Here is a 55,641-nt window from a genome sequence, read left to right on the forward strand (position 1 = left end):
GGCGCGTCGAGCGCGTCGAGCGTTGCGGCCAACGCTCGAACCTGGTCACCCGACTCCACCTTCGGCACCAGCACCCCCTCGGCGGTCGAGCGCGCCACAGCCGCCAGGTCCTCGTCGTGCCACTCGGTGTCCAAACCGTTGATGCGCACGACGACCTCCCGGGGGCGGTAACCATCGGACGAGATCGCGTCGCACACCGCCGCCCTCGAATCGGCTTTGGCGTCAGGCCCGACGGCGTCCTCGAGGTCGAAGATGACCACGTCGGCGGCGAGCGATTTGCCCTTCTCCAATGCCCGAGGCTTGTTGCCGGGCAGGTACAAGGCCGAGCGGCGCGGGCGCAACGTGGGTGCCATCAACCGATTCGCCTCCTGTCGTGGAGCTCATGGGTGCATAGTGACCGCGGCATAGGCAGAAAGTACCCTTCGATTCGGGTGGTTTAGCCGCGCGGTTGGTCTGCGGTGAGCCTCCGGAACGCGAATTGGCCGCCGCGGCGGCGCAATCCCGGGAGGGAGCAGCGAATGTCAACACTTGGCTCCGCGCGCACCGAGGGTGACAGCTGGGATCTGGCCTCCAGCGTCGGGGCGACCGCGACGATGGTTGCCGCGTCCCGGGCGCTGGCCTCCCGTGCGCCAGACCCGCTGCTCGACGACCGGTTCGCCGAGCCCTTGGTGCGCGCCGTCGGCCACCCGTTCTTCGTCCGCATGCTGGACGGCGAGATCCCGCTCGACAGCGACGACATGCCCTTGACACTGCAGCAGCGTCGTGAGCAGATCGCCGTGCGCACCAAGTTTTTCGACGACTTCCTGACGTCGGCGACCGCGGCGGGCATACGTCAGGCCGTCATCTTGGCGGCCGGACTTGACGCTCGCGCCTACCGGTTGCCGTGGCCGGCGGGCACGGTGGTCTACGAGGTCGATCAGCCCGCGGTCATCGCGTTCAAAGGCGACACGCTGGCCCGGATCGGGGCCGAACCGACCGCCGAACGCCGAACCGTGGGTATCGATCTGCGTGAGGACTGGCCAAAAGCCCTACGAGAGAATGGCTTTGATGCCGCCGCCCCCACGGCGTGGATCGCTGAGGGTCTGCTCCCGTACCTGCCACCGCAGGCACAGGACCGGCTGTTGGACAACATCACCGCGCTCAGCGCGCCGGGCAGCCGGCTGGCGACCGAGAACATCACCGACATGGGCGTGTTCAGCGATGAGCGAGCCCGGGCGATGCGCACCACGTGGCGGAAGCACGGGCTGGACATCGATGTCGCCGAACTGGTGTGGCACGGGGAACGCCAACCCGCCGGCGAGCACCTGGCCGCCACCGGCTGGGTCGTCACCCCTTACCCCACCGAGCGGCTGTACGCCGACTACGGCTTCGCCGTTCCCGACAGCGAGATCTTCAAGACTTTCCGGGGCGCCGTCACCTACATCAGTGCCGAAAGGGGCTGAGCGCGGCCTCCTCCGGTGGGCTGCGGAAAGCGGAGGGAGTTCGCGCCCCTAGCTTCCGTCTGCCCGGTGGTACTCATCGTTGATGAGGATCTGAACGCCCCGCCATCCCCAGTAGACGCGGTGGGCGGTGATCAGCCCGTCGTCAATCTCCATGACCTCGACGAAGTCCATCTGGGGACCGTTCGGGGTCTCGCGCGGGTATTCCCACGTCGCGCGGTGCCCATCGGTGAAGAATCCGGCGCGGTGGTACTGGCGTTCATCGGGTGTACGAGCAACGACTTCGGTGAGGAAGGGACGCAGCTCATCGTGACCCCGGCATACCCCCGGGCCGCCGAGTATGTGAGCGGCGACCGGGCTTTCCAGTACCGCGTCCTGCGCATAGCAGGCCAGCAGCCCCTCGACATCGTGCTCCGCGAGTGCCTTCTCCCATGCATGAGTTACCGCTTGGATGCTGGCGACGTCATCTCTGGTGTTGGTCTTATTCGTCATATGCCCTGGGTTGCCCGGGATGGATCCGGCTAACCGGGGTGCAATCAGCCCCTGACGTCCCGCCACTCGCGCTCGAACGGCAGCCGCCACGCATTGGGTGCGATCAATTGATGAATGGCGTTGGGGCCCCAGGTGCCCGGCTGGTACATCTTCGCCGGCGGGGGGTCGTCGAGCAGTTCCTGCGAACGCTCCCACAACGATTCGATGCCCTCGGCGGTGGTGAACAGCGTGTGATCGCCACGCATCGCGTCGAGGATGAGCCGTTCGTACGCCTCCAGCACGTCCACCACGGTGTCGATCTCCTGCGAGGAGAACTGCATGGACAGCTTGTCCAGCTTCATGCCGGGGCCCGGCCGCTTGCCGTAGAACGACAGCGACACCTTCGAGTTGTCGGCGAGGTCGAAAGTGAGGTGATCCGGACCTTGAGTCCCGACCCCTGAGCCGGGCGGGAACATCGTCCGGGGCGCCTCCCGGAACGCGATCGAGATGATGCGGATGCCCTCGGCCATCTTCTTGCCGGTGCGCAGATAAATCGGCACGCCGGCCCAGCGCCAGTTGTCGATGCCGACCCTGAGGGCGATGAACGTCTCGGTGTCGGAGTCCTTGGCCACACCCTGTTCGTCGCGGTATCCGTTGTACTGGCCGCGCACCACTTCGGACGGCTTGACCGGCAGCATCGACCGGAACACCTTGTTCTTTTCTTCGCTGATGGCAAAGGGCTCGAGGGCCGTCGGCGGCTCCATGACCACGAACGCCATCACCTGGAACAGGTGGGTCACGACCATGTCCTTGTAGGCGCCGGTCTCCTCGTAGAAGTTCGCCCGCTGATCCAGGCCGAGGGCTTCGGGGATGTCGATCTGGATGTGGTCGATGAAGTTGCGGTTCCAGATCGGCTCGAACAGGCCGTTGGCAAAGCGGAACGCCAAGATGTTCTGGGCAGCCTCCTTGCCCAAGAAGTGGTCGATGCGGAAGATCTGGGATTCCTCGAACGTTTCGTGCACGAAGTCGTTGAGCGCCACCGCGCTGGCGAAGTCGGTCCCGAACGGCTTCTCCATCACCACCCTCGAGCGCTCGACGAGCTTGGCGTCGCGCAGCATGGTGATGACTTGACGCGCGGCTTTCGGCGGCACCGACAGGTAGTGCAGACGCCGGACGTCGGGACCGAGTTCGGCCTCGGCGTCGGCGACCGCCGCGGCCAGCGCTTCCGGTCCGGCGCCCTGCGGGACGTAGGTGACGATCTTCGCGAAGTTGGCCCACTGTTCGGGCGAGAGCTTGTGCGTGCCGAACGAATCGATCGCCTCTTTGGCGATCTCGCGAAATTCGTCGTCGCTGAGGTCTTCCAGCGACGTTGCGACGATATGGATATCGGGTGCGAGCTCGGACTGGTCCAGGTAGGCCAGACCGGGGATCAGCTTGCGTTTGGCCAGATCCCCCGTCGCGCCGAACAGGACGATGACGTGGGGGTCGAGTCGTTCGGTCTGGTGGCGGCGGGGGCGTCCGTCGGCCGCCGGGTAAGAGATGGTCTGCGGTTTTTTGTCGGCCACAAGTGCGATACTTCCACCGCCGCGGCGTTATGTCGCGTCCGTCACCGCCAGCTGGTCAACCCGACGTGGACCAAGATGAACCGAGGATCACAGGCCCCCACCGGGTTACCACCAGGCTGACGGGGTACTGGATACCGACGGCACGGCACCCGACCACAGTCAATGGGAAGTGATATGACGAAACCCGACAAAGACCTGCGCGGTCATTCTCAGGAGCTGGAGGACATCGTCGACCAGCTCGAGGAGAAGGTCGCCGACGACCGGGAGGCCGAGGGCGTTGCGGGCAAGCCCAGCGACCGGGAACGCACCCCCACCCGCGGCTCGGGCGACGAACCGCCGGACTAGCAGCTAGAAGAGCGCGAGTCGCCGCACCACGCGTCGAGCGCGTCGCCAAGCGCGCAACCGCCGTATCCCTCGACCCAGGCGACATGTCCGTCCGGCCGGATCAAAACCGCGTCGGGAGCCGCGACCGCGCCGAGGACCGGAAGCTCCCACGTACCCGCATATTGCGCGTCGATCAGCTGAACCCGGTTCGCCCATGAGGCTACGTCGAAACGGCCGGGTTCACCGAGGTTGAGCAACACCAGCCGGGCCCGGTGGAGCAGCGTGAAAACCCGCATCGGGCCGTCGTTCGTGGTCAGGTCGAGGTCGGGCATGCGGCGTCCGAGCAGCGGGTGCCCGTCGCCCAAGTCGTAGTGGATATCCAGGCCGGCCATCATGCCGGCGAACCGTTTGCGGGGCTCGTCCATCTCGAGGAGCTCGGACATGGTGTCGCGCAAGGCCTTGGTGCGGTCGTCCGGGCGAAGAAGCGCCATCTGCGCGATCGAGTTCCGCAGCACCCGCGCGGCGACCGGGTGCCGTTCGGCGTGGTAGGTGTCGAGCAGGCTGTCCGGCGATGTTCCGTTGACCACCTGTCCCAACTTCCATCCCAGGTTGACCGCGTCCTGCACGCCGGTATTGAGGCCCTGTCCGCCGATCGGGTGGTGGACATGCGCGGCGTCACCGGCGAGCAGGACGGGCCCGGCGCGATAGGTTGCGGCCTGCCGGGCCGTGTCGGTGAATCTGGAAAGCCAAGCGGGACTGTGGATCCCGTAGTCGGTCCCATAGACGGCGATGAGCGCCTCGCGGAGCTCACGCAGGCTGGGTTCGCTCGCGGGGCCCAGGCGTTGCTCGGTGACCATCACCCGCACCCGCCCATTGTCGGCCGCGGCCAGCGAATGAACCCCGACCGCGTCGTGACGGATCCCCCACACCGGCGAATCGCCTGTGCCCGGATCCATTTCGACCTCGGCGAGCAGATAACTGGTGGTCGGTTCCCACCCGGTGAAGTCGATGCCTGCGGCCTTGCGGACCACGCTGCGTCCGCCGTCGCAGCCCGCCAGGTACTCCCCTTGGAGAGATCGCCCATCGGACAACGCAACGCCCACGCGACCATGGTCTTGGGCGAGGCCGGTCACCTCGCATCCGCGGTACACTCGCACCCCCAGCTCGTGCACCCAGTCGGCGAGTATCCGCTCGATCTCGTTTTGCCACAGTGCCAGACCGTACGGATGCCGGGTGGGAAAGTCGCTGATGTCCAGACGGATCTGGGAGAACCCGGTGACCTGGGCGACCTGACCGCGGGCAAGAAACCGATCGGCGATTCCCCGCTGGTCGAGGACCTCGATGGTGCGCGCATGCAAACCCCCCGCGCGGGCGCCGACGAGGTCCTGGTCGGCGCGCCGCTCGACGATCGCCACATCAACCCCCGCCAACGCCAGCTCACCGGCCAACATCAGCCCCGTCGGGCCTCCCCCGACAACCAGCACCCCATGGTCGACGTTCCTGTGCGACAACAATTCCCACCCCCGGTAACAGCGAAAACGGACTTCGGCCAGCGATTGTGCGGCATCACCCGGGCCTTGCCGCAAGCCCCCCAGTGCGCTATAGGTTGAGAGTGGGAGGGGATTAATCCGCCGGACGCTCCCACAGCCCGTCGAGGGCTCGGTAAATCCGCTGCTCGCTCACCGGCCGTGGGGTGCCCAGCTGTTGCGCCCACAGGCTCACGCGCAATTCCTCGAGCTGCCTCGCGATATCGCGGACGTCGTCGGCCGCCCGCCGCGCGGACGGCAGCGCGTGCAGCAATTCGTCGTAGGCGCGCTGGACGGCGTGCACCCGCAGCATCCGCTGTTGATCCGCGTCGATCCCGTGCGGCAGCCGGTCGAGGCGCCGGCGGATCGCGTTCAGGTAGCGGGTCAGATCGGCCAGGTGGGCGCGTCCGGTGGCGGTAACGAACCCCGGCGGCAAGAGTCGGTTCAGCTGCGCGCGGATGTCGGCGATCGCGTCGCTCTGCGCGAGCGGCGGCTGGTCGGGCAGGAGCAGCTGCACGTCCTGGGCGGCGGCCAACACCCGCTCCACGCGGGCCGCAATGTCGGTGGTCGCCGACACCATGTTCTTGCCGGCCCGCTCGCGCAGCGTGGTGAAGTCGTCGCGGGTCCACACCGGCCCGGGTATCAACGTGTCGGCCGCGGCGTCGGCGCAGTCCTCGAGCAGCGCGGTCAGCGAGCCATCCGGGTTCGACCCCAGTGCCAGCCGTGTTCGCGGGGCCAGTTGTCGCTCAACGGCTTTGATCGGTGACGCCGCACTGAGCCGCACCAATCGGCGCAGGCCCGGCCCCAGCATGTGGTCCCGCTCCGCCGACGTCGCGAACACCCGCAGGTCGACCGCGCCACCGGCGTCGACGAAACCGGGAAAGCCCCGTACGGTGCGTCCGTCGACCGTCTCCTCGACGACTTGTGGCAGCGCGTCCAGGTCGGCGGGCCAGGCACGCAGCCCCGTTCGTTCCAGCTCGCCGGCGACCGCCTGCGCGACGGCCCGGCGGGCGGGCGCGGCCAGCCGTTGTTGCAGCGCATCGAGGTCTTTGCCGCGGGCGATCTCGGTGCCGTCGCCTGATTCGACCGCGAAGGTCACGCGCAGATGCGCGGGCAGCTTGTCCAGGTCGAAAGCGTCGATGGGCACCAGAACGCCGGTGCGACGGCGCAACTCGCGCTGCAACGCTTCCAGCAGCGGCTCGCCGGCCGGATCGATCCCGTCGAGCACTGCGCGGGCGGTGTCCGGCGCGGGAACGAAGTTGCGGCGCAAGTCTTTTGGCAGGGAGCGGATGAGGGCGGTCACCAGCTCCTCGCGCAGCGCCGGCACCTGCCAGGCGAACTCGTCACCACCCAGCCGCGCGAGCACGTCGATCGGCACGTGCACCGTGACGCCGTCGTCGGCGGCGCCGGGTTCGAACCGGTAGGTCAGGGGCAGGCTGAGATCGCCCGAATGCCAGGCCGTCGGCCGCTCGGTGTCGGCGGTGTCTCCGGTGCGCAACAGGTCGTCACGAGTGAACGTCAGCAGCTCGGGGGTGTTGTGCCGCTGCTTGTTCCACCACGCGTCGAAGTGCCGCGCCGACACGACGTCGGCCGGGATGCGCGCGTCGTAGAGCGCATAGACCTCGTCGTCGCCGACGAGCAGGTCGCGGCGGCGGGCCCGCTCCTCCAGTTCTTGGAGCTCGGCGCGCAGCCGAGCGTTGTCGCGGAAGAAGTGATGACGCGTCTGCCAGTCGCCCTCCACCAATGCGTGCCGGATGAACAACTCCCGCGCCACCGCCGGCTCGATCCGGGCGTAACCCACGCGGCGGCGCGCAACCAGGGGCAGGCCGTACAGCGTCACCCGCTCGTAGGCCATCACCTCGCCGCGCTTGGGGTCCCAGTGCGGTTCGCTGTGGGAGCGCTGCGCGAGGTCGCCCGCGACGCGCTCGACGACCTCCGGCTGAACGCGCGCGGCGGTGCGCCCGTAGAGGCGGCTGGTTTCCACCAGTTCGGCCACGACCACCCAGCGGGGCGGCCGTTTGGTCAGGGCCGAGCCCGGCGCGAGGACGAAGTGCGAGTTGCGCGCGCCGAGATACTCGCGCCCGTCCTCGCGGCGCATGCCGACATGCGACAGCAACCCCGCCAGCAGCGCCGCGTGCACCCGTGCGGGGTCGGCCGGGTCGCCAGACTCGCTGACGCCCAGGTCGCGCGCGATGCCGCGTAGCTGCCCGACCAGGTCCTGCCACTCGCGGATGCGCAGATAGTGCAGGAACTCATCTCGGCACATCCGGCGGAATTGATTGCCGGACAAGGTCTTACGCCGCTCCCCTAGGTAGCGCCAGAGGTTCAGGTAGGACAGGAAGTCGGAGTCCTCGTCGGCGAAACGCGCATGCTTCTGTCGAGCCGCGTCCTCGCGGTCGGTGGGCCGCTCCCGCGGGTCGTGGATGGTCAGCGCCGCGGCCAGCACCAGCACCTCTGCCACGCATCCCTCGGTCTCGGCCTGCAGAATCATCCGGCCCAGCCGGGGATCGACCGGCAGCCGCGCCAGGCGGCGGCCGAGTTCGGTGATGGCGCCCTGGGCGTCGAAAGCCCCCAATTCCTGCAGCAGTTGCACGCCGTCGCGGATGCTGCGCCGGTCCGGCGGGTCCAGGAACGGAAAGCTCTCGACCTCGCCGAGGCCCAGAGCCGCCATCTGCAACAGCACCGCGGCGAGATTGGTCCGCAGGATCTCCGGGTCGGTGTAGCGCGGACGGGCCGCGAAGTCCTCCTCCGAGTAGAGACGGATGCACACACCGGCCGCCACCCGGCCGCAGCGGCCCGCCCGTTGCGCGGCCGACGCCTGGGAGATCGGTTCGATCGGCAACCGCTGCACCTTCAGGCGACGGCTGAAGCGTGAAATACGGGCATTGCCCGGGTCTACGACGTAGCGGATGCCGGGCACGGTCAGTGACGTCTCGGCCACGTTGGTCGCCAACACGACGCGGCGCCCGGTGTGCGGTGCGAACACCTTCTGCTGCTCGGCGGTCGGCAGCCGGGCGTACAAGGGAAGCACCTCGGTGTTCTCCAGTCCGCCCAATGCCTCTGCGGTGTCGCGTATTTCGCGTTCACCCGAGAGGAATACCAGGACATCCCCGGCCGGCTCGGCCTCCAGCTCACCGATTGCGTCGACGATCGCCTCGACCTCGTCACGCGTCTCGGTGCGCACGATCTCGTGGTCGGGGTCGTCGGGGTCATCGTCGGGACCGCTCGACACCGGGACTTCGAGCGGTCGGTACCGGATCTCGACCGGGTACGTCCGCCCGGACACCTCGACGATCGGCGCGCCCCCGAAGTGGTCCGCGAAACGCTGCGGCTCGATGGTCGCCGAGGTGACGATCACTTTCAGGTCGGGGCGGCGCGGCAGCAGCTCGCGCAGGTAACCCAGCAGGAAGTCGATGTTCAGGCTGCGCTCGTGCGCCTCGTCGAGGATCAGGGTGTCGTAGCGCAGCAGGCGGCGGTCGCGTTGAATCTCGGCCAGCAGGATGCCGTCGGTCATCAGTTTGACCAGGGTTCGGTCGCTGACTTGATCGGTGAATCGCACGGTGTAGCCGACCGTCTCGCCCAGGGGGCTGCCCAGTTCGTCGGCGATGCGCTGCGCGACCGTGCGGGCGGCCAGCCGCCGCGGTTGGGTGTGTCCGATGGTTCCGCGAACGCCGCGGCCGGCCTCGAGGCAAATCTTGGGCAGCTGCGTGGTCTTGCCCGAACCGGTCTCGCCGGCGACCACCACGACCTGGTTCGCTCGCACCGCATCGGCGATCTCCCGGCGCCGCGCGCTGACGGGGAGGTCGGGATAGGCGATGGTCGGCACCGCGGCTTGCCGGGCGGCGACGAGCGCCTCCGCCCCGGCGATCTCCTCGGCGAGGTGGCGCAGCTTGTCGGGTTTGGCGTCGCGCAGGTTCTTCAGGCGCCTGCCCAGGCGCGCGGCGTCGCGGGTGGTCAGACCGTCAAGGCGCGTGCGCAGTTCCGCGCGGGACAGTTCGGCCATTTCGGCCAGGATAGGCGTGCGCTCGACGCATCCCGCCGCCGAGCGTGGGGCCCGTGGACGAATTCCCGCCAGTTTTCATCCCTAGGGCCCACACTCGGCGCCCTAGGGTTAGCCCATGAGCCTCGTCACCTATCAGCTGGACGACCACATCGCCACCATCACCCTCAACCGTCCCGAGGCTCGCAACGCCATCAATGGGTCGCTCCGCCAAGACCTCAACGCGGCCTGGGAGCGGTTCCGCGACGACCTGGACGCCTGGGTCGCGATCCTGACCGCGAACGGCAGTGTCTACTGCGCGGGTGGTGACCTCAAGGACGGCGAGGGCTCGGTCGGCACCTTCGGCGGAACGTTCTGGGAGAAGCCGACGGTCAACTCCTTCGAAAGCGGGATGGAGCTGTTCAAGCCGACCATCGCCGCCGTGCACGGGCCTTGCATCGGCTATGGATTGACGGGGGTGTTGTTCTGCGACTTCGTCATCGCCAGCACGGAGGCCAGCTTCTGCTTTCCCGAGGTGTCGATCGGCGTGCCGACCATCGTCGGGGCCATTCGGTTGCCCCAGCGGGTCGGCTGGGCCAACGCAATGGAGCTGCTGTTGACCGGCAAGCCGATGAGCGCGGAGCGCGCCAAGGAGATCGGCCTGGTCTGGCGGCTCGTCGAAGCGGATCAGCTGCAGGCCGAGGCCAAAGCGTGGGCCCGCACCCTCACCGAGGCCGCCCCCCTGGCCCAGCGTGCGACCAAGGAGGTGGCGTGGCGCACGGCGGACATGGGCTGGGTCGAATCCGTCCGCTTCGGCGAAACCATGCGCAAGGTGGCAGGGGCGACCGAGGACGTAGCCGAGGGACTTCGGGCCTGGGCCGAGAAGCGCAAGCCCCAGTGGCGCGGCCACTAGCTGTGGCTGAGCGATTACGTTGCGCCGCAACGTGACTCGGCCGGATGCGCTCACATGCTGATGGGAGCGCCTACCGCCGGGGCCGGCGCGCCCGGTGATGTGACAGGATTTCGGCATGACTGCACGGAGAGTTGCTCGCATTGTTGGCGTCCCGGTCGTGGCGATGTGGGCGGGGCTGAGCGCACCCCTGTGGGGATCTTCAGCCGCTCCCGTCGCCGTTGCCGATCCGTGCACCGACGTCTCGGTGGTGTTCGCCCGCGGCACCCACCAGGAGCCCGGTCTGGGCAACATCGGCCAGGCATTCGTGGACTCGCTGACGTCGCAGCTCGGCGGCAAGTCCGTCGATGTCTACGCGGTGAACTACCCGGCCAATGACGACTACCACAACAGCGCGAACGCCGGCTCCAACGACGCGAGCACTCATATCCAGGACACCGTGGCCAGCTGCCCGAACTCGAGGATCGTGCTCGGCGGATACTCGCAAGGCTCGACGGTGATCGATCTTGCCACCAACGCGATGCCGGCCTCGGTCGCCGATCACGTCGCCGCCGTCGCCCTCTTCGGCGAGCCGACCAGTGGGTTCTCGACCATGCTGTGGGGCGGCCAGCCGCTGCCGACCATCAACCCCGCGTATGGATCCAAAACCATCAGCCTGTGCGCCCCCGACGACCCGATCTGCTCGGGAGGCGGCAACATCATGGCGCACGTGTCCTACATCGACGCAGGGATGACCGCTCAGGCCGCTACGTTCGCGGCCAACAAGATCAACCAGGGGCCGGCGCCGCGCGTCTGACGCGTCAGTCGTTCGCCCGCTCCTCTTGCCGCTGTTGCCGCTCGGCGGCGGCCAGGTGCGCGACCCGGTCGGCCTCGGACCGCTTGTCGGCGGCGTCGCCCAGCTTGTCCTCGGCCTCATCGATCTTCGCTGCGGCGGCCTTGGATGCGGCCTTCTCGGCGGCCTGAGTCCTGGTCTCGACCTGGCGTTTGGCCGATTCGACCGTCTGCTTCTGCCGGTCCGCCGCCTCGTCGGCCCGGCGTTTGGCCGCGGCGCTCCGCTGCTGAGCCGACTGCGCCGCCTCCCGTTTGCGTTGCTCGGCGGAGTTGCGCGCCTCTTTGACCTCTTGCTGCGTGGCCGCCTGCGCTTCCTCCCGCTCCTCGATCGCCTGATCGCGGGCGTCCTTCAGCTTTGCGTCGGCCCGTTCCCGGCGGGTCGCGGCCTTGGCATCCAGCTGCGCGGCGCGGCCCAGCGCGTCGCTGCGCTCGATCAGCGCCGTACCCCGCTCGACGAGTCGCGGGTCATCGAGCGCATTACCGACGGTGGTGTCCAGCATGCCGAGTGAGCGCTCGAAGAGCAGGCGCGCCGGTGCCTCGTTGGGGATGCGGGTGACGACTTGGTCCTCGATGAGCTGCAACGGGACACGGGCGAGTTGGTAGTGAAACCGCAGAACGGCGAACGGGAGTTCGGAAATCTTCATCAACTTCTCCTGGGTATGGCCCGCCGTCAGGGCAGGTCGGCTTCGTTGGTCACGTTCTGAGCTTCGCGGCGAAGACGGTCGGCCTCCGACTCGTCGTTGCGGGCCACCTGCACCGATGTCTGGTGCTCGGCGACGGCGTCGACGATTTCCTCGGAGGCGTCACGAATCTCGGCTCGCTCGTCGGCCTTCGCCCGTTGCATTTCGTGCTGTGCGTCCAGCTCGGCCTGTGTCTTCTCGGCGGTCGCCCGCTGCCGCGCGGCCTGCTCGGCCGCGTGCTTCTGGGCCGCCTGCCGAGCCTCGATCGACTCCTCGGTGGCAACGGCCTGCGCGTTCGCCGCGACGCGCTGTTGGGCGCCTTCCACCCGGGCTTCGGCAGCGTCGTCCTGCGCCTGCTTGGCCTGGGCCTCCGCGACGGCCTCCATCGCGTTGGCTTCCTTCCGCTCGTGCGCCTGCGTTTGCTCGAGTTGACCCTCGGCGGTCAGCGATTCGTTGCCGGTGACCGCCCCGAAGACCTCTTTCGCTTTGCCCTTCACCGAATCGACCAGGCCCCTACGGGCTTCCTCGGCTTTGTTCTGTTCGCTCATCGGCAGTCTCCTCGCGGCGTTAGCCAAGCACTGAGTTCGTTCGTTGGTGTCACGCTCAGTGGTTCCACCGATGCCGCAGATCAAACACCCGTGTGACCTGGGTCACGCGCACACCGGAACGCCTCGGATCGTCCGCTACTGACGAGTCATCAAGCACGACAACGAAAGTCATGCACTCTACCGGGGCCGCGGGCCGGTCACCGGTGCCGTCGCCGGCATCACGCCGGGCGAAAATCCTGAAATCGACGGATCGGCTACCGTCGACGTTATGTCCGAAGTCTCGGGTAACGCCCCAATCGACGACGTCAGCCCTGGCGACATCATCGCCGTCGACCGCGGCTCTGGTGAACGGCCCTACAAAGTGGTGTTCAAAGACGCCACCGGCGAACGCTACGTCGTGACGTTGCAGGACGACGACGGGGAGACCTTCCAGCTCGACCTGGCCGCCGGCACCACGGTGAGAAGGTCGCTGGCGTCGAAGTGGGAGTCTGCGCAAAGCCCCACCCCGCACGCGGAAACCTAGATAATCGCGTCCACGGCCGCGCCCCCGCTTATCCGCCGACGGTGACGCGGTCACCGACGCGGATCACGCCTTCCGCCGCCACCGCCAGATAGGCGCCCGCACACGGCTGAGGGCCATGACCGCCGGTGTCCCAACGGTTCTCGGCCGCCGGCGTGCGCAGCGCCTGCGGAGCGCGCGGCAGTGGGCCGTGTTCAAGCGTCGGCACCACGCATCGTGACGTGGCCGTCAGCACGCGCAGGCGTGCATCACCGACGACGATTTCCGTTCCGACCCAGTCGTTTTCGGCGTACGGCGGGTAACCCGGTGGCGTCCCGATCACGATGTTGGGCCGGTACCGCAGCGCTTCGACGCCGATGTGTTCCAGCGTGGCCGTGGTGATCGCGTGCAGTGGGGCCTCGTCGGTGAATGCGTCACCCGGGGTGGCCTGGGCGATCTGAAGGATGCGGCCGCCGACCTCGGCGTCCAAGCCCAGCTCCAGTAACTTCTCCGGGTCCGGGCGCACCAGCGTGGCGCGTTCCGGGCGCTGAGTGATCAGTCGGACCGGTCTTCCCAACAGCCCCGAGAGCAATTCGTCGATGCCCGGATCGTCCACCGCCATGCTGGTTCCGTCGGGCAGACCGATCGTCACCCGCCCAGCCTCTCGGTTGGCGGTGCACTTCAGCAGGCCCCGCCATAGCCTGGCGTTCTTGGCGCTCGCCACGTGACCGGTTGCGGTGTCCAACAGCGCGAGTCGCCGGTCGCCCTCCGCGCCGTGCTCGTCGACGAAGATGCTAGGTACGGTTTCGCCGAGCATCGACTTCACCGGGTACCGGAGCAGCCCTTCCACCCGCAGGCCGGCCGCGGCGGCGCCCCGAAAGGCCGTCGAATTCTGCACTGCCACCCTCACTCGGCGAGCCCACACGAACTGTCCCGCTCAGAGTATGCGGGAAGGGCTCAGGCCGGTGGTGAGGAAGATCAGCCCGGGCAGTAGGTGGATTCCGCCGCGCTGACCCAACCGGTCATGTCGGCGAACGTGAAGCCCTTGGAGCTCATGCCGGAGTGCAGGTCCGCGGCGATGGCGTCCGGTGTTTTGCCGGCCATCCGGTCGGAGCAGACCGCATGCCCCAGAGCGATCATGTCGGAGTCACTCGACGAGGGCCACGAGAAGCCGAGGTTGTGCAGTTTCGCCAAGTACGCGTCGTCGGTGGCGTCGGCCGATGCGATCGCGGGGCTTGCGGTGAGGGCAGCGCCAACCATAACGGGAATTGTCAATTTAGCCAGCCAACGCGGAGGAAGCATTTCGTGCCCTTCTTTTCTTGTCGGAGTCGAGTTGCGGCCAGTATATGAGTCGGCGCTGCCGGCGAATATTAAAATTGGGCAAATTGCTCACCCATGAAACCGGGCCGGTGTTACGTGTTTCTGGTGGGTGCAGCGTGAGCATCGATCGACGAGTTCGGCGACTTCCGGTCACGGACGGCGGGGTGTTCAGCCGGCGGGCGCGGTGACGATGATCGACTCCTGACCGGTTTGCCACGCCGTCGTGAAGACCGGTATCGCGACCTGTTCGTCGGGGTGCTCGGCCCCGGGGTCGTTGAGGTGGATGATCTGGTTGTTGGTGTCGATCCCGGTCACCACCACGAAGTGGTCGGCCTTGGTCCGCTGGTCGCTGGTGTTCCAGATGACCGCGGAGTTGACCCAGGCGATGACCTTCCGGTCATGGGCGAGGTACCGCTCCAGCGCGGGTAATCCGGTTTGATCCGGATGGTCCGAATAGGTCATTTCGGACTTGATGCCGTAGTGGTCGAGTAGCACCACCGCGTCGGCCATTTCGATGCCGCCGTTGCCGTTGGTGTGGCTCGGGTCGCTGCGCGGTGCGTAGACGGGTCCGGGGTTGGTCTGCGAAGGCGTCGACTCCCCCAGTGCGATCATCTGCTGTTCCGTCGGCGCGTGACCGGTGATCTCACCGACCACGTCGGCGACGGCCATCAGCCCGCAATTGTCCTCGAGCGACTGGGGTTGCCAGAACTCGGCAGCCGCGCCGGGGTCACCGTAGATACCGTTTCCGCCCGGCGGCGCCCCGCCGGCCGCCTGCGACGGTGGCTGATTGCTGGGAGCGCTGCCGGCAGTCGTCGTCGACGCGATGGCTTGCGGTGCCGGTGGCGACGGACGACACGAAGACAGCGGCGCCACACCTGTCAGAGCCACGCACGCCAAGAGCACCGCGGTGCCGACCGCGGGCGTGATCCGGGAGGTGGACATGAATGCTCGTCGAGGTTCGATCAATAAAGCTTGAAAGCTTTCACACGGTAGCAGTTAATGCGTATCGGTGACACCGCCTCTCGAAAGAACGCACCGACATACAAAAATCACACGAAACAATTGCTGATGACATCTGTCGATATTGGACGCGTTTTGTCGCCACGCGAATGTCTCGCCGCGGACGGCCTCAGTGCGGAAGCAGGCGCTGCTTTTGCTCGATGAACTCGTCTTCGGTGATGATCCCGGCGTCGCGCAGGGATGCCAGCTCGCGGAGTTCGGCGGCGATGCTGGTGATCGGGCCACCGGCGGGGGCCTGGGACGCGGTGCTGGCGTCCGGCGTTCCCTTTTGCGTGGCGGTCCTGAACCGTTCGGCACGTCCCGTAACGGCAGCGGTGCCCGTGCCCGCCATCGCGCGCCCGGCCATGCTCGCCGCGGCCATTTCACCGAACAGGCTTCCGGAGCCGCTGGACGACGCCTGGGCGGCCGCGCCGACGCTGGTGGCGGGCAGGGCGAGGGCGGACGGGCGGATCGCCGGCGCGGCGGCCGCCCAGGCCGGCGGTACCGACAATCCGCCGACCATGTGCGCCTCGCCGAGGCTCGCCGTCGCCACCGATCCCCCCGCCAGGTTGGTGATCACCGGGAAGGGCGTGGGCGGAATGGGCGCCCACCCGGGCCAGGACTGGACGCCCGCCCAGCCGCTGACGATGTCGTCCGTGTGGAAACCGGTCAGGGCTCCGGCAACGTCGTAGGGAAGGGCCACTAAGGAAGAGGCGAGTCCCGCGGACCCGAGTTCTGGATCGGCGAACACCGCACTCAAGTCGGCCAGCAGTCCCAACAGGTCTCGCCCGCCGAAGCCGAAATCGAGGGGGCTGGCGAGGCTGGTGAGCGCATTGGGCGTCGCGGCGAAGGCTTGCTGCGTCGAGGAGAGGGCGCTCTGCACCTTCCCGGCCGAGGTGCCGGTGGCCTGGGTGAGGGCGGCCGCTTGCCGCACCGGCCCGCCCTGCGCGGTGCTCTGCTGTGGCGAGGCGAACGGCGTCAATCGCGTTGCCACCGCCGATGACGCCGCGTAGCCGTACATGGCTGCGGCATCTTGCGCCCACATCTCCGAGTACTGCGCCTCGGTGGTCGCGATCGCCGGGGTGTTCTGCCCGAAGACGTTGGTCGCGATCAACGACATCAGCAGGCTGCGATTGGCCGCGACGACCGGGGGCGGCACCGTCTCCGCGAAGGCCGCCTCGTAGGCGTAGGCAGCGGCTCTGGCCTGATTGGCCGTTTGCTCCGCCTGCGCCGCGGCGGTCCTCGCCCAGGCCACGTAGGGGGCGGCCGCGGCCGCCATCGCCGCCGCCGAGGGACCCAGCCAGGGCCCACCGGTCAGGGCCGTGATCTCGGCCTGATAGGCGTCCGCCGCGGAATGCAGTGCGACGGCCAGCTCGTCCCAGGCCATCGCGGCGGCCAGCGTCGGTGCCGACCCAGGCCCGGTGTACATCCGGGCCGAGTTGATCTCCGGAGGCAGCGCTGCGAAATCCATGTAGTCGGTCTCCTCCGGACGGTTCAGTGGGCGGCCACAGCGTTAACGGCCTGCAACGGGCCGTTGTGGGATAGCCCAACGGACAGCAAACAAATCGTGATCCTTCTAAGTACTACAGGTCTGGCAACGGCCGACGACCGTCTGTCACCCCCTGACCGCGCGGCGGACGTCTCAATCGCTTCGACATGCCCCTCTGACCTGGAATAGCGCGCTGTGGGCGCCGACGGTCACCGATAAGTTACCGCCGTTATTGCACGCGTGCCTGTCATTGGCGCGGGACGCGTGCACGGCGTCAGCGAGTTCCCGCCGCGCAATCCCGATGCGGACGGTCTGCTTGGATCGATACCACCACCGCGAGTGAGGTCGTTGATGAGAATTGTGCTGGCAGGCTATGGCAGCCGGGGCGACGTCGAGCCCTGCGCCGCCGTCGGTCGCGAGTTGCTCCGCCGCGGGCATGAGGTGCGCATGGCGGTCCCGCCCGACATGCTCGGCTTCGTCGAGGCGGCCGGTCTCGACGCCGTCGCTTACGGGCCCGACACAGGACAGCAGATCACCGAAACGACAGATTTCGTGCACCGTGTTCAGGATCCGATCAGCGCTCTGCCCCAACTCATGGAGCGCGTCAACCAGGTGTGGGCGGACAAGAACTCGGCGCTGGCTTCGTTAGCAGAGGGTGCCGACTTACTGGTGGCTGGCATGAACGAGCAGCGGTTGGCGGCCAACGTCGCAGAGTTTTACGGAATGCCGTTCGCCGCGCTGCATTTTTTCCCCGCACTGGCACTGGAACTCGGGGGGTACCAGGAGCAGGTGACGAATGTGGCCGAAGGCCTGCAGCGCGAGGCGCTGGGGTTACCCGAAGCTGCCGGATCATTGACTCGGGACGTACTGGAGATCCAGACCTACTATGAGATTTGCGTGCCCGAGTTGGCCAGCGAGTGGGCAACATCCGGGCAGCGGCGGCCGTTCGTGGGGTCGCTGACGCTGGACATGCCCGCCGAGGTCGACGACGAGGTGTTGTCGTGGATCGCCGACGGGACGCCACCCATTTACTTCGGCTTCGGTAGTACGCCGGTGACATCGCCCGCGGAAACGGTCGCAGTGATCAGCGGGGCGTGCGAACAGTTGGGCGAACGAGCGCTGATTTGCAGCGGCCCAAACGATTTCAGCCACGTCACGCGGGCGGCCCACACCAAAATTGTGGACGCGGTCAACCACGGCGCCGTTTTCCCCACATGCCGCGCGATCGTGCATCACGGGGGCGCGGGTACCACCGCCGCGGGCATGCGGGCCGGGGTCCCGATGTTGGTGCTCTGGCTTTGGCTCGATCAGCCGATCTGGGCCTCCGCGGTCAGCCAGTTAAAAGTGGGCATGGCCAGACCTTTTTCGGAATCAACCTACGATTCCCTCATCGCGGATCTGCGGTCCCTGTTCGCCGCGGACTATGCCACGCGGGCACGCGAGCTCGCTACCGCGATGACCAAGCCCGCCGAAAGTGTCGCGATGGCCGCCGACCTCCTCGAAGGCGTCGCCCGCTCGGGCTGATCGGCGCGACTCTCAGTGGTGCTAAGCGGCCGGGTCGTGTAGAAGGTTCTGGTGCAGGATCAGCCTTCTGACCCCTTCGATCCGTCGATGCTTCACGAAGCGATAGTCAGGCGGTTGTATCGCCGATCGATGGCCGAGGGGCACATCCGGGTGCCCGCAGTGCCCGCGTTGATCGACGAATATGTCCAGTTGTGCGGCAACGTCTGTGCCACCCTGGGCGTCTGGTACACGCCCGAACAGTCGTCTCAGCTCAGGGCCACCCTCGAGGCGGAGCTGGCGAAGGGTTTCAAGGCTTCGCCCCGGTCCGACATTGTCATCTCGTTCAACGCCCCCTTCGGGACGAGCGTGAATTTTCGGGTCAAAGCCGAATGGCGCAGCCTCGACGCCGATTACGACGAGTGGGTGGCCGTCCGTCCGCCGCCGCTCTTCGGCACCGAGCCCGACGCGCGCGTGCTGGCGCTGGCCGCCGAGGCACCCGATCCGACGACCTACCGCGTGCTGGACGTGGGTGCGGGAACCGGGCGCAACGCTTTGGCCCTCGCCCGTCGCGGCCACCCGGTGGACGCGGTCGAGATGGCGTCGAAGCTTGCCGATGTCATGCAATCGGAGGCGGAGCGCCAAGCGCTGGCAGTGCGGGTGATTCAGAGCGATGTTTTCACCGCGATGGAAAGCGTCCACGAGGAATACCAGCTGATGGTGCTCTCCGAGGTGGTGCCCGACTTCCGGACGACCCATGAGTTGCGGGGCATGTTCGAACTCGCCGCCGCTTGTCTGGCGCCTGGCGGGCGTCTGGTGTTCAACGCCTTCTTGCCGCGCGAGGGATATGTTCCGGACAACGTCGCGATGGAACTCGGCCAGCAGTGCAACACCATGATCTACACCCGCGACCAGATGGCGGGTGCGGCGGACGGTCTTGATTTCGAATTGGTTGCCGACGATTCCGCCTACGAATACGAGAAGGCCCACCTGCCCGAGGGCGGCTGGCCGCCCACGGGCTGGTTCGAGGGATGGGCCAACGGGCTCGATGTGTTCGACGTCGACCGCGAGCGCTCGCCGATCGAGTTGCGCTGGCTGGTCTACGAGAAGTCGACCTGAACAAAGTCGAATATCGTTGCACCCATGAGTGATATGGAACCGAACCGGCGATCGTTGCTGCTGGCAACGCCCCTGTTATTGGCGGCGCTGGCGGCCGGTGACAAGGCGGACGGTGTGGGAGACATCCAGTTGTCGCCGCCGCCGAAGACCGGCCCCGACCCCGCCGAGACGTTCGTCCTCCCCTACCAGGACATTGGTTTCCGGCCCTGGGGCAATCTGCCCCCGCGCAGCGGGGAAATGGCCGTGTTGTACGGCGACTTCGACCGGCCGGGACCCTATCTGGTCATGATGAGGTGGAATCCGGGTTGGTTCAGCGCGCCACACACCTATGCGACCGACCGGATTCAGGTCGTGGTGTCCGGCACGTGGTTTGTCAACAGCGGCAACGGTTTTGAACCCAAGGACGCTGTCCCGGTCGGGCCGGGCGGTTACGTCAAGCGGGTTGCCCGCACTCCGCACTACGATGGCGTTCCGGCCGACCGACCCGACCCCGCAGTGATCGCCGTTTTCGGCACGGGACCCGTCGACATGCAGCTGATGGACCCCACCCAGCCGTCGTGGCGTCAGGTGTGATGCCGCTCAGCTCGCGGCGGTGAGGTCGCGGGTCGCCGGCCCCTCCAGCAGGGTGCCGTCCGGTGCGAACCGCGACCCGTGCAGGGGGCACTCCCACGCCTTGTCGGCGTCGTTCCAGTTCACGATCCCGCCGAGGTGCGGGCACACCGGGGAAACGACATGCTCCGTGCCATCGACACGGCAATGCGCCTCCAGATGCCACGGCGGCCCGCTCACCACGCCGCCCTCGTCGGGGCCGGGGCTCCGCCGGCCGGTGCGCAGCAGGGGGGTGATCCAGCCCTTGGCCAGATCGAGTCCCACCTCGGCATTGAACTGCATGGCGGTGGGCAGCCCGGTCAGCTCGTGCGGGCTCCAGCTGGCGAAGGCTTTGGCCCAGTCCATCCGTCCGCCCAGGATGCGGCTCGACAGGGCCAACGCCGCGGCGGCCCCGTTGGTCATGCCCCACTTGTTGAACCCCGTTGCCACGAAGATGGTTTGGCTATTCGGCAGGATGGGTCCGACGTAGGGCAGCTGGTCGATGGGGGTGTAGTCCTGCGCCGACCAGAAATGTGTCTGTTCGGCGCTCGGGTAGTGCTGGCGGGCCCACGACGCCAGTTCCTCGAGGGCTTTCGAGGGGCTCTTCTTGCGGCCTACGGTGTGGCCGGCCCCGCCGACGATCAGCCGCTCCCCGTCCGCGACGGGCGCATACCGCACCGAGCGCGTCGGCGAATCGGTGGAGATCATCATCGGCCGGGTGATGTTGCCCGGCACCTTGAACGCCAAGCAATAGGACCGGCTCGGCTTCACGCGCGCGAAATATCCGCCGCGATCCAGGATCGGGATACCGGTCGCGAGAACCAGCTGGCCGGCTTCGAGTTCCGCGTCGCGGCGGACCGCGTCGTTGACGTGCACCCGAACCCGGTCCCCGCGGCTTGACACCCGCCGGACCCGCGTGTGCTCGACCAGCCGGCCACCGCGGCCGAGCAGCTCGCCGGCCAGCGCGTCCAGGAACGGCATGGGATCGAATTGCGCCTGGTCGGGCAGGCGCACCCCGCCGTGATACGGGAACGGGACCCCCGCGTCGTCGTCCCAGACCGCGGGCAGCCCAACCGCCTGGCACGCCGTCAGCTCCAGGCGGGCGGACGGCACCCCCTTGGCCGACTGGGCATAGGTGTAGGCGTCCTCACGCTGCACCGCGATGTCATGCGATTGGCAGTAGTCGACCACCCAGTCCTGGCCCTCGCGGTTGCCCTCCACGTACGCACGCGCCAGTTCCGTGCCATGCCTGGGCAGGATCTTCGACAGGTGGGTGCCCTGCAGCAGGCTGATCTTTGCGGTGGTGTTTCCCGTCGCACAGGCCCCCACCGTGCGCGCCTCGAGCACCAGCACATCCTTGCCCGCGCGGGCCAGTAATACCGCCGTCATCAGCCCGGTGATGCCGGCGCCGACGACGATGACATCCGCGGAACGGCGGCCCTTGTCAAGCTCGCTTGCGGCCCAAGGCTGTTCGGCTCGGTTGTCCAACCATAAAGACGTCACGGGTGGGCTAATACCCCCGCGGGAACAAGGGAAACCCCGCCGCGGGCCGGCCGCCCTCGTCACGCCCGCTTCAACCGTGCTCTCGCCGCTTTCACCGATTCCCCCGCGGCACGACTGGCTTCCTTGGCCCGCTCGTAGCCTTGTTCGGCGCGCTCGAGGTCGCGTTCGGCCGTGCGCAGAGCCGCGACGGCCTGTTCACGTCGCTGCCGGGACGCGTCCCGTTCGGCCCGACGCTCCGACAGCCTGGCGTCGGCATCGGCCTTCCGGTGCTCGGCGGCGGTCACCGCTGCGGTCAGTTCTTCCAGCCGCCGCTCCCTGGCCGCGTCGCGCGCGGGCCGCTTCGCGGGCCGCGGAGGGGTCGCCGGCTCCTTCGCCTTTCCTGTCCGCGCGGTCGCCGCCACCGGCGCCGCCGCGCCGAAATCACCGAAACCCGACCACCGCTCGGGGCGGGCCAGCCGGCCGAGCCGCTCCCTCACCTCGCGTTCGGCGATGGCGGCTTGCAGCGTGCTGGTGATGTCGTCGCGCACGGCGGAGGACGGGTTGCTGACGTCGGCCGCTTGCAGTGCTGCCCGCGTGAGTTCGTCGATCAGCCGATGTTGCTCGGCGGACAAGTCGCGGATACGTTGGCCGTCCATCGCGGCGTGCGCGGCGCGCAGCCGGTCCCCCAGGCCCCCCAAGCGCTGTGCGGAGTCGGTGTGCCGCAGTGCGAGTCGGTTGACGACCCACGCCGCGGTGGTCGGTTTGTTGGCCGCGGCGATCCGCTTCGCGGCGGCCTCGTCCCCGCGCCGCTTGGCCGCGGCCGTCAATTTGGTGCGCTCCGCGACGAAATCCTTCGGCGGCGCCCAATAAAGACGGTCGAGTTCGTCGTCGGCCATGACCCCCATGATCCCCGCGCCCGCACGCGCCGGTTTAAAAATCGCACGACCGTGGCACCTGATGGGCAACATCTTCCCGCTGGGCGCTGCCTTCAACCCGGCAACCAGCAGAACGCAAGGATCCAACAGCTCAATGATGCCCACGAACAGTGATCGGCCCGCCCGCCGGATCCTCTGGGATCGCAGGCCGCGCCGGTTGCTGATCGCCGCGCTGGTGATCGTGGCCGTGGCGGGCGTCGTCGTGATTGCGGCTTGCGGTCATCGCAACGCGTCGCCGAAAACCGCAGGACCGGCACAAGTCACCATCACACCCGGCCCGGATGCGCGCAACGTCGATCCACTCGCACCCGTGATGGTCAAGGCCGAGTCGGGGACGCTCACCGACGTCAGCATGGTCAACGAGAGCGGCAAGCAGGTGCAGGGTGTGATGACGCCCGACAACACCGTGTGGAAGCCCACGGTCCCGCTGGGCTATGGCCGCACCTACACGTTGACGGTCAACAGCCGAGGCCCCAATGGCCTTGCGTCGAACCAGGTTTCGTCCTTTTCGACGCTCAAACCGTCCAACCAGACGAAGGTTTCGTTCACCACCACGTCGGAGGCCGCGCTCAAAGACGGCGGGACGTACGGCGTCGGGACGGTGGTCGTCGCCCACTTCGACGAGCAGATCGCCGACCGGGCCGCCGCCGAACGGCAGCTGGCCGTGACCACCGACCCCAAGGTGCAGGGCTCGTGGTTCTGGGTCGACGGCCAAACCGCGCACTGGCGGGCCGAGCACTACTACGCGCCGGGAACGGCCGTCACGGCCGAGGCCAAGATCTACGGAATCGCCCTGGGCAACGGCCTATTCGGGCAAGACGATACCAAGGTGTCGTTCCGGATCGGCGACGCGCACGTGTCCATCGCCGACGATGCCACCAAACAAGTCAGCGTCTTCAACAACGGCGCGTTGATGCGGACCATGCCCACCTCGATGGGTATGGGCGGCACCGAAAACGTCGGCGGAAAGAGCATCTCGCTGTGGACGCCGCCGGGTGTCTACACCGTCCTCGACAAGGGCAACCCCGTCGTCATGGACTCCTCGACATTCGGCCTGCCCAAGAACTCGCGCCTGGGTTACCGCGAAACCATCAACTACGCCACCCGGATCAGCACCGACGGCATTTACCTGCATGAGCTCGACGCCACGGTGTGGGCTCAGGGGCATCAGGACACGTCGCACGGATGCCTGAACCTCAACGCCGACAACGCGAAGTGGTTCTACGACTTCTCGGTGCCCGGCGATGTGGTCGAGGTTCGCAACAGCGGCGGCCCGCCGTTGACGCTGGCGCAGAACGGCGACTGGACGATCAGCTGGGACGACTGGCGCAAAGGCAGCGCCCTGAAGCCGACATGAGTGTGGCGTGACGGAGCCCATTCGTCATCCATAGTTGTGCTCCACTTCACAGTAAACTCTTGACTCGTTCCAGATAAGTGCGTCATATTGGTGCGGTGTCATCGACGGCCGATTACGCGGAACGACTGCGGATGGCCGATCTGCGAGTGACCCGCCCCCGGGTCGCGGTATTGGAGGCGGTGGACGCCCACCCCCACGCCGACACCGAGACCATCTTCTCGGCGGTGCGCGTCGGCCTGCCCGAGGTCTCCCGCCAGGCCGTATACGACGTCCTCAACGCGCTGAGCACGGTGGGTTTGGTCCGCCGGATCCAGCCCTCCGGATCGGTCGCCCGTTACGAGTCGCGGGTCGGCGACAACCACCACCATGTCGTGTGCCGATCCTGTGGCGTGATCGCCGACATCGACTGCGCGGTGGGTGCTGCCCCTTGCCTCACCCCGTCAGACGAGAACGAAATTCTCGACGGCTTCGTCCTCGACGAGGCCGAGGTCATCTATTGGGGCGTGTGCCCCGACTGTTCGACCGCAGGTTCCTAGCTCGCAGCCCAATCACCCCTAAGAAAGGAATGCTGTGTCCAGCGATATCTCCCAAGGCCGGCCGCCCCACGAGGACAGCAAGACGGCCAGCACCAGCGAGAGCGAAAACCCCGCAATCCCCTCCCCCAAGCCGAAATCGAATGCGCCGCTGACGAACCGGGATTGGTGGCCCGACCAGATCGACGTGTCGACGCTGCACCCGCACTCCGCGCAGGCCAACCCGCTCGGCGACGACTTCGACTACGCCGCGGAGTTCGCCAAGCTCGACGTCGAGGCGCTCAAGGCGGACGTGATCTCGGTGATGACCAATTCCCAGGACTGGTGGCCCGCAGACTACGGGCACTACGGAGGCCTGTTCATCCGGATGAGCTGGCACGCCGCGGGCACCTACCGCATTCACGACGGGCGCGGCGGCGGCGGCCAGGGCATGCAGCGGTTCGCCCCGCTGAACAGCTGGCCGGACAACGTGAGCCTGGACAAGGCCCGCCGGTTGCTGTGGCCGGTCAAGAAGAAGTACGGCAACAAGATCTCCTGGGCCGACCTGATCATCTTCGCCGGCAACTGCGCCCTGGAGTCGATGGGATTCAAGACCTTCGGCTTCGGCTTCGGCCGTGAGGACGTCTGGGAGCCCGAGGAGGTTCTCTGGGGCGAAGAGGACACCTGGTTGGGCACCGACAAGCGCTACTCGGGCAAGCGGGACCTCGCCCAGCCTTACGGGGCCACCACGATGGGCCTGATCTATGTGAATCCCGAGGGCCCCGAGGGTAAGCCGGACCCCGTCGCCGCCGCGATCGACATCCGCGAAACGTTCGGCCGGATGGCGATGAACGACGAGGAGACCGCCGCATTGATCGTCGGTGGGCACAGCTTCGGCAAGACCCACGGCGCCGGCAGCGGCGATCTGGTCGGCCCCGAGCCCGAGGCCGCCCCGATCGAACAGCAGGGGCTGGGCTGGAAGAGCTCGTATGGCACCGGCGTCGGCAAGGACGCCATCACCAGCGGCCTGGAGGTCGTCTGGACGCCCACCCCGACCAAGTGGGACAACACCTTCCTGGAGACCCTCTACGGCTACGAATGGGAGCTCACCAAGAGCCCCGGCGATGCCTGGCAGTTCGTCGCCAAGGACGGCGCGGGCGCGGGCACCATCCCCGATCCGTTCGGCGGCCCGGGCCGCGCGCCGACGATGCTGGTCACCGACATCTCGATGCGCGAGTCCCCGATCTATCGCGACATCACCCGGCGCTGGCTGGACCACCCCGAGGAGCTCGCCGATGCGTTCGCCAAGGCCTGGTACAAGCTGCTGCACCGCGACATGGGACCGGTCAGCCGCTACCTCGGGCCGTGGGTTGCCGAGCCGCAGCTGTGGCAGGACCCGGTCCCGCCGGTCGACCACGAGCTGGTCGACGACAAGGACGTCGCGGCGCTGAAGCAAAAGGTGCTCGACTCGGGCCTGTCGGTTCCGCAGCTGGTCAAGACGGCCTGGTCCGCGGCGTCCAGCTTCCGGCGCACCGACAAGCGGGGCGGCGCCAACGGGGCGCGGCTGCGCCTCGAGCCGCAGCGCAGCTGGGAGGTCAACGAGCCCTCCGAGCTGGACAAGGTCCTGCCCGTGCTCGAGAAGATCCAGCAGGACTTCAACGCGTCGGCGTCGGGCGGCAAGAAGATCTCGCTGGCCGACCTGATCGTGCTGGCCGGATCCGCGGCGGTCGAGAAGGCGGCCAAGGACGCCGGCTACGAGATCTCGGTGCACTTCGCGCCCGGGCGCGCCGACGCCTCGCAGGAGAACACCGACGTGGAGTCGTTCGCGGTGCTCGAACCGCGGGCCGACGGGTTCCGCAACTACATCCGCGCCGGCGAGAAGGCGCCGCTGGAGCAGTTGCTGCACGAGCGGGCCTACCTGCTGGGGGTGACCGGTCCGGAGATGACCGTGCTCGTCGGTGGCCTGCGCGCGCTCAATGCCAACCACGGCGGGAGCAAGCACGGCGTGTTCACCGACCGGCCCGGCGTCCTGACGAACGACTTCTTCGTCAACCTGGTCGACATGGACAACGCGTGGAAGACGTCGGAGTCGGCGGAGAACGTCTACGAGGTGGTCGACCGCAAGTCGGGCCAGCTGAAGTGGACGGCCACCGCGAACGACCTGGTGTTCGGGTCGAACTCGGTGTTGCGTGCCCTTTCCGAGGTCTATGCCCAGGACGACAACGAGGGCAAGTTCGTCGAGGACTTCGTCGCCGCCTGGGTCAAGGTCATGAACGCCGACCGGTTCGACCTCAAGTAACGCACGGATACGACGCGACGCCCCGCGGGTTTTCGGCTCGCGGGGCGTCGTGCGTCGTCAGCGGCTCGCTCAGCGCGCGAGATCCCACTGGCCGAAGTCCGGCGCGAGCACGTCGTCGATGTCGACGTTGATGCCGCCGAGGAGCGGACTCGGGTTCGACGGGCTGTTCACCACGGCCTGATACAGCACCGCCGCGGGTTCCCGCGAGCCGTGCGACCACGATTTCGTCTGCCACAACCAGCGGCGCCCCGCGGTCGTTGAGTTTCCGATGACGCCGTCCCGGATCGCCCAGCCGCACGCGTTGGCATGCCCGTAGATGCCGGTGCGGCCTACGCCCAATGCGGAGTTGATCCCCCGAAACCATTGGACGGCAACGCTGTTCCAGGTGTTCTCGTCGATGTCGTCGTCGACGCTGAAGAAGATCGGGGCAGACCCCGGGCCCCCGGCCGCGCCGTGCAACCGTTGGGCCGTCTGGGCATCCGCCACACCGCCGTCGAAGCCGCGGGTGTAATCCGACGGGTCCGGCCAGCCGGGTTTGCCGTACTGAAAGTTGCTGACGATGTGCAGGCCTGCCCCGCGCAGCGCGTCGGCGTACCCGCGGGTGAGCGGTTTTGCCTCGAAGTTGGCTCCCGGCCGCGACTCCGACACGTAGTTCACCACGCCGTCATAGCCCGCCGACTTGATCTCGTCCGGCGAAATCCTGCGCTCGGCGAAATCGATCAGCCGCATGTCGGCGGCGAAGGCCTTCCGGTCGTTGAGGGGCGCGGCCGCCGCGCTCAGACCGAGCAGCACCGGTGCGGCGGCGAACTTGAATACGTCGCGCCGCGATACCGATCGTCGCGCGCCGCATTCGCCCGGTGCGGCCGAATCCTGCACGGGCGTGATGCTAACAAACGGCTCGAAAACGGGGCTAGGACGCCGTGAAGCGGGCGGCGCGGCTCCCCTGAAGCGTTCGCACAGTCCATGGCTCGGTAGTGCGCATCGGGCTGTGTGCGCGGGAGGCGGGGCGAACGGGTCAATCCCCTTCGGGGCCGGGTGGCATGATCTTTTGCGTGCCGGATTTCCGTCAGAGCGATTACGCGGCAGCCGGTGACGTGCGAGCTCGTTGCGCTCGATTAGGTAATCGAACTATAGTCTGGACACATGTCCAGTTTGCTGTCACGGAGCTCGGGAGTCCGTTGACCGCGATGGGTTCGGCGTTGTTCCGCGGTCATTCACCAGCAAAGAAGAGTTGAGTATGCGAATTGCCCTGCTGTCCTACCGTAGTAAAACCCATTGCGGCGGACAGGGCGTCTACGTGCGCCATCTCAGCCACGGTCTGGTGGAACTCGGTCATGACGTCGAGGTGTTCTCCGGTCAGCCGTATCCGGACCTGCTCGACCCGCGGGTGCGGCTGACCAAAGTGCCGAGCCTGGATCTCTACCGCGAACCCGACCCGTTCCGCGTGCCACGGCCCAGCGAGATTCGCGACTCGATCGACCTGTTGGAACTGCTCACCACGTGGACCGCGGGGTTCCCCGAACCGCGGACATTCACCATGCGCGCCGCGCGGTTACTGGCTGGCCGGGCGGCCGATTTCGATGTCGTGCACGACAACCAGAGCCTGGGCACCGGGCTGCTCAGGATCGCCGGCACGGGACTGCCGGTGGTGGCGACGGTGCACCATCCCATCACCCGTGACCGGGTGCTCGATCTGGCCGCGGCGCGTTGGTGGCGAAAACCGTTGGTGCAGCGATGGTATGGGTTCCTGGGGATGCAGCAGCAGGTGGCGCGCCAGATCCCGGACCTGCTGACCGTTTCGTCGTCGTCGGCGGCGGACATCGTCAGCGACTTCGGGGTCTCGCCGGAGCAGCTGCACGTGGTGCCGCTGGGTGTGAACACCGAGCTGTTCAAGCCGGGGTCGCAGCCCCGGCATCCCGGGCGGGTCATCGCCATCGCCAGCGCGGATACCCCGCTCAAGGGTGTGCGCACCCTGCTGCAGGCGGTCGCGCGGCTACGCACGATCAGGGATCTCGAGCTGCGGCTGGTTGCGAAGGTCGAACCCAACGGCCCGACCCATAAACTCATCGCCGAGCTCGGCATCTCCGACATCGTCCACATCACCAGTGGGCTTTCCGACGCCGAGCTTGCCGCGCTGTTCGCGTCGGCCGAGGTCGCCTGCATTCCCTCGCTCTACGAAGGGTTTTCGCTGCCCGCGGTGGAGGCCATGGCCAGCGGCACGCCGATCGTGGCCAGCCGGGTGGGCGCCCTGCCCGAAGTCCTCGGCGCCGACGGCGCGTGCGCCGAACTGGTGCCACCGGCCGACGTCGACGCGCTCACCCGCACGCTCGGTGACCTGCTGGACTCGCCGGAGAAGCGGCGGAGTCTGGGCAAGGCGGGACGAACCCGTGCGGTCGACGTGTTCAGCTGGGAGGCGGTGGCCGCTCAAACCGTCCGGGTGTACGAGCGGGCGATCGCACGCAACACGGCCGCGGCTGAAGGCGAAGCGCCATGCTGACCGTCGATTTCGACCGGCTGCGGGTCGGGCCCGCGACCAAGGTCATCGACGTCGGGTGCGGGGCCGGCCGGCACGCCTTCGAGGCGTATCGGCGCGGCGCGGACGTGGTCGCGTTCGACCGCGACGCGGACGAATTGCGTTCGGTCGACACCATTCTGCGCGCGATGGCGGAAGCCGGCGAGGCGCCCGCCGGGGCGTCGGCGAAGGCGGTGCTCGGTGATGCGCTGAAATTGCCGTACGCCGACGAGACGTTCGACTGCGTGATCGCATCGGAGATCCTCGAGCACATTCCGCGCGACGACGCCGCCATCGCCGAACTGATCAGGGTGCTCAAAGTCGGCGGCACCCTGGCGGTCAGCGTGCCGCGCTGGCTGCCGGAGCGGGTGTGTTGGCTGCTGTCCGACGAATACCACAGCAATGAGGGCGGCCACGTCCGCATCTACCGGGCCAGCGAACTACGCGACAAAATCGTCGACGGTGGAATGCAATTGACGCACGCCCACCACGCCCACGCGCTGCACTCCCCCTTCTGGTGGCTGAAATGCGCTGTGGGCGTGTCGAACACCGACCACCGCGTCGTGTCCGCGTACCACAAACTCCTGGTGTGGGACCTGATGCAGCGGCCGAAGATCACGCAGCTGGCGGAATCGCTACTCAATCCCCTGGTCGGCAAGAGCGTGGCGATGTACTTCGTCAAACAGCCGGCGGCCGAAAGCCCAGCGACCGTGGGATGTGCAGTTGCATCGGTCTAATCCCCCATCGGTCCCGGGCGTCCTCAGTCCCGAGCAGTGCCGTCAAACCGCGGCGTCGATCGCAGCCCTCCAAGAACCCTCGGGAGCCATCCCCTGGTCTGAGGGCGGTCACACCGATCCGTGGGATCACGTCGAGTGTGCGATGGCGCTCACCGCCGCCGGGTTGCTGGAACCGGCGCGCGCCGCGTTCGAATGGAGCCGCCGCACGCAGCGCGCCGACGGCTCCTGGCCCATCCAGCTGCGCGCGGGGGTGGTCGAGGACGCCAACAGCGACAGCAACTTCTGCGCCTACATCGCTACCGGTGTCTGGCACCACGTGCTGGTCACGGGCGACCAGCGCTTTGCCACTCAGATGTGGCCGGTCGTGCAGAAGGCCATTGACTTCGTCATCGATCTGCAGGTCGGTTATGGCGAGATCTGTTGGGCCCGAAGCGAAGCCGGTCCCCTGCAGGAAGCGTTGTTGACCGGCTGCGCGAGCGTTTTCCACAGCATCCGGTGCGCCCTGGCGCTCGCCGCCCTGGTCGGCGAGCCGCAGCCGGAGTGGGAACTGGCCCTGGGCCGCCTCGGGCACGCGATCGCCGCTCACCCGGAGGTGTTCACCGAAAAAGACCGCTACTCGATGGACTGGTACTACCCCATCCTCGGTAGCGCCTTGCGGGGGCCGGAGGCGGCCGCGCGGATCAAGCAGCGGTGGGACGACTTCGTGGTCGGCGGCCTCGGCATTCGGTGCGTGGTCGACAGACCCTGGGTTACCGGCGCCGAGACATGCGAATTGGTCATGGCGCTCGATGCCATCGGCCAGCGGTCGGCGGCGCACCGGCAGTTCGGCGCGATGCAGCATCTGCGCGAACAAGACGGCTCCTACTGGACGGGGCTGGTTTTCGCGGACGGGAAGCGGTGGCCCGAGGAGCGCACCACGTGGACGGGAGCGGCGATGATCCTGGCCGCGGACGCGCTGTCGGACACCACGGCGGGCGCCGGGATCTTCCGCGGCCACGGACTGCCGGTGGGCTTGCAGACGGACTTCGACTGCGAATGCGTCGCCGCCGGCCCGGGTCGGTGACGGTCGACTCTAGATCGCTTCGCCCGGCTGCCCGCTGACGCGTTCGAGCACCCGGAGCGAGCCCGTGGCCGAAACCTCGCGGAACTGTCCGGAATCGATTGCGCGACAGTAGATGTAATACGGTGGCCGGCCGCCATCCTTTGGGTCGGGGAACACGTCGTGGATGGCCAGTCCACCGCCGACGGCCACCCACGTCGCCCAACCATCGAAATCCTGGTTGGCGGCGGCCTCGCTGTGGCCGCCGTCGATGAACAAGAACTGCAGCGGCGACCGCCAGCCGGCGGCCACGACCGGCGACTTGCCCACGACGGCGACGACGTGGTCGGCAAGCCCCGCGGCATCGAGCGTGCGGCGGAATGTCGGCAGCGTGTCGAACAGCCCCGTGACCTCGTCGACGAGTGAGGCGTCGTGGTACTCCCAACCGGGCTGGTGCTCTTCGGAGCCGTGGTGGTGGTCGATCGTGTACAGCACGCCGCCCGTCTGCTGGGCCGCCGCACCCAGCAACAGGGTGGATTTGCCGCAGTACGTGCCGATCTCGACGCCGACGCCGTTGCCGAGATATCGCAGGGCGGCGTCGTAGAGCGCGCGGCCCTCGTCGGCGGGCAGGAAACCCCGCACCTGCTCGGCCAACGCAAACAAGCGCTCGGGTGCGCTCGCATCGACGTGACTCATCAGATGAACCTATCGTTTCCGGCGACAGCGCCGGCGCGGTGGTCGTGGTGGCGATCAGGAGTGTTCACAAAACGTAAGCCCAGCGGCCCGGGCGGGACCGCTTTACCATCATGCTGTGCGCCGCCCCTCGCCCGTTCGTAGCTGTGTTGCTGTTGTCCTCGTGCTTGTCCTGGCCGTGGGCGGGCTGGTATTGCCCGCCGCGGTGCCGTCGTCCGGCATCCCGAGCGCCGCCGCGGCCAGCTGCCCCCCGGTGCAGGTGGTGTTCGCCCGCGGCCGAATGGAATCGCCCGGACCGGGAGCGCTGGGCAACGCGTTCATCAGCGCGCTGCGATCCAAGGTCAACAAGAACATCGGCGTGTATGCCGTCAATTACCCGGCCGACACCGAGGTCGCTCAGGGTGCCAACGATATGAGCCGCCATGTTCAGGACATGATCACCAATTGCCCCAACACCCGGCTGGTGCTGGGCGGTTACTCGCTGGGGGCGGCCGTCACCGACGTTGTGCTCGCGGCGCCCATTGGTGCGTTCGGATTCGACAGCCCTTTGCCGCCGGGCGCCGATCAGCACATCGCGGCCGTGGCGTTGTTCGGCAACGGAAGCCAGTGGGTGGGGCCGATCACCAACTTCAGCCCGATCTACAACGACCGGACCATCGAGTTGTGCCACGGCGCCGACCCGATCTGCAACCCGGCGGACCCGAACACCTGGAAGGCGAACTGGCCGCAGCACCTTGCCGGTGCCTACATCGATGCGGGCATGGCCAACCAGGCCGCCGACTTCGTCGCCGGGAAGCTCTGAGACACGGGAGAGTCGCTCCCGGCCAATAGGCGACGCTCCGATTTGATAGCGCCGGCGCTATCGGATTCGCGAATCAGGGAAATGATCAACCGTCTGGTCACTCGGGTGGCCAACGGGCGCGCTATGCGCAATTTTGCGCTATTACGTGCGAATATTCAGGCCGGAGTGTTGGTGCTCGAGTACAGCTTGAAGTCGCGGATGAGCGGAATGACCTCGCCACCGGGAATCGCGGCGTGCTGCCGGGCGCGGAATGCCGGGTGACGGCGCATCGCGTCACGTCGTTCGCGTTCGTGACGCTGCGCCGCGGTCCATAACGGATGGGACTGAAGGAAAATAACCGTCGCTCCCGTTGTATTAGCCACGATCGTTAACTCCTCTCAGTACAACCCGCATTAGCTACACCCGGTGGTTATCGGCTTGTGATCTCAGAATGCCCGGCCGATCCTGAGACCAAACCACCCGTGAAGTTGAGAATTAGCCATGAATTTCGACTAATCGTTCAACCACCGCCGTGCCGGCGTCCGTGCTGGCCCGCCGGGTATCCGAAACGGTAGCGGCGACCACCGACACATTTCTGTGTTTCGGCTCCGTACGCCGGCGGCTGCTATGGTCCCTTGCGTATGCCCAAGATGGATCGCCGACGCATGATTTTGACGACCGGGATCGGCGTGCTGGCAGCCGCGCTGCCTGCGCCGCAAGCCCTGGCCCAACCCTCGGGACGGGATTCGCCCGCGGACCGCCCGCCCGCTCCCGCGGCGCCCAGCGGCCAAACCGGCACCTACGTCTTTCACGACGAGTTCGACGGTCCCGCCGGCTCGGCACCCGACGCCTCGAAGTGGACGGTGGCGAAGGCCCGCGAGACGATCAAAGACCCGACGTACTGGGAACAGCCCGACCACATCGGGCAATACCGCGACGACCGGCGCAACGTCTTCCTCGACGGCAACTCCAACCTCGTGCTGCTCGCCGCCAAGGACGGGCCCACCTACTACAGCGGCAAGGTGCAGAGCCTCTGGCGCGGCGGAGTCGGCCACACCTGGGAAGCTCGCATCAAACTCAACTGCCTGACCGCCGGCGCCTGGCCGGCCTACTGGCTGGGTAATGATGACCAGGGCGAGATCGACGTGATGGAGTGGTACGGCAACGGCAGCTGGCCCTCGGCCACCACGGTCCACGCGAAAGCCAACGGCGGCGAGTGGAAGACCCACAACATCGCGGTGGACAGCGCCTGGCACACCTGGCGCACCCAGTGGGACGAGGCCGGAATCCGATTCTGGAAGGACTACGCCGACGGGGCCCAGCCGTACTTCGACGTACCGGCGAGCGCGCTGCCCGATTGGCCCTTCAACGCGCCGGGCTACACCGTCTATCCGGTGTTCAACCTCGCGGTGGCGGGCTCCGGCGGCGGCGACCCCGGGCCCGGAAGCTATCCCGCCAGCATGCTGGTCGACTGGATACGGGTCTGGTAGTCGAGGGCCCGGCAGCGTTCGAGCAGTGCCGTCGTTGGCGCCTCCCGGAACGCCAGCACCATGTGCTCGCAGCCGAGTTGCTCGAATTCGGGCAACAGCGCGAGTTGCTCGTCCACCTGACCGGGTTCCGCCGGGTGTAGTGACACCTGTGCGGAGCGCTCGATCTCGCCCGGGTCGCGTCCCACGACGACACACGCCTCAGAGAGCCGGCCGTTGACTGCGCCCCATCGTTCTGGCCCCTCGTGTCCCGGCATGTTCCACATGTCCGCGTGACGTGCGATGACGCTCAACATCTTCGGTTCCGTGCCGCCGATCACGATCGGCGGGTGCGGGCGCTGCAGGGGCTTCGGTTCGCAGAGCGCGTCTTGGAGGGTGAAGAACCTCCCCTTGAAGGTCACCGATTCCTCGGCCCAGAGCCGACGGATCACGGTCAGCGCCTCGTCGACCATCGCGACGCGGGTGCCCGGGCCGGGGAACGCGATCCCATAGCCGCGATGTTCGGCCTCGTGCCATCCGGCGCCGATCCCGAAGTTGAGCCGCCCGCCGGAGATGTGGTCGACGGTGACCGCCATCTTGGCGAGGATCGCGGGGTTCCGGTACGTGACACCGGGTACCAGGCAACCGATGCGCGCCTGTCGGGTCACCACGGCCATAGCGGCCAGCGCGGTCCATCCCTCGAAGGTGGGGTCGGTGTGTTCCATCGGCCCGTAAAAATGGTCGTAATCCCACACCGTGTCAAAACCGAGGTTGTCGGCGATGCGCCACAACTGCTCGAGTTCGGGATATTTGAAACCCAGGTCGAATTTGACCGTGATGCGCATGCGGCGATATTAAGACCGGCGCCGCGCTGCCGCAGGCGCAAAGGGCCAGATCCCCGAATTGTCGTGCGGGCGTAAGGTGCCAGACCTGCCGCATTAACCGTAGGCAAGTGCGACACGAGCGCTAGCAGACGCAAATCAGTTGTGCCGGTGGCCAACTGGTTCCTTTATGCCCGGCTCAATGGGTAAGCAGGGCCACCGCGCTCCACACTCTGCCGCCCGGGTGACGCGGATCCGGCTGGGGCAGCCAGGCCAACGGGCGCATCCACACCGGCAGGCGGTGAAACCGGTGGGCGGCCGCATATAGCGCCTCCACCTCGACGGTGCGCCAGCCCAAATCTTCGAAATACGCCAACCCGTTTTCGGGTGCGAACTTGAACGGGGCGTTTTGCAACATGCCCGCCATTTTCTTGTTCATCATCTTCTTCAGGCCCGGCCCGGCGAAGTCGAGCATCCACCAGGCGACCTCGGGCCGCGTAATGGCCGCCGACAGCGCCGCGACGTCGCCGTCCTCGAGATACATCAACAGGCCCTCGGTCAGTACCAGCGCCCTGGCGGCGCCGCGCAGGGCCTCGTCGAGGAAGGCGTGGAGGGCGGCGGGGTCGGCCAGATCGACAGCGACACGGGTCAGCCGGCACCGCGGCGCCTCGTCGGCGAGTAGCTGCGTCTTCTCCGCGAGCAACTTCGGCAGATCCGCCTCCACCCACGTGAGTTCGGCCGGGAGGTCCAGCCGATAGGGCCGGGTGTCCAAACCGGCCGCCAGGTTCAGCACTCGGTCGCAGCCGTCGCTGATCGCTTGCGCGATCGCGTCGTCGATGAGTTTGGTCCGCGCGACGAGCCACCAACCGTTGCGGGTCGACCGCGGGACCTTGGCGACGATTTCGCGACCGTGTTCACCGGCCAACCGGTCGGCGAGCGGGTCGTTGAACAGTGCATCGGGCCGGGCGGATTCGGTTGCCCGGTGCAGGGCGGTCCATCGGGCGGTATCGGAAACGTGGGTGATCGTGTGCTCGGGGCTCGACATACGTTGCGTTATAGCAGCGTCGCCGCCGGTTTTACTGGCCGGCCTTGCTCCCCGCGAGCCAGGCGCCGGCCACCGCCCGGGTCTGCGGCGGCGGCAGCGCGGCGTTCGGTGCGCCGAGTTGACCGACCTTGACCGTCCACACCGCCGATGAGCGGTCGATGCAGCTCCCGGCGCCCTGGCTGGGCAGCCACAGCACCGCGAGGTTGGCGTGCGGGTCGCCGCAGCCGTAAACGCCGACGTAGCCATCGGCGCGTCCGCCCCATGCGCCGCCGTTGCGCAGCAGGCAGTGGGTTCCGTCGTCCAGGGTCAGTGCGAACGGGTCGGGCGTCGCGCTCGGCCGGACGGGCGGAAGCGGGCCGCTGTAGCTGACCCGATGCAGACGCTGCTGCCAGGGATCGTCCACACACAACAGCGATCCGGGCGTCGACGGCCAGCAGGTGCCCGCGCCGGCCGCGCTGGGCGAGCAGTAATAGACGTCGTCGGCCACCGCCGACGGCGACGCGGTGCTGCAGTCGTCGACGACGACGACGTTGCCCTCCGGAGGCGACTCCTTGTAGCCGTTGATCGGTTGGCCGGCGGGGCCGACGGCCACCGTGGTGATCACCTGCGTCGGCGGCGGATCGGCGATTGCGACACCGGGCTGCGCGGACACGGTCAACGCCACCACCGCGACCGGCGCCAGGACAAGTTGTGGCATCGCCTTCATCGAATCCACCTCCGGGTCGAGCGACGTCCCTTTTACGCAGGGTAGAACGCGCAGGCGTGCGGAGGGTACCGTGCGCTAATGACCGGACGAAACCGTCGTTTCCTGCTGCGCGAACGGCCTGTCGGACGCATCGGCCCCGGCACATTCGAGCTGACCGAAGAGGCGATCCCCGAACTCGGCGACGGCGAGGCGCTGGTGCGGGTCGACTGGATCTCGCTGGACCCGACGAACCGCACGTGGATCAACGACACCCCGTCCTACCTGCCTCCGGTGGGCATCGGCGAGGTCATGCGAGCGGGCGCCCTCGGCGAGGTCGTCGCGTCGAAGAGTTCCACCTACGCCGTCGGTCAGCAGGTGCAAGGGCTGCTCGGCTGGCAGGAGTACGCGGTCGTCTCGGATACGTCGCTGATCAATCCCGTCCAGGTCGCGCAAGGCATTTCGCCGAGCGCCTACCTGGGCGCGCTGGGGATGACCGGCCTCACAGCGTGGATCGGGATTCGCGATATCGGCAAGCCGCAGCCCGGCGAGACCGTCGTCGTCTCCGCGGCGGCCGGTGCGGTCGGCTCGGTCGCCGGTCAGCTCGCCAAGGCCGCGGGGGCGCGTGTCGTCGGAATCGCCGGAGGGCCCGAGAAGTGCGCGCTGCTCACCGACCGGCTGGGCTTCGACGCGGCGGTCGACCACCGCGCCGACGACTGGGCCGCCCAACTGGCCGCGGCGACACCCGACGGCATCGACGTCGACTTCGAGAACGTCGGCGGCGAGCTCATGGACGCGATCTTCGCGCGCCTCAACATCGGCGCCCGCGTCGCGCTCTGCGGCCTGATCTCCGGTTACAACGCGGAGGATCCCCCGCCGGGTCCGCGTGCGTTCGGGAACCTCCTCATCCAGCGCGCCACCCTGCGCGGCTTCATCGTCCTCGACCACTTCGGGCGCGCGGCGGAGGCCATCAGCGAGATCGCCGGCCTGATCGAGGCGGGAAAGCTCACTCCGCTCGAGACGGTCGTCGAGGGGTTCGAGCAGCTGCCGACGGCGATCAACATGCTGTTCGACGGCAAGAACGTCGGCAAGCTGGTGGTCAAGGTCGGCTGATACTCAGCCGAATTCGAGGAGGGCGTAGACCCCGCGGAAGGGCGTTATCGGCGGGAACGGAACGATGACAATCCGCCGGCCCACACCAGGATGCCGAGCGGCGCGATACGGATTCCCGCCATCACAAGGAACGGGCCGATGTGCCGTCCCATTCGGGCTAGCCCGGCGCGGACGCCGGATCGATGGGAATTGCGATCTCGTTGCGCCGGCGCATCGGCACCGTCCAGGGCGGGTCGTAGAACCAGGCCTCGGGATCGCCGGCCTGTTGAATCCCGCTGTCCTGCAACATCTTCAGGAGTTCCTTCGTGCGCAAGGCGACCGCCTTAGGGCTGCGGTCACCGCTGAATCGCAGCACCGCGACGGTGGCGGGCGGCACCTCCACGAGGCGGACCTGATCATCGTTGGGCGCGGGAAGGGTTTCCGTCGTCCACTTCGCGGGCATGAAGAACCGGATCGTCCAGCCGGTCTCGCCGCCCGCGGACTGGACGACGGGCGCGGTCATCGCGATCTGCTGGCCGCCCCCGCGCGACTGCTGGCTGACGGGGGTCGTCATCGAGATTGATCGTTTGCCCCGGTTGCCGCCGAATATGTAGCCCGCCAACCGCCGGAATCCGACGTCACGAGCGCGATTTTCGTCGGCGTCGACCGTCGTCTCGGCGGCGATCCGCGGACCGTAGCGGCGGATCTCGACGGCGCCCGTCAGTGGCTCGCGCGTGTACGCCGGCTCCTCGGTGCCGACCCGGATGCCGCCCACCGCCAGGACCGATTCGGCCACCTGCTCGGCGAGCTTGATGGGGTTCATCATCGGACCGTTTCCTTTCTCGATTCAAGCAGCGGCAAGGCTGACCAACGGCGTCGCGAACGCACACCAGAGCGGACACCCTGCGAGCGGGTCCGAGATGCGAGCCGCGAGGGGTGACCGTTCATCTGGATTCACCCACCTGTTGCCGGTGGTCCGCAAGTGAGGTTATTCCCCAACAGCGGTGTCGCCCGACTCTTGTCTTTTGGCGCGAACCAATGGTGACGCAAGCGGTCGGGCGGCGAGTTTTGGGATCGGTAGCCGGTTCTCGCGTCTGTACTTGGCGCAACGACGACGCCAATCCGGCGGCGCCCCACGAAAGGAAGTCAGAAATGAAGATCGTCCCGGCCGGCATTGAAGAGCAGATCAATCGGGTGGACCGGCAGCGCAGCCTATACATCGGCCTCAGCGCCGGGGCGGTCGCGCTGTGGAGCGCCTTCCGCTTGATCTGGGCCCTCTACATCGGGATGACGTTCGGCTGGTTCCTGGGATCGATGGTGTTCCAGCTCGTGCTGTGGGGCGTGATCGGTGCCGTCGCGGGGATCGCGGCGTTCGGGTTCCTGACTCGCTACGCCAAGGGATCTTGACCCGGGTTCAGCGCAGGCGAAAGTTCCGAACCTTTTGGGGGTTCGGAACTTTCGCGGTTGCGCGCCCGGCTCGAGCCACGGGACTCGTCAGCGCAGTTCTTGGATGCGGATCAGGTTGCCCGCCGGATCGCGGACGGCGCAGTCACGCATTCCGTAGGGCTGGTCCGTCGGCTCCTGCACGATCTCCACGTCGTTGCCCTGCAGATGCTCGAAGGTCCGATCGAGGTCCTTTGTCGCCAAGAGCAACGTGGCGTAGCTGCCCTTGGCCATCATTTCGGCGATGGTGCGGCGCTCGCTTTCGGTGATGCCTGGGTTGGCGGCCGGCGGGTTCAGCACGATCGACGTGTCGGGCTGGTTCGGTGGTCCGACGGTAATCCAGCGCATCTTGCCCTTTCCGACGTCAAGGCGGACTTCGAAGCCGAGGGTGTCGCGGTAGAACGCGAGCGAGGATTCCGGGTCGTCGTGCGGCAAGAAGCTCGAGTGGATCGTGATGTCCATGCGGTCAGGCTAAGCGCGGCCCGCTGACCGATGCTTCTCGATTCCTGATCGGTCTGGTCACCTGTTGGGCCACGCATGGGGGCATGCCGGCCAACGTGTCCTCCGCCTGGCGCCGGTAAGTGCTCGGCGGCACCCCGACCAGTTCGGTGAAACGAGTGCTGAACGTGCCCAACGAGGAGCACCCGACGGCGAAACACACCCCAGTGACGCTGAGGTCACCGCGCCGCAGCAGCGCCATCGCCCGCTCGATGCGCCGCGTCATCAGATAGGAATAGGGCGACTCGCCGTACGCCCGGCGGAACTCGCGGCTCAGGTGGCCGGCGGACATGTGCACGTCACGGGCCAGCCCGTCCACGTCCAGCGGCCGCGCGTACTCCCGATCGATCCGGTCGCGGACGCGGCGGAGCAATGCGAGGTTCCGCAGCCGCTGCACATCATCGGCTCGTTGGCGCACGCGGGCTTCCTACGCGCCGACCAACTCTGGGTGGAACTTGGCCGCCATGCGGCGCAGGCCGTCACGCCAGTCAACCGCGGTGCCGCCGATGAGCTCGTGCATCCGTGTGCTGTCGGTGGGGTTGCCGCGGAGCGCCTGGTCGCTCACCTCGAAGACCGGCTCCTTGCCCACCAGTGAACCCAGGTAGCCGCACCACTCCTGGATGCTGACCGTTTGACCGCCGCACCAGTTGACCGTGGTCGCCGGTACGGCGGCCACCTCCAGCAGCTTGGGAATGGTCGCGATGATGTCGTCCTCGTGAATCGGGTTGTAGCGTGCGGGTGCCCCGGGTGGGACCGGGATCGGGATGCCCGCCAGCATCATCTCCATGTGGTAGAACGGCCATCCGCCGTTGTCCCCGTAGGGAACGTTGAGCCGCGCGATGGTGGTGGGCACTCCGAGGGCCCGGGCCATGGACCGGGCGACCACTTCCCCGGCGATCTTGGAGATGGAGTAGGTGGGGAACAAAGGCTTGTGGTTGTCGCCCAGGGCGGCACCCTCGGTCCGGGGATCGTCGTCGGGCGGGTCGTAGACGGCGGCGGACGAGCAGTGCAGAAACGCCTTCGCGTCGCGGCAGTGCGCCATGAGCAGGCCCACCGACTCCGCGTTGGCCGCGAGGTCCTTGTCCCAGTTCCCGCTCTTGGCCACCGCGAGGTTGAGGACGTACTCGAAATCATTTGGCAGATCGCTGAACTCACCGGCCGCCAAGTTGACCGTCTGGCAGTGGACGCCCGACTTTTCCAGACCCTCGCGTGCCGCTGGGTCGGTGAAGCGGGCGATGCCCCACACCTCGTTGTCGGTCGCGAGTGCCCGCGCAATCGGGGTCGCGATTTGTCCGGTCGGGCCGGTGATCAGGATCTTCGAGCCGCGCATGCGCTGATAGTAGGCGACGTTAGGAGCGGGCCGACGATTTCGGGCTTTCGGGCGGCGTGCTCGCGCGGTTCGGGCCCGCCTGAAAGTGTGGGCAGCACCCTATCGGCGCCTCTAGAATTGATCTCATCGTCCAGCGCAGCTGGTCCCGACGTATCGGCGCTCATCGCTCGCACAGGAGCACACGCACATGGAACCGCTGTCACACGACCCCGCCGCGGGAGCCATCGGGTTGCAGGTGGTGGCGCTCGCCACCCAAGGTTTGGCCTCCGGCGCGGCCGCGACGGGACCGGTGACCGCGTTGGCTCCCGCCGGCGCCGACGAGGTCTCGATGCTGGCCGTCGCGGCATTCGCCGCCGAGGGCACCGCCATGCTGGCCCTCAACACCGCAGCCCAGGAAGAGATCGCCCGGACGGGCACGGCGTTCACCGACATCGCCCAGATGTACGCCCAGGTCGACGGGGAGACGGCGGGCACTTTGCACTCGGCCGGCGGCCGGATCGCCGGCCAGACTTTCGTGGGGCCCGCGGGCGGCGGTGGACTGCTGCGCGCGGAGATGCTGCCGGGGGCGGGCGGCTCGGCCCCCCGCACGCCGCCACTGGCCAACCTGGTCGCGGGAGGTCCGGTCGCCGGCCCGGCGCCGACGGTGCCGGCCGCCTCGCCGACGGTGCCGGCCGCCTCGCCCACGGTGCCGAGCACGGCCCCGGCGATGCCCGCCGCGGTCAATGCCGCGTCGACGTTGCTGGGCGCCGGTGCGGCGCCCCTGAGCTCGTTCAGCTCACTGGGCCAGGGGGCGTCGGCCGGTGGGGCCGGCGGGCCGGGCCTGGCCTCGTCGCTTGCCGGCAATACCGACGAAGGCAAGCGCGACGAGCCGGGCGAGCAACAGCCGGGTGAACGCCTGGTCTAGGCGCCGGCAGGGTCAGGGAGTCACAACCCCGGCTGGTCGTCGATGATGCCGAGCCAGATCTGCGCGACATCGATGGCAACCTTTTCGCTGATGAAGGCGTGCTGCGTGCCGGTGTAGATGTCCCGAAAGGCGCGCTCCAGCCGGCTGCCCTCCCGGATGGACGTGGTGCCGGCGACCAGGTGCGCCCACTCGGCACAGCTTCTGGCCGTGTCGGTCGCGTACACCGCCGCCACCCGCATGTCCGCGCGCAGGGCGGGTGTCAGCTCCTCGCCCGATGCGACCGCGGCCTCGGCCGTGGTGAACGCGTCGAGCACCAGCAGACGCGCGGCGCGCCAGGCCGCGCGGTGGTGCGCCAGCCCCTTCTGGAAGGTGGGTCGGCTGGCCAGCGACGCCATGTCGCTCATCCGGAACTTCGTCGCGGCCAGCTCCTGGACGTCGTCGAGCATGCTTTTCGCCACGCCGAGTGCCCAGGACGCGTGGCCGGCGGCGGTGACCGGCATCAGCCCCATCCGGGTGGCGGGTGCGGCGCCGCGATGGGGTTGGCGGGTGAACAGCTCAAAGGTGCGGCTCGCCGGCACGAACACCTCCTGGGCGCTGTAGTCGTAGGACCCGGTTCCCTTGAGCCCCTGCACGAACCAGCCGTCGTTGAAGTTGATCTGATCCCGGGGGATCACCGCGACCCGCATCTCGGGGAAGCCGTCACTGATCCAGCGCATTTCGCCGTTGTCCATCGGCAAGAACCCCGCAGCGATGTACTGCGAGTGACCGGTGCCCGAGCCGAAGTTCCACGACCCGCTCACCAGGTAACCGCCATCGACGGCGGCCCCTTGACCGTTGGGAAAGAACTGGCCGCCCATGGTGACGCGGTTGTCGTGCGCCGTGAACACCTCGGCGAAACCCTCGTCGGGCAGGTACGCCGCCGCCGCGAACGACGAAGGCAGGTTGGCGATCCCGATCCAGCCGAAAGAGCCGTCCTGCCAAGCCATTTCGATCCAGGTTTCGATCATCTCGGTGAACGACGGTTCGACACCTCCGGCCGCGCCCGGGTTGAACGCGGACATGAGCCCGGTTGCCCACATCTCGTCGACGATCGCCGGGGTGAGGGTGCGCATCCGCTCGGATTCGGCGGCCTCGGCGCGCACCAGTTCGCGCATTCCCCGGGCCAGCGACACGACCCGGTCATCGGTCTCGGCTATCGACGTCATTCACCTGTCCCATCATTGCGACGGCATCAGCGGAAACTGATATCGGTGACCGTATCAACCGCTCAACGTCCAAGAACGGAAATGGCGCGCTACGGAATTCGCGGCCGCCGGCGGTGCGGCGAAACGTCGCCCTACCCTAGGGGTCGTGCGGTGGATTGTGGACGGCATGAATGTGATCGGGAGCCGCCCTGACGGTTGGTGGAAGGACCGCGGCGGCGCCATGGTCGCGCTGGCGGACCGACTCGACCGATGGGCAGCCGCCCAAGGAGACGACGTGACCGTCGTCTTCGAACGGCCGCCGTCGACCGCCATTCCCGCGTTGGTGATCGAGATCGCCTACGCGCCCAGGGCGGCTGCGAACTCGGCGGACGACGAGATCGTCCGCCGGGTCCGAGCCGACCCCCGACCGCACGACATTCGGGTGGTGACGTCCGACAAAGGGCTCAGCGACCGCGTGCTGAGCCTGGGCGCCTCGGTCCACCCCGCGGCCAGCTTCCGTGAGCTCATCGACCCACGGGCCGAACGTTAGCCGCGATCGGGCCTAGCCCGCCGCGGCCAGCGCCGCGTCGTAATTCGGCTCCTGGGCGATCTCCGGGACCAGCTCGGTGTAGGCGACCTTGCCGTCGGCGCCGACCACCACGATGGCCCGGGCGAGCAGACCCGCCATCGGTCCGTCGTTGATGGTGACGCCGTAGTCCTCGCCGAAGTTGCTGCGGAACGCCGAAGCCGTCTTGACGTTGTCGATGCCCTCGGCGCCACAGAAGCGGGCGAACGCGAACGGCAGGTCCTTCGACACGCACACCACAGTGGCGCCGCTGGCGGCGGCGCGCTCGTTGAAGGTCCGGACGCTGGTCGCGCACACCGGTGTGTCCACCGACGGGAAGATGTTGAGCACCACGGCCTTACCGCCGAGCTGGTCGCTACTGACCGCCCCCAGGTCGCCGCCCGTCAGGCTGAAGGCCGGTGCCGGAGATCCGACGGCAGGCAGTTCGCCGACGGTGTTGATCGGGTTTCCACGCAAGGTTATCTGTGCCATGGCGACAGTCTGCCAAGCCCGTCGTGACGGCTCTGGGCCAGGTCCCATGTCCTAATTGGTGGGATACACGGCGTAGACGCCATGCCGGGCGTGCCCAACACTTAATCCCATGGCTCGCAAAGTGGTCATCGTCGGCTATCCCGGCGTGCAGGCGCTCGACGTGGTGGGTCCGCACGACGTCTTCACCGGCGCGGCGCTGCTCACCGAGGGCGGATACGACGTCGTCGTCGCCTCCCCCGACGGGCAGGCCGTCACCACCCCGACCGGACTCGCGTTCGTCGCCGCGCCGCTGCCAGAACCCGGCGAGTGCATCGACACCTTGGTGCTGCCCGGCGGCGGCGGTGTCGACGCGGCCCGGTCGAATGCCGAGCTGATCGGCTGGATCAAGGCCGTCGCCTCAAGCGCCCGTCGCGTGGTCACGGTCTGCACGGGCGCGTTTCTGGCGGCCGAGGCGGGGCTGCTGGACGGGCAACGGGCTACCACTCATTGGGCCTTCGCCGGGCGGCTGGCCCGCGAATTCCCCGCGATCGACGTCGACGCGGATCCGATTTTCCTGCGCAGCTCGAAGACCGTGTGGACGGCGGCCGGTGTCACGGCGGGGATCGATCTGGCGCTCTCGCTGGTGGAGGACGACCACGGCACCGAAGTCGCGCAGACCGTCGCCCGCTGGCTGGTGCTCTACCTGCGGCGCCCCGGCGGGCAGACGCAGTTCGCGGCGCCGGTGTGGATGCCGCGGGCCAAACGCCATTCGATCCGCGCCGTCCAGGAGGCGATCGAGGCGGAGCCTGGCGGTGAGCACGGCATCGACCGGCTCGCCCGTCGGGCGGCGATGAGCCCGCGTCACTTCACCCGGGTGTTCACCGCCGAGGTCGGCGAGGCGCCCGGCCAGTACGTCGAGCGGATCCGGACCGAAGCCGCGCGCCGGCAGTTGGAGGAGACCGACGACACCGTCGTCACGATCGCCGCCCGATGCGGTTTCGGCACCGCGGAAACCATGCGGCGCAACTTCCTTCGCCGGGTCGGTATCCCGCCCGATCAATACCGCAAGGCCTTCGCCTGAAAGCGACGCCTGAAACCGAGAGGACGACACCCATGACCCAGATCGCGATCGTGAGCTATCCGGGATTCACCGCGCTGGACATGATCGGACCGTACGAGGTGCTGCGCAACCTGCAGGACGCCGAAGTGCGGTTCGTCTGGCACCAGCCGGGGCCGATCACCGCTGACTCCGGCGTGCTGGTGCTCGGGGCCACCCATTCGCTGGCCGAAACCCCTTCGCCCGACGTCATTCTCGTGCCGGGTGGCCCGTCCACACCGGTGCATGCCCGTGACGAGGCGCTGCTGGACTGGCTGCGGCAGGCCCACCGGACCGCCCGATGGACGACGTCGGTGTGCTCCGGGTCGGTGATCCTGGCGGCGGCCGGCCTCCTCGCAGGCCGCCGCGCCACGTCGCACTGGCTGACGGTCCCGGCGTTGAAGGCGTTCGGCGCCGTCCCGGTGGGCGATGAACGAGTCGTGCTGCAGGACAACGTGATCACCAGCGCCGGGGTGTCGGCGGGACTCGACCTGGCGCTGTGGCTGGCCGGCGAAATCGGTGGCGAAGGCCGCGCAAAGGCGATCCAGTTGGCCATCGAATACGACCCCCACCCGCCGTTCGACTCCGGCCATCTGTCGAAGGCGTCGGCGACGACGAAGGCCGCCGCGATCGCGCTACTGTCCAGGGACAGCGTGAAGCCGGCCAACCTGAAGGCCGCCACCATGCTGGCCTGGGAGCAGGCATTGGGCGCCGTCCGGTCGCGGCGGTGAGCTGACGACCGCTAGGCCTGGGGCTGCAGGATCTCGGTTGACTCGAGCCGGCCGCCGGCCTGCAGCCAGGCGGCCACCACGCCGGGCGCGTCCCGGTTGGGGTTGTAAATGTCCTCTTCGCTGGAGAACAAGCCGTTGCCGGCGTAGACCAGCCGGGTCCAGTTCGGGAACCAGAAGGGCTCGCCGTCGGGATCTGTCGGGTGGTCCAGAAGATTCTTGATCATCACGACGACGGCGTCGTTGTCCTCGTCATAGGCAGTCCAGTCGGATGGAAATCGCATGTGCGGGAACGGCGCCATGACGGCGACGATCCAGTCCCGCACGGCTTCACGGCCGTGAAACACCCCGTAGTGATGTTCTGTGTAGACGACATCCTCGGTGAAGAGATCGGCGAAAGGTCGCCAGTCGCCCGAGGCGCTGCACCCCTCCACCACCCGCGTGTAGTTCTCGACGGCTTGCTCGATTTCGGCCCTGGTGAATTTGCCCATGGCGGACACACTAGAACGTGTTTCCGTTACAGGTAGCTCTCTGGATAAGGGATATCGCATGAACGTCTTGAAGTTGTTCGATCTGCGCGGCAAACGGGCGTTGGTCACCGGGGCATCCAGCGGCATCGGCAAGAAGGTGGCCCAGGCCTACCTGCAAGCGGGGGCTGACGTGGCCATCGCGGCGCGGCGTGCCGAGAGCCTGGAGCAGGTCGCCCGGGAGATCGCGGCGGACGGTGAGGGCAGGGTGGTGCCCATCCCCTGCGACGTGACCCAGCCCGACCAGGTGACCGCGATGCTGGAACGGGTGACCGCGGAGTTGGGCGGCGTCGACATCGCGGTCTGCAACGCCGGCATCATCACCGTGACTCCGATGCTCGGCATGTCCCCCGAAGAGTTCGAACGGATCCAAAGCACCAATGTCACAGGCGTTTTCCTCACCGCGCAGGCGGCGGCACGGGCTATGGTCCGGCAGGGTCTCGGCGGCAGCATCATCACCACGGCCTCGATGTCCGGCCACATCATCAACATCCCGCAGCAGGTGGGTCACTACTGCACGTCGAAAGCGGCGGTGATCCACCTGACCAAGGCCATGGCCGTGGAGTTGGCGCCGCACAACATCCGGGTCAACAGCGTCAGCCCGGGCTACATCCTCACCGAACTCGTGGAGCCGCTGACCGAATACCACCGCGAGTGGGAGCCGAAGATACCGCTCGGGCGGATCGGCCGCCCCGAAGAACTCACGGGCCTGTACCTCTACCTGGCCGGCGAGGCTTCCAGCTACATGACCGGTTCCGACATCGTGATCGACGGCGGATACACCTGCCCATAGGTCAGGCGACTCGGATGCGCCGGCCGAAGCGGGCCCGGCGTCGCGGTCACCCCTCCAGCTCCCCGGAGACCCCCCGCTCGATCCCGGCTTGTGTGGTGGCCGGCAAGACGATGAGGCCGTCGAGTTCCCGGCGTGCCAAATCGTACGCGCGCCCGCGTTCCTGCGGTGTCGCCGCGGGATCCGAAGCCACCCGTAGCAGGTTCTGAGCCCGCGCAATCCGCTGCTGGTCGGCTCCGGAGAAGTCACTGCGACGCCTGCGCATCGCCTCTGTCTCGGCGGCGTTGAAGGCCGTCACGTAATCCTCGACGGCCTGCCGGTATTGCGCGGCGGCGTCGCGGTCGTCGAGCAGGTCTTCGGCTTTGACGGGGCGCAGGAAGTCGGCTCGCAGCTTGGCTTTGTGGAAGGCCAGCGTGAGCGGATCGCGCATGTCGGTCATGAGCGGGAAGTCGAGGAGCTTGGCGGCGTCGAGCTCATACGCGAGCCATCGCGCGTCGGTGCGGCCGTGCTCGTCGAGGACGCGGCGCAGCGACCGCCACCGTGCGACGTGATCGTCGCCGGTCCGCGGTGGCTCGGCCCGCGGTGTTTCGGCGTGGTCCGCACGCGGCGGTGGCTCCGCCTGTCGGCGGTTGGCCTCGAACGCGCGCACCGCCGCGACGGTCGCACCCGCCAGGGGCAGGATCACGATCAACAGCTCCGCCAACCGGATGAGCACACCCACACGGCCAGGATGCCACCCCGGGGCCATCCGGCGCGGCCTCCCGTGGTGGTACTCGGCCATCTCGGCACCGCTCCGAGGCCGGCGTGGCAGGCTGGCCGGTGTGACCATGGCCGACGCGGCGCGCATAGCCTTCCAGGTCAGCCTCTTCGTGGTGATCCTCGGTTACGGGTTGACCGCGCGGTTCGCCGACGTCGCGTACGTGTTGCGCCTACCGGATCTGTTGGCTCGCTCGTTGCTGGCCGTCATGGTCGCCGCGCCGGTCATTGCCGGTGTGCTGGTGGGGGTGCTCGACCTGCGCCCCCAGGTCGCCATCGCGCTTGTCACCCTGGCGATTTCACCGTTGCCGCCGCTGCTGCCGCGGCGCGGCGAAAAGGCGGGCGGGCGCGCTCAATACGGGCTAGGCCTCGTCCTGGTGCTCGCCGTCCTCGCGGTTCCGGTGATCTCGGTGGCCGCGCCACTGATCGGGCGGATGTTCGGCCGCCAGTATGTCGCAAGCCCCTGGGCGATCGCGGAACTGATGCTGATGTCCGTGGTGGCGCCGCTCTCCGCGGGAATGGCGATCCGGACGCGGTGGCCGGCCGTCGCGGCGCGCATCGGGGGACCGATCGACCGCGTGCAGCGGTGGGCTCTGCCGGTGGCCATGGTCGTCCTCCTGATCGGCGCCGCGCCGAGCATGTGGAAACTCCTGGGCGAATCGACGCTAGTGGCGATGGTGTTGTTCGTGGGCGGCACGGTCGTCGTCGGACATGTGCTCGGCGGCCCCGAACGAGAGTCATCGGCGATGCTGGCATTCGCCAGCAGCTGCCGGCACCCGGCGACGGCGTTGACGATCGCGTCGGCGAACTTTCCCAACGCGGACGAACACGGGGCGGTCGCGCTCTACGGGCTGATCACCGCCGCGGTGGGTGCGGTCTACACGTTTTGGATTCGACGGCGCGCGGTGACGCCGCCCTGACTGGCGGGCCAGCTACAGAATCCCGAAGCCGCGCAGGGCTTTGATCGCGAACCAGGTACCGAAGACCACGCTCACCACGATCACGATCGGCCGGTCGTGTCCTTGCAGCCAGCCCAAGACCCTGTCCAGCAGGGCGCGCGATCGGTCAGGGAAAACCGCTGCCACGACGACGATGAGGAGATTCACGCTCGCGGCGAGCGCCACGAAGAGAACGTAGGAACCGACATTGGCGGGCCGGCTCAAATTCGCGGTGCCGATCACGCTGATGGCCCCGAGCGTGAAGACCCAGGCTTTCACCGACACGGCGATGACCCCGGCGCCGATGAAGAACGCTTTGGCGGGCGTGGCCGACGTCAGCATGGTCATCCACTTCGGCGGTGGCGCGTCGGGATCGTCGTCCGTCAGCAGCTCCCGCGCCGCGGTGACCAGCAGCAGCAGTGCCACCACCAACAGCGCGGTGGCAGCGATCCAGTGGTGTGGGCGGTCCGGGTCGGCGCTGCGCGCTCCCCAATGCAGGATGGTGCCGAAGATGAGGCCTTGCAGCAGGCGCGTACTGATGTGCCCCGCAACCCAGGCGCCGGCCGACCGCACGCGCGACGGGGTCCCCAGCAGCATGATCGTGATGACGACTTCGATCGGCTCCAGTGCACAACCGAGGAGCAGCGGGACAAGGCCGCTCCACATCGCAAGCACTATTGCGCCCCGAGCGCGGCGCGCATCTCCGCCTCGGCGATCGCCGCGGCCAGATCGGTGGGATGCGGGTGCACGGTGGCGTCGATGCGGTCGATTCGGCCGGTGAACCGGAAATCGTGCCCGTAGGGCGCGACCGGGGAGCCGGTGTCGGTGCCCACGTCCAATGTCTCGCCGCTCATCGAGAAGCGGAACGGGACCGTGCGTTCGACGCGGCCGCCTGCCGCGGTGATGTCGTTGACACGCAGCGACACCGAGGCGCCTTTGCCCAGACCGCCGCCGTCGTACTCGAACGAAAGGCCCAGTGCGACAGGGCCTTCCGGCAGCGGCTCGGCCGCCGCGATGGTCGTGAGCTCATGACCCAGGTAGTTGTAGGCGAAGCGGGGAATGCCGTGCTCCAAGTACAAGCTCCACCCGGCCATCGCGCCCCCGATGCAGATGACCACGCCCTGAGCGCCCCCCACCGGAATGGTCAGCTGCGCCCGCAAATCGAACGAGGTGCTGGCGTAGCTCAATGTCACGGGTTCGGGGATGCGCACCTGCCCGGCGTAGTAGGTGATCGAGGTGCGCTCGGCCAGCAGGCTCGGCCGGTTTGCGGGAAAGGCACGGGCCAGCGTCGCGTCGCTGAGCGGATAGACGTCGTATTTCCGCGCCTCGGCATCGAACACGGCCTGCAGCTCCGCGAGCTTGTCGGGCCGTTGCGCGGCCAGGTCGATGCCCTGGCTGAAATCGTCGGTCAGGTGGTAGAGCTCCCAGCGTTCGGTGTCGCCGAACGGGGTGGCGCGCTGGGCGCGGACCCAGGGCAGTCGACCGTGAAAACACGAGGCGATCCAACCATCGTGGTACACAGCGCGATTGCCGAAGATCTCGAAATACTGCGTGGTCCGCCGACCTGCTGCGGCGGGGTCGTCGAACGAGTACCGCATGCTGACACCCTCGATCGGCTTCTGTTCGACGCCGTTGACACACGTGGGCATGTCGATGCCGGCGGCTTCCAGGATCGTCGGCACGATGTCGATGACGTGGTGGAACTGGCTGCGCTGCTCCCCCGCCGCCGCGATGCCCCGCGGCCATGAGATCGCCAGTCCATTGCGGGTTCCCCCGAAGTGGGAAGCCACTTGTTTCATCCACTGAAACGGTGCGTCGAGCGCCCAGGCCCAGCCCACGTTGTAGTGGTTTTCGCAGCGGGGCGTGCCGAAGTCGGCGATGTGGGCCAGCAACCACTCGGGATCCTCGGGCATGCCGTTCTGGAAGGCCGGTGAGCTCCACGCGCCGTGCAGCGTCCCTTCCGCGGACGCACCGTTGTCGCCGCACAGGTAGATGAACAACGTGTTCTCCCAATGACCTAACGCGTCGACGGCGTCGATCACCCGTGCGACCTGGGCATCGGTGTGGGCCAAAAACCCGGCGTAGACCTCCATCAACCGCCGGGCCACCGGCTTGTAGCGGTCGTCGTAGTCCGCCCACGCGGGTATCTGCTCGGGTCGCGGCGTCAACCCGGTGCCGGCGGGGATGATGCCCATTTCCAGCTGGCGGGCGTAGATGCTTTCCCGAAGGGCATCCCAGCCGTCATCGAATCGGCCGGCGAAGCGGTCCGACCATTCCGGCCACACCTGGTGGGGGCTGTGGGTGGCGCCGGGCGCGAAGTACAGGAAGAACGGCTTGTCCGGCGCGGACGTCTTCTGCAGCCGGATCCAGTCGATCGCCTTGTCGGCGAGGTCTTCGGTCAGGTGGTAGTCGTCCCGTCCCAGGTACGGCTCGACGGGCGTGGTCTGGTCGTAGAGCGCGGGTTCGTACTGCGAGGTGTCCCCGCCCAGAAATCCGTAGAAACGTTCGAACCCGAGCCCGGTCGGCCAGCGGTCGAACGGGCCGGCGGGCCCGATCTCCCAGATCGGGGTGAAGTGCGCTTTGCCGAACAGCGCCGTGCTGTAGCCGTTCATCCGCAGCACCTGGGCGACGGTGGCGGTGCTCTGCGGTATCACGCTGTCGTAACCCGGGAATCCGTAGGCGATCTCGCAGATGGTGCCCATGTGCGCGCTGTGGTGATTGCGACCGGTCAGCAGGGCGGCGCGCGTCGGTGAGCACAGCGCGGTCGTGTGGAATTGGTTGTAGCGCAACCCGGCGCCCGCGACGCGGTCCAGTGCGGGTGTCGGCACCGGCCCACCGAAGGTCGACGCGGCGCCGAACCCGACATCGTCGAGCAACACCACGACGATGTTGGGCGCGCCGGCGGGTGGGGAGACGATCGACGGTCTTACCGGCGTGGAGTCGGCCGCCGACGGGTTGAGGTCCCCGCCGAATCGTGTGTCCCCGCGGGGCTGGTCGACCATGGCGCCTCCTGGTGCTGGTGCAGCGGATCTCCCGGCTGTCCCCCAGGCAACTCGGCAGCCTCACCGTAGCGGACGGGAAGGCTCTCCACCGGCCTCACGTCTGCGGTCGCACGCCGAATACATCGCGAAACAGCGCCTGCCGCAGTGCGAGTTCACGCGGGTCGCTCCACAGGTGAAAACCCAGCCGATTCATCACGTAGGCGAACCCGACGCCGGTGTCCGGGTCGGCGCAGCCGAACGAGCCGCCGAAGCCGGGAGTGCCGAAGGCCTTGTCCGAGGAGCCGAAGGCGAAGTGCGGCACCGGTTTACAGAATCCGAGCGAATATGCCACGTCCACGTTCATGACCTTGTCGCGAGCGCCCCGGCTCGGGGCGTGCGCCGGCGCCGTCAGCGCCTCGAGGGTGTCCCCGCCGACGCCCAGTTCGGCTCCCCCGGTGGCCGCGCTGCCGTAGAGCCGCGCGACCGCCCGGGCGGTGCCGATGCCGTTGGCCGACGGGATCTCGACCCTGCGCACCTCGTCGCGGTTGTAATCGCCGTTGAACGCATTGACGCCGCGCGGGACCCCGATGGTGCGCGCGGTCAGGCCGACCGGATTGAGCGAGGCGCCGACGAATCCGGGCGGCATCACGTTCAGATGCAGCAGCGTCTCCGCGCGCGCCCAGTTATGGACGTGCGCCACCCGCTCGCGATCGACCGAATCCGGCAGCCCGATGTGCAGGTCCAGTCCCAGCGGCCGGACGACTTCGTCGGCCATGAAGCGGCCCAGCGTGCGGCCGGCCGGGTCGGTCCGGCGGATCAGCTCGGATTCGTACCAGCCGAGCGTGATCGCGTGGTAGCCGTGCCGCGTCCCGGGACGCCACGCCGGTACCTGCGCCGCGAGGATCGGCGAGAGCCTGGCGGGGTCCGCGACGTCGGCCAGCGTGGGCTTCGGTTTGAGCGCGCACAGCCCGGCCTGATGCCCGAGGAGTTGCCGGACGGTCACCTCGTCCTTGCCCGCCTGCGCGAATTCCGGCCAGTACTCGGCCACCCGGGCGTCATAGGAGATGAGCCCCCGGGACACCGCCACGGCCACGACCAGGGCGGCGACCCCTTTGGTCGTGGAGAACATGTTGACCATGGTGTCGGGCCGCCAGGGCTCCCTGGCCGACCCGTTTCGATAGCCGCCCCACAAGTCGACGACCTTGACCCCGTCCCGGTAGACCGCGACGGCTGCGCCAACTTCCGCGCCGTCGCGGAAACTGGCGCGGAAGGCGTCGGCAACCTTTCCGTAGCCGGTGTCGACGTCGCCACAAATCCGATCCGCCGGCACCGCAACCTTGAGCACCATCGTTCGCCTCCGCAAGGGAGACTAAGTCAACCGCGCCGCGAGGGCCCCGCTTTTCGGCCGTCCCGCCGCGGCGGGGTCAGTGGCTGCCCAGGCTGCCGCTCAGGTATTGGGAGCGGCAGGCCCGGCGCGCCAGCTTGCCGCTGGTGGTGCGTGGAATGGCGCCGGCCGGCAGGAAACGCACGTCGGCCACGGGCAGCCCGTGGCGGCGCGAGACCGCGGCACGGATCGCCGCGATCGCCGGCTGCGGGTCGGCGCGGCTGGTGCCCGCCGCCCGCTCGGCGACGATCACCAGCTGTTGACCGGTGCCCTCGGCCGGCACTGCGAAGGCGGTCACGTACCCGCGCCGTACGAGCGGGGACGCTTCGGCGACGGTCGCCTCGATGTCTTGCGGGTAGTGGTTGAGGCCGTCGACGCTGACCATGTCGGCGATCCGGCCCGTGACGTACAGCTCGCCGTCGAGGTGGGTGCCCAGGTCGCCGGTCCGCAGCCACGAGCGTTCGACGCTTGCCCCCTCGGCGTGGCTGCCCGCGGCGAGCCGCGACTGCAGCCGGGCGCCGAACGCGCGCCGGGTGTCGTCGGGCAGCCCCCAGTAGCCCCGGCCGACGTTGTTGCCCTGTATCCAGATCTCGCCGATATGGCCGTCGGGCAGCTCGGTCCCGCTGTCCGGGTCGACGATGACGGCCCATTCGCTGCGGCCGACCTGACCGCAGGAGACCTGCGCGACCGCTCCCGGGGCGTCCGCAGCGACCCGCACCGCGCGACCGGCGCCCAGCTCGTCACGGTCGAAATAGGCGGCGGTCGCCTGGGCGTCGGGGGCGATGGTCGCGACGAACAGGGTGGCCTCGGCGATGCCGTACGACGGCTTGAACGCCGTGGGCTTCAACCCGTACGGGGCGAACGCCTTGTTGAAGGTGGTGATCGCGTCGATGCTGACCGGTTCGGAACCGATGATCAGCACCACGTTGCTCAGGTCGACGTCCTCACCCGGGGCGGGCAGACCCCGCTGGGCCGCCCATTCGTAGGCGAAGTTCGGCGCCGCCGTGACGGCGCGGCCCGCCTGGGCGGACAAGGCCTTGATCCAGCGCTGCGGCCTGCGGACGAACGCGGCGGGCGACATCAGTGTCGAGTGTCCCCCGTACACCGCCGGGAAGCCGATCATCGACAGGCCCATGTCGTGGTAGAGCGGCAACCAGCTCACCCCGTGGGTGTCGCGGTCGAGCAGGTCGATCGAAAGGATCATCTGCACCAGGTTGGTGCCGACGGCTCGGTGCGTGACCTCCACGCCCACCGGGGGCCGGGTCGAACCCGACGTGTACTGCAGGTGGGAGACGTCGTCATGACGTAACTCGGTGGGGGCGAAGGATCCCCGCTCCGAGTCGGGGATCTCGTCGATGACGATGACTCGCGGCCGCTGCAGTTGCGGAAGGGTGCTCAGAAAATCCTCGACCGCGCCCCGCGCCGCCGCCGTCGTCAACACGACCGTCGGCTCAGAGTCGCGCAGCGCGGTATCGAGACGTTCCGCATGCCCGGGCAACTCCGGTGCGAACAGCGGCACGGCGATGGTTCCGGCCTTGATCGCCGCGTAGAAACCCATCACATAGTCGAGGCTCTGCGGCGCCAGCACCGCGACGCGCTCACCGCGGCTCGCCGCCTGTTGCACGCGCGCGCCGATGGCTTCCAACCGGACCCCGAACTGCTTCCACGTCACCTCTTCGACCAGCCCGTCGGCCGATCGGCTGTAGTCCAGGAACCGGTACGCCACGGCGTCACCGACATTCGCGATGTTGCGATCGATCAGCGAGATCAGCGTGACGTCCGGCGGCGGCATGACGTTGCCGTCGGCGTCCAGGCAGTCCTCGATCTCGAGCAGGCCGGGGCCACCCTCGGCGTGCCGGCGCAAACCGAATTCCATGCAATTACTGTAGGCAAGCCCACGCCGCACCTGGCCCGCCGCGACGGTGATCATCCGCACTCCGCCCGTGAAGGACGTTCGCGGGGAACCGCATTCGGGCCGGTTCCTGGCGGTCGCGCTTTCGGGCCGCGGCGCGCGGCCGGCGAACCCCACCCGGGAGACGCAAGGCGTGGGCGGTAGCCTACGCGCGAGCGACACGCAGGGTCGTCGATGAATGCAGGCGGGGGTTGGTCATGTCAGGCAGGACGGCCAGAAGTCCGACAACACCGGAAAGGTGAACCCGCTCTCCAGCGACCAGATCCGGTGCGTGGGCGGCGGACCCACGGAGATGGCCAGCACCGCGCTGTCGTCGTTCTCGAAGTCGGGCAGGTGATCGCGCAGCTGATCCAGCTCGCCCTGGCAGATGCCGGTGAAGGCGAGCGGGAAGAACACCAGCAAGACGTTCTTGGCGCCGCGGTAGGTGCTCAGGGTGACCCGCTGTTGGTTCTGGTCGCGCAGTGTGAAGTCCGGGGCGGTGGCGCCGACGGGCAGCATCAACGCTTCCCGGTTCGGGACTTCGGCTGCACCAGTCGGCTGGCGCTCCAATCGCCCAAGTTCACCGACGAGGTCGGCATCAGGCCGGCGGTGGGCGCGGCCTCGGCGATCTCGGCCGGCAGCACGTGGCCGGGCTTGCCGGTCTTGGGCGTCAGCACCCAGATCACGCCGTCCTCGGCCAGCGGGCTGATCGCATCCATCAGGGTGTCCACCAGGTCGCCGTCCCCGTCACGCCACCACAGCAGCACGACGTCGACCACCTCGTCGGTGTCCTCATCGAGCAAATCACCGCCGCACGCTTCCTCGACGTCAGCGCGGATCTCGTCGTCGGTGTCCTCGTCCCAGCCCCATTCCTGGACAACTTGGTCTCGTTGGATGCCCAGTTTGCGGGCGTAG

General features: G+C 67.9%; 55 protein-coding genes and 1 pseudogene (2 of these 56 cut by a window edge). 24 read left to right on the top strand and 32 right to left on the bottom strand.

The genetic code is table 11. The annotated features are described in order from the left end of the window. On the bottom strand, positions 1-353 hold the 5' portion of the coding sequence (locus A5713_RS03525) for a CoA ester lyase (protein WP_068092538.1). It extends 529 nt beyond the left edge of the window; the window shows 353 of its 882 coding nt (coding positions 1-353); its start codon is at positions 351-353; the stop codon falls past the left edge of the window. A 165-nt stretch (positions 354-518) separates the two neighbouring features. On the opposite strand from A5713_RS03525, the gene A5713_RS03530 reads away from it, so the two are divergent. Continuing rightward, the gene (locus A5713_RS03530) at positions 519-1,442 is read left to right on the top strand and encodes a class I SAM-dependent methyltransferase (RefSeq protein ID WP_068092541.1); all 924 of its coding nucleotides are present in this window, start codon (positions 519-521) and stop codon (positions 1,440-1,442) included. Between the two features lie 48 nt (positions 1,443-1,490). Here the strand turns inward: A5713_RS03530 and A5713_RS03535 are convergent, their stop codons facing one another. Next, positions 1,491-1,931, bottom strand: a complete 441-nt coding sequence (locus A5713_RS03535; RefSeq protein WP_068092545.1) for a nuclear transport factor 2 family protein — start codon at positions 1,929-1,931, stop codon at positions 1,491-1,493. A gap of 44 nt (positions 1,932-1,975) precedes the next feature. Next, positions 1,976-3,475: a glucose-6-phosphate dehydrogenase gene (gene zwf, locus A5713_RS03540; protein WP_067916979.1), complete on the bottom strand. Its 1,500-nt coding sequence runs from the start codon at positions 3,473-3,475 to the stop codon at positions 1,976-1,978. A gap of 162 nt (positions 3,476-3,637) precedes the next feature. Here zwf and A5713_RS03545 point away from each other — a divergent pair, with 162 nt between their 5' ends. After that, entirely contained in the window at positions 3,638-3,820 is a 183-nt protein-coding gene (locus A5713_RS03545; protein WP_068092549.1) for a hypothetical protein, read from the top strand. Here A5713_RS03545 and A5713_RS03550 read toward each other — a convergent pair. Next, positions 3,817-5,310, bottom strand: a complete 1,494-nt coding sequence (locus A5713_RS03550) for an FAD-dependent monooxygenase (RefSeq protein ID WP_255398335.1) — start codon at positions 5,308-5,310, stop codon at positions 3,817-3,819. The two genes, A5713_RS03545 and A5713_RS03550, sit on opposite strands and share 4 nt — an antisense overlap. A gap of 112 nt (positions 5,311-5,422) precedes the next feature. Further along, on the bottom strand, positions 5,423-9,328 hold the full coding sequence (gene hrpA / locus A5713_RS03555) for an ATP-dependent RNA helicase HrpA (protein WP_068092553.1): 3,906 nt from the start codon (positions 9,326-9,328) through the stop codon (positions 5,423-5,425). A 115-nt stretch (positions 9,329-9,443) separates the two neighbouring features. Between hrpA and A5713_RS03560 the strand changes: the two genes are divergently transcribed. Together A5713_RS03560 and A5713_RS03565 are read left to right on the top strand one after the other, a co-directional pair. Beyond that, complete coding sequence (locus A5713_RS03560) at positions 9,444-10,217, top strand: enoyl-CoA hydratase/isomerase family protein (protein WP_067919711.1); 774 nt, start codon at positions 9,444-9,446, stop codon at positions 10,215-10,217. 115 nt (positions 10,218-10,332) lie between these two features. Then, positions 10,333-11,010, top strand: a complete 678-nt coding sequence (locus A5713_RS03565; RefSeq protein ID WP_067919709.1) for a cutinase family protein — start codon at positions 10,333-10,335, stop codon at positions 11,008-11,010. A gap of 4 nt (positions 11,011-11,014) precedes the next feature. Here A5713_RS03565 and A5713_RS03570 read toward each other — a convergent pair whose 3' ends face one another. Next, positions 11,015-11,689 (bottom strand): IF2 family translation initiation factor, encoded by a 675-nt coding sequence (locus A5713_RS03570; protein WP_068092555.1) that lies wholly within the window; start codon positions 11,687-11,689, stop codon positions 11,015-11,017. A 26-nt stretch (positions 11,690-11,715) separates the two neighbouring features. Continuing rightward, positions 11,716-12,273, bottom strand: a complete 558-nt coding sequence (locus tag A5713_RS03575; RefSeq protein WP_068092557.1) for a general stress protein CsbD — start codon at positions 12,271-12,273, stop codon at positions 11,716-11,718. A 268-nt stretch (positions 12,274-12,541) separates the two neighbouring features. Here A5713_RS03575 and A5713_RS03580 point away from each other — a divergent pair, with 268 nt between their 5' ends. After that, positions 12,542-12,796 (top strand): hypothetical protein, encoded by a 255-nt coding sequence (locus A5713_RS03580; RefSeq protein ID WP_067919695.1) that lies wholly within the window; start codon positions 12,542-12,544, stop codon positions 12,794-12,796. Between the two features lie 28 nt (positions 12,797-12,824). On the opposite strand, the gene A5713_RS03585 is transcribed toward A5713_RS03580, so the two are convergent. The 4 genes from A5713_RS03585 to A5713_RS03600 form a co-directional block, all read right to left on the bottom strand. Further along, the gene (locus tag A5713_RS03585) at positions 12,825-13,670 is read right to left on the bottom strand and encodes an MOSC domain-containing protein (RefSeq protein ID WP_068092560.1); all 846 of its coding nucleotides are present in this window, start codon (positions 13,668-13,670) and stop codon (positions 12,825-12,827) included. Between the two features lie 80 nt (positions 13,671-13,750). Then, the gene (locus tag A5713_RS03590; RefSeq protein ID WP_102417426.1) at positions 13,751-14,032 is read right to left on the bottom strand and encodes a DUF732 domain-containing protein; all 282 of its coding nucleotides are present in this window, start codon (positions 14,030-14,032) and stop codon (positions 13,751-13,753) included. A 228-nt stretch (positions 14,033-14,260) separates the two neighbouring features. Continuing rightward, positions 14,261-15,034 (bottom strand): C39 family peptidase, encoded by a 774-nt coding sequence (locus A5713_RS03595; protein ID WP_067919684.1) that lies wholly within the window; start codon positions 15,032-15,034, stop codon positions 14,261-14,263. Positions 15,035-15,221: 187 nt separating this feature from the next. Further along, positions 15,222-16,562 (bottom strand): PPE domain-containing protein, encoded by a 1,341-nt coding sequence (locus A5713_RS03600; RefSeq protein WP_067919682.1) that lies wholly within the window; start codon positions 16,560-16,562, stop codon positions 15,222-15,224. Between the two features lie 369 nt (positions 16,563-16,931). Between A5713_RS03600 and A5713_RS03605 the strand changes: the two genes are divergently transcribed. From A5713_RS03605 to A5713_RS03615, 3 genes are read left to right on the top strand one after another with little or no spacing between them, the layout of a single operon-like run. Continuing rightward, positions 16,932-18,104: a glycosyltransferase gene (locus A5713_RS03605; RefSeq protein ID WP_067919680.1), complete on the top strand. Its 1,173-nt coding sequence runs from the start codon at positions 16,932-16,934 to the stop codon at positions 18,102-18,104. Between the two features lie 51 nt (positions 18,105-18,155). Beyond that, complete coding sequence (locus tag A5713_RS03610) at positions 18,156-19,199, top strand: bifunctional 2-polyprenyl-6-hydroxyphenol methylase/3-demethylubiquinol 3-O-methyltransferase UbiG (protein ID WP_068092562.1); 1,044 nt, start codon at positions 18,156-18,158, stop codon at positions 19,197-19,199. Positions 19,200-19,223: 24 nt separating this feature from the next. Continuing rightward, positions 19,224-19,772 carry a tat pathway signal sequence gene (locus A5713_RS03615; protein WP_068092566.1) on the top strand — a complete coding sequence of 183 codons (549 nt, stop codon included), beginning with the start codon at positions 19,224-19,226 and terminating at the stop codon, positions 19,770-19,772. Between the two features lie 6 nt (positions 19,773-19,778). On the opposite strand, the gene A5713_RS03620 is transcribed toward A5713_RS03615, so the two are convergent. Together A5713_RS03620 and A5713_RS03625 are read right to left on the bottom strand one after the other, a co-directional pair. Then, positions 19,779-21,290 (bottom strand): FAD-dependent oxidoreductase, encoded by a 1,512-nt coding sequence (locus A5713_RS03620; protein ID WP_068092568.1) that lies wholly within the window; start codon positions 21,288-21,290, stop codon positions 19,779-19,781. Positions 21,291-21,349: 59 nt separating this feature from the next. Further along, positions 21,350-22,165: a hypothetical protein gene (locus A5713_RS03625; RefSeq protein WP_068092715.1), complete on the bottom strand. Its 816-nt coding sequence runs from the start codon at positions 22,163-22,165 to the stop codon at positions 21,350-21,352. A 133-nt stretch (positions 22,166-22,298) separates the two neighbouring features. Between A5713_RS03625 and A5713_RS03630 the strand changes: the two genes are divergently transcribed. The 3 genes from A5713_RS03630 to katG all read left to right on the top strand — a co-directional run bounded on the left by A5713_RS03630 (position 22,299) and on the right by katG (position 26,372). Beyond that, positions 22,299-23,561, top strand: a complete 1,263-nt coding sequence (locus A5713_RS03630) for an Ig-like domain-containing protein (protein WP_068092718.1) — start codon at positions 22,299-22,301, stop codon at positions 23,559-23,561. A 95-nt stretch (positions 23,562-23,656) separates the two neighbouring features. Beyond that, a complete protein-coding gene (locus A5713_RS03635) occupies positions 23,657-24,097 on the top strand; it encodes a Fur family transcriptional regulator (RefSeq protein ID WP_082972763.1) in 441 nt (146 codons plus the stop codon). Positions 24,098-24,131: 34 nt separating this feature from the next. Next, a complete protein-coding gene (gene katG / locus A5713_RS03640) occupies positions 24,132-26,372 on the top strand; it encodes a catalase/peroxidase HPI (RefSeq protein WP_068092570.1) in 2,241 nt (746 codons plus the stop codon). 69 nt (positions 26,373-26,441) lie between these two features. On the opposite strand, the gene A5713_RS03645 is transcribed toward katG, so the two are convergent. Beyond that, positions 26,442-27,248, bottom strand: a complete 807-nt coding sequence (locus A5713_RS03645) for a DUF1906 domain-containing protein (protein ID WP_068092573.1) — start codon at positions 27,246-27,248, stop codon at positions 26,442-26,444. 361 nt (positions 27,249-27,609) lie between these two features. Here A5713_RS03645 and A5713_RS03650 point away from each other — a divergent pair, with 361 nt between their 5' ends. The 3 genes from A5713_RS03650 to A5713_RS03660 are packed head-to-tail and all read left to right on the top strand — an operon-like array spanning position 27,610 to position 30,684. Then, a complete protein-coding gene (locus A5713_RS03650; RefSeq protein WP_068092575.1) occupies positions 27,610-28,869 on the top strand; it encodes a glycosyltransferase family 4 protein in 1,260 nt (419 codons plus the stop codon). After that, positions 28,863-29,621, top strand: a complete 759-nt coding sequence (locus A5713_RS03655) for a class I SAM-dependent methyltransferase (protein WP_068092581.1) — start codon at positions 28,863-28,865, stop codon at positions 29,619-29,621. Before A5713_RS03650 ends, A5713_RS03655 begins: the two co-directional genes overlap by 7 nt. Further along, complete coding sequence (locus A5713_RS03660) at positions 29,608-30,684, top strand: prenyltransferase (protein ID WP_068092719.1); 1,077 nt, start codon at positions 29,608-29,610, stop codon at positions 30,682-30,684. Before A5713_RS03655 ends, A5713_RS03660 begins: the two co-directional genes overlap by 14 nt. A 9-nt stretch (positions 30,685-30,693) precedes the next feature. Here the strand turns inward: A5713_RS03660 and A5713_RS03665 are convergent, their stop codons facing one another. Continuing rightward, on the bottom strand, positions 30,694-31,356 hold the full coding sequence (locus tag A5713_RS03665) for a class I SAM-dependent methyltransferase (RefSeq protein ID WP_068092583.1): 663 nt from the start codon (positions 31,354-31,356) through the stop codon (positions 30,694-30,696). A gap of 160 nt (positions 31,357-31,516) precedes the next feature. On the opposite strand from A5713_RS03665, the gene A5713_RS03670 reads away from it, so the two are divergent. Continuing rightward, positions 31,517-32,155, top strand: a complete 639-nt coding sequence (locus A5713_RS03670; protein WP_197516285.1) for a cutinase family protein — start codon at positions 31,517-31,519, stop codon at positions 32,153-32,155. A 620-nt stretch (positions 32,156-32,775) separates the two neighbouring features. After that, on the top strand, positions 32,776-33,624 hold the full coding sequence (locus A5713_RS03675) for a family 16 glycosylhydrolase (RefSeq protein ID WP_067926670.1): 849 nt from the start codon (positions 32,776-32,778) through the stop codon (positions 33,622-33,624). On the opposite strand, the gene A5713_RS03680 is transcribed toward A5713_RS03675, so the two are convergent. From A5713_RS03680 to A5713_RS03690, 3 genes are all read right to left on the bottom strand, one after another. Then, a complete protein-coding gene (locus tag A5713_RS03680) occupies positions 33,582-34,445 on the bottom strand; it encodes a TIGR03560 family F420-dependent LLM class oxidoreductase (protein ID WP_067926667.1) in 864 nt (287 codons plus the stop codon). The genes A5713_RS03675 and A5713_RS03680 overlap by 43 nt on opposite strands. A gap of 175 nt (positions 34,446-34,620) precedes the next feature. Next, positions 34,621-35,466, bottom strand: a complete 846-nt coding sequence (locus tag A5713_RS03685; RefSeq protein WP_068092589.1) for an SAM-dependent methyltransferase — start codon at positions 35,464-35,466, stop codon at positions 34,621-34,623. Positions 35,467-35,497: 31 nt separating this feature from the next. Then, on the bottom strand, positions 35,498-36,163 hold the full coding sequence (locus A5713_RS03690; protein WP_068092725.1) for a hypothetical protein: 666 nt from the start codon (positions 36,161-36,163) through the stop codon (positions 35,498-35,500). Between the two features lie 87 nt (positions 36,164-36,250). On the opposite strand from A5713_RS03690, the gene A5713_RS03695 reads away from it, so the two are divergent. Then, positions 36,251-37,261: an NADP-dependent oxidoreductase gene (locus A5713_RS03695; RefSeq protein WP_068092591.1), complete on the top strand. Its 1,011-nt coding sequence runs from the start codon at positions 36,251-36,253 to the stop codon at positions 37,259-37,261. A 157-nt stretch (positions 37,262-37,418) separates the two neighbouring features. Here the strand turns inward: A5713_RS03695 and A5713_RS03700 are convergent, their stop codons facing one another. Next, positions 37,419-38,066: a heme-binding protein gene (locus tag A5713_RS03700; RefSeq protein ID WP_068092596.1), complete on the bottom strand. Its 648-nt coding sequence runs from the start codon at positions 38,064-38,066 to the stop codon at positions 37,419-37,421. Between the two features lie 326 nt (positions 38,067-38,392). On the opposite strand from A5713_RS03700, the gene A5713_RS03705 reads away from it, so the two are divergent. Beyond that, complete coding sequence (locus A5713_RS03705) at positions 38,393-38,647, top strand: hypothetical protein (protein WP_067926656.1); 255 nt, start codon at positions 38,393-38,395, stop codon at positions 38,645-38,647. A gap of 87 nt (positions 38,648-38,734) precedes the next feature. Here A5713_RS03705 and A5713_RS03710 read toward each other — a convergent pair whose 3' ends face one another. Genes A5713_RS03710 through A5713_RS03720 form a run of 3 tightly spaced genes read right to left on the bottom strand, consistent with a single transcriptional unit; the run spans position 38,735 to position 40,511 of the window. Further along, the gene (locus tag A5713_RS03710) at positions 38,735-39,145 is read right to left on the bottom strand and encodes a VOC family protein (RefSeq protein ID WP_067926653.1); all 411 of its coding nucleotides are present in this window, start codon (positions 39,143-39,145) and stop codon (positions 38,735-38,737) included. Between the two features lie 4 nt (positions 39,146-39,149). Further along, positions 39,150-39,599 (bottom strand): helix-turn-helix transcriptional regulator, encoded by a 450-nt coding sequence (locus A5713_RS03715; RefSeq protein ID WP_067926650.1) that lies wholly within the window; start codon positions 39,597-39,599, stop codon positions 39,150-39,152. Positions 39,600-39,608: 9 nt separating this feature from the next. Continuing rightward, on the bottom strand, positions 39,609-40,511 hold the full coding sequence (locus A5713_RS03720) for an NAD(P)-dependent oxidoreductase (RefSeq protein ID WP_068092599.1): 903 nt from the start codon (positions 40,509-40,511) through the stop codon (positions 39,609-39,611). A gap of 187 nt (positions 40,512-40,698) precedes the next feature. Between A5713_RS03720 and A5713_RS28640 the strand changes: the two genes are divergently transcribed. Further along, complete coding sequence (locus tag A5713_RS28640) at positions 40,699-41,415, top strand: PE domain-containing protein (RefSeq protein WP_068092603.1); 717 nt, start codon at positions 40,699-40,701, stop codon at positions 41,413-41,415. Between the two features lie 20 nt (positions 41,416-41,435). Here A5713_RS28640 and A5713_RS03730 read toward each other — a convergent pair whose 3' ends face one another. Further along, on the bottom strand, positions 41,436-42,620 hold the full coding sequence (locus tag A5713_RS03730; protein WP_068092606.1) for an acyl-CoA dehydrogenase family protein: 1,185 nt from the start codon (positions 42,618-42,620) through the stop codon (positions 41,436-41,438). Between the two features lie 145 nt (positions 42,621-42,765). On the opposite strand from A5713_RS03730, the gene A5713_RS03735 reads away from it, so the two are divergent. Then, on the top strand, positions 42,766-43,149 hold the full coding sequence (locus tag A5713_RS03735; protein ID WP_067926638.1) for an NYN domain-containing protein: 384 nt from the start codon (positions 42,766-42,768) through the stop codon (positions 43,147-43,149). Positions 43,150-43,161: 12 nt separating this feature from the next. Here the strand turns inward: A5713_RS03735 and tpx are convergent, their stop codons facing one another. After that, positions 43,162-43,656: a thiol peroxidase gene (tpx, locus tag A5713_RS03740; protein ID WP_067926635.1), complete on the bottom strand. Its 495-nt coding sequence runs from the start codon at positions 43,654-43,656 to the stop codon at positions 43,162-43,164. A gap of 109 nt (positions 43,657-43,765) precedes the next feature. On the opposite strand from tpx, the gene A5713_RS03745 reads away from it, so the two are divergent. Together A5713_RS03745 and A5713_RS03750 are read left to right on the top strand one after the other, a co-directional pair. Beyond that, the gene (locus A5713_RS03745; protein WP_068092609.1) at positions 43,766-44,716 is read left to right on the top strand and encodes a GlxA family transcriptional regulator; all 951 of its coding nucleotides are present in this window, start codon (positions 43,766-43,768) and stop codon (positions 44,714-44,716) included. Positions 44,717-44,748: 32 nt separating this feature from the next. Beyond that, positions 44,749-45,462 carry a DJ-1/PfpI family protein gene (locus tag A5713_RS03750; protein WP_068092611.1) on the top strand — a complete coding sequence of 238 codons (714 nt, stop codon included), beginning with the start codon at positions 44,749-44,751 and terminating at the stop codon, positions 45,460-45,462. A gap of 11 nt (positions 45,463-45,473) precedes the next feature. Here the strand turns inward: A5713_RS03750 and A5713_RS03755 are convergent, their stop codons facing one another. Continuing rightward, positions 45,474-45,950 (bottom strand): nuclear transport factor 2 family protein, encoded by a 477-nt coding sequence (locus A5713_RS03755; RefSeq protein ID WP_067926627.1) that lies wholly within the window; start codon positions 45,948-45,950, stop codon positions 45,474-45,476. Positions 45,951-46,008: 58 nt separating this feature from the next. Between A5713_RS03755 and A5713_RS03760 the strand changes: the two genes are divergently transcribed. After that, positions 46,009-46,779, top strand: a complete 771-nt coding sequence (locus A5713_RS03760) for an SDR family oxidoreductase (protein ID WP_068092614.1) — start codon at positions 46,009-46,011, stop codon at positions 46,777-46,779. 46 nt (positions 46,780-46,825) lie between these two features. On the opposite strand, the gene A5713_RS03765 is transcribed toward A5713_RS03760, so the two are convergent. Beyond that, positions 46,826-47,497, bottom strand: coding sequence for a hypothetical protein (locus A5713_RS03765; RefSeq protein WP_068092615.1), 672 nt, complete (start codon positions 47,495-47,497; stop codon positions 46,826-46,828). 106 nt (positions 47,498-47,603) lie between these two features. Between A5713_RS03765 and A5713_RS03770 the strand changes: the two genes are divergently transcribed. Next, a complete protein-coding gene (locus A5713_RS03770) occupies positions 47,604-48,452 on the top strand; it encodes a bile acid:sodium symporter family protein (RefSeq protein WP_231980246.1) in 849 nt (282 codons plus the stop codon). Between the two features lie 12 nt (positions 48,453-48,464). Here A5713_RS03770 and A5713_RS03775 read toward each other — a convergent pair whose 3' ends face one another. From A5713_RS03775 to A5713_RS03800, 6 genes and pseudogenes are all read right to left on the bottom strand, one after another. Next, positions 48,465-49,136: a GAP family protein gene (locus A5713_RS03775; protein ID WP_068092728.1), complete on the bottom strand. Its 672-nt coding sequence runs from the start codon at positions 49,134-49,136 to the stop codon at positions 48,465-48,467. 8 nt (positions 49,137-49,144) lie between these two features. Then, positions 49,145-51,472, bottom strand: a complete 2,328-nt coding sequence (locus tag A5713_RS03780) for an arylsulfatase (protein WP_068092620.1) — start codon at positions 51,470-51,472, stop codon at positions 49,145-49,147. A 94-nt stretch (positions 51,473-51,566) separates the two neighbouring features. Then, positions 51,567-52,799, bottom strand: a complete 1,233-nt coding sequence (locus A5713_RS03785; RefSeq protein ID WP_068092624.1) for a serine hydrolase domain-containing protein — start codon at positions 52,797-52,799, stop codon at positions 51,567-51,569. Positions 52,800-52,875: 76 nt separating this feature from the next. Beyond that, positions 52,876-54,711 carry a fatty acyl-AMP ligase gene (locus A5713_RS03790; RefSeq protein WP_068092730.1) on the bottom strand — a complete coding sequence of 612 codons (1,836 nt, stop codon included), beginning with the start codon at positions 54,709-54,711 and terminating at the stop codon, positions 52,876-52,878. 246 nt (positions 54,712-54,957) lie between these two features. Next, positions 54,958-55,245 (bottom strand): annotated as a pseudogene (locus tag A5713_RS03795) (redoxin domain-containing protein); the annotation flags it as partial. Next, positions 55,245-55,641 carry the 3' portion of a DUF3052 domain-containing protein gene (locus A5713_RS03800; RefSeq protein ID WP_067921490.1) on the bottom strand. Its footprint extends 26 nt past the window's final position, so 397 of the gene's 423 nt are visible here — the last part of the coding sequence; the start codon falls outside the window, past its right edge; the stop codon is at positions 55,245-55,247. The pseudogene A5713_RS03795 and the gene A5713_RS03800, both read right to left, overlap by 1 nt.

This window comes from Mycobacterium sp. E2497 (genome assembly GCF_001668695.1).
Lineage (GTDB): Bacteria > Actinomycetota > Actinomycetes > Mycobacteriales > Mycobacteriaceae > Mycobacterium.

Coding starts and splice junctions, on each gene's coding strand:
- A5713_RS03530 (WP_068092541.1), top strand. CDS start 519: ATGTCAACACTTGGCTCCGCGCGCACCGAGGGTGACAGCTGGGATCTG.
- A5713_RS03535 (WP_068092545.1), bottom strand. CDS start 1,931: ATGACGAATAAGACCAACACCAGAGATGACGTCGCCAGCATCCAAGCG.
- A5713_RS03545 (WP_068092549.1), top strand. CDS start 3,638: ATGGGAAGTGATATGACGAAACCCGACAAAGACCTGCGCGGTCATTCT.
- hrpA (WP_068092553.1), bottom strand. CDS start 9,328: ATGGCCGAACTGTCCCGCGCGGAACTGCGCACGCGCCTTGACGGTCTG.
- A5713_RS03560 (WP_067919711.1), top strand. CDS start 9,444: ATGAGCCTCGTCACCTATCAGCTGGACGACCACATCGCCACCATCACC.
- A5713_RS03565 (WP_067919709.1), top strand. CDS start 10,333: ATGACTGCACGGAGAGTTGCTCGCATTGTTGGCGTCCCGGTCGTGGCG.
- A5713_RS03570 (WP_068092555.1), bottom strand. CDS start 11,689: ATGAAGATTTCCGAACTCCCGTTCGCCGTTCTGCGGTTTCACTACCAA.
- A5713_RS03575 (WP_068092557.1), bottom strand. CDS start 12,273: ATGAGCGAACAGAACAAAGCCGAGGAAGCCCGTAGGGGCCTGGTCGAT.
- A5713_RS03580 (WP_067919695.1), top strand. CDS start 12,542: ATGTCCGAAGTCTCGGGTAACGCCCCAATCGACGACGTCAGCCCTGGC.
- A5713_RS03590 (WP_102417426.1), bottom strand. CDS start 14,032: ATGGTTGGCGCTGCCCTCACCGCAAGCCCCGCGATCGCATCGGCCGAC.
- A5713_RS03595 (WP_067919684.1), bottom strand. CDS start 15,034: ATGTCCACCTCCCGGATCACGCCCGCGGTCGGCACCGCGGTGCTCTTG.
- A5713_RS03600 (WP_067919682.1), bottom strand. CDS start 16,562: ATGGATTTCGCAGCGCTGCCTCCGGAGATCAACTCGGCCCGGATGTAC.
- A5713_RS03605 (WP_067919680.1), top strand. CDS start 16,932: ATGAGAATTGTGCTGGCAGGCTATGGCAGCCGGGGCGACGTCGAGCCC.
- A5713_RS03615 (WP_068092566.1), top strand. CDS start 19,224: ATGAGTGATATGGAACCGAACCGGCGATCGTTGCTGCTGGCAACGCCC.
- A5713_RS03625 (WP_068092715.1), bottom strand. CDS start 22,165: ATGGCCGACGACGAACTCGACCGTCTTTATTGGGCGCCGCCGAAGGAT.
- A5713_RS03630 (WP_068092718.1), top strand. CDS start 22,299: ATGATGCCCACGAACAGTGATCGGCCCGCCCGCCGGATCCTCTGGGAT.
- A5713_RS03650 (WP_068092575.1), top strand. CDS start 27,610: ATGCGAATTGCCCTGCTGTCCTACCGTAGTAAAACCCATTGCGGCGGA.
- A5713_RS03655 (WP_068092581.1), top strand. CDS start 28,863: ATGCTGACCGTCGATTTCGACCGGCTGCGGGTCGGGCCCGCGACCAAG.
- A5713_RS03665 (WP_068092583.1), bottom strand. CDS start 31,356: ATGAGTCACGTCGATGCGAGCGCACCCGAGCGCTTGTTTGCGTTGGCC.
- A5713_RS03675 (WP_067926670.1), top strand. CDS start 32,776: ATGCCCAAGATGGATCGCCGACGCATGATTTTGACGACCGGGATCGGC.
- A5713_RS03680 (WP_067926667.1), bottom strand. CDS start 34,445: ATGCGCATCACGGTCAAATTCGACCTGGGTTTCAAATATCCCGAACTC.
- A5713_RS03685 (WP_068092589.1), bottom strand. CDS start 35,466: ATGTCGAGCCCCGAGCACACGATCACCCACGTTTCCGATACCGCCCGA.
- A5713_RS03690 (WP_068092725.1), bottom strand. CDS start 36,163: ATGCCACAACTTGTCCTGGCGCCGGTCGCGGTGGTGGCGTTGACCGTG.
- A5713_RS03695 (WP_068092591.1), top strand. CDS start 36,251: ATGACCGGACGAAACCGTCGTTTCCTGCTGCGCGAACGGCCTGTCGGA.
- A5713_RS03700 (WP_068092596.1), bottom strand. CDS start 38,066: ATGATGAACCCCATCAAGCTCGCCGAGCAGGTGGCCGAATCGGTCCTG.
- A5713_RS03705 (WP_067926656.1), top strand. CDS start 38,393: ATGAAGATCGTCCCGGCCGGCATTGAAGAGCAGATCAATCGGGTGGAC.
- A5713_RS03710 (WP_067926653.1), bottom strand. CDS start 39,145: ATGGACATCACGATCCACTCGAGCTTCTTGCCGCACGACGACCCGGAA.
- A5713_RS03720 (WP_068092599.1), bottom strand. CDS start 40,511: ATGCGCGGCTCGAAGATCCTGATCACCGGCCCGACCGGACAAATCGCG.
- A5713_RS28640 (WP_068092603.1), top strand. CDS start 40,699: ATGGAACCGCTGTCACACGACCCCGCCGCGGGAGCCATCGGGTTGCAG.
- A5713_RS03730 (WP_068092606.1), bottom strand. CDS start 42,620: ATGACGTCGATAGCCGAGACCGATGACCGGGTCGTGTCGCTGGCCCGG.
- tpx (WP_067926635.1), bottom strand. CDS start 43,656: ATGGCACAGATAACCTTGCGTGGAAACCCGATCAACACCGTCGGCGAA.
- A5713_RS03745 (WP_068092609.1), top strand. CDS start 43,766: ATGGCTCGCAAAGTGGTCATCGTCGGCTATCCCGGCGTGCAGGCGCTC.
- A5713_RS03750 (WP_068092611.1), top strand. CDS start 44,749: ATGACCCAGATCGCGATCGTGAGCTATCCGGGATTCACCGCGCTGGAC.
- A5713_RS03755 (WP_067926627.1), bottom strand. CDS start 45,950: ATGGGCAAATTCACCAGGGCCGAAATCGAGCAAGCCGTCGAGAACTAC.
- A5713_RS03760 (WP_068092614.1), top strand. CDS start 46,009: ATGAACGTCTTGAAGTTGTTCGATCTGCGCGGCAAACGGGCGTTGGTC.
- A5713_RS03770 (WP_231980246.1), top strand. CDS start 47,604: ATGGCCGACGCGGCGCGCATAGCCTTCCAGGTCAGCCTCTTCGTGGTG.
- A5713_RS03775 (WP_068092728.1), bottom strand. CDS start 49,136: ATGTGGAGCGGCCTTGTCCCGCTGCTCCTCGGTTGTGCACTGGAGCCG.
- A5713_RS03780 (WP_068092620.1), bottom strand. CDS start 51,472: ATGGTCGACCAGCCCCGCGGGGACACACGATTCGGCGGGGACCTCAAC.
- A5713_RS03785 (WP_068092624.1), bottom strand. CDS start 52,799: ATGGTGCTCAAGGTTGCGGTGCCGGCGGATCGGATTTGTGGCGACGTC.
- A5713_RS03790 (WP_068092730.1), bottom strand. CDS start 54,711: ATGGAATTCGGTTTGCGCCGGCACGCCGAGGGTGGCCCCGGCCTGCTC.